At 68.9% G+C, this 57,671-nt stretch carries 44 protein-coding genes (1 of these 44 running past the window's edge); 33 read left to right on the forward strand and 11 right to left on the reverse strand.

Features of this window, described 5'->3' with window-relative positions:
• The first annotated feature begins 120 nt into the window (after positions 1-120).
• The 18 genes from ON37_RS08940 (at position 121) to ON37_RS09030 (ending at position 23,777) form a co-directional block, all read left to right on the forward strand.
• Positions 121-2,025, forward strand: coding sequence for a peptidoglycan D,D-transpeptidase FtsI family protein (locus tag ON37_RS08940; RefSeq protein WP_051031377.1), 1,905 nt, complete (start codon positions 121-123; stop codon positions 2,023-2,025).
• Between the two features lie 208 nt (positions 2,026-2,233).
• Positions 2,234-3,844, forward strand: a complete 1,611-nt coding sequence (locus ON37_RS08945; protein WP_040718430.1) for a UDP-N-acetylmuramoyl-L-alanyl-D-glutamate--2,6-diaminopimelate ligase — start codon at positions 2,234-2,236, stop codon at positions 3,842-3,844.
• A complete protein-coding gene (locus ON37_RS08950; protein WP_040718388.1) occupies positions 3,841-5,382 on the forward strand; it encodes a UDP-N-acetylmuramoyl-tripeptide--D-alanyl-D-alanine ligase in 1,542 nt (513 codons plus the stop codon). Before ON37_RS08945 ends, ON37_RS08950 begins: the two co-directional genes overlap by 4 nt.
• The gene (gene mraY / locus ON37_RS08955; RefSeq protein ID WP_040718389.1) at positions 5,379-6,455 is read left to right on the forward strand and encodes a phospho-N-acetylmuramoyl-pentapeptide-transferase; all 1,077 of its coding nucleotides are present in this window, start codon (positions 5,379-5,381) and stop codon (positions 6,453-6,455) included. The genes ON37_RS08950 and mraY overlap by 4 nt, the downstream gene beginning before the upstream one ends.
• A 48-nt stretch (positions 6,456-6,503) precedes the next feature.
• Positions 6,504-7,967 carry a UDP-N-acetylmuramoyl-L-alanine--D-glutamate ligase gene (gene murD, locus ON37_RS08960; protein ID WP_040718390.1) on the forward strand — a complete coding sequence of 488 codons (1,464 nt, stop codon included), beginning with the start codon at positions 6,504-6,506 and terminating at the stop codon, positions 7,965-7,967.
• Complete coding sequence (gene ftsW, locus ON37_RS08965; protein ID WP_083892837.1) at positions 7,964-9,478, forward strand: putative lipid II flippase FtsW; 1,515 nt, start codon at positions 7,964-7,966, stop codon at positions 9,476-9,478. The genes murD and ftsW overlap by 4 nt, the downstream gene beginning before the upstream one ends.
• Positions 9,475-10,647 carry an undecaprenyldiphospho-muramoylpentapeptide beta-N-acetylglucosaminyltransferase gene (gene murG / locus ON37_RS08970; protein ID WP_040718392.1) on the forward strand — a complete coding sequence of 391 codons (1,173 nt, stop codon included), beginning with the start codon at positions 9,475-9,477 and terminating at the stop codon, positions 10,645-10,647. The genes ftsW and murG overlap by 4 nt, the downstream gene beginning before the upstream one ends.
• A gap of 104 nt (positions 10,648-10,751) precedes the next feature.
• Entirely contained in the window at positions 10,752-12,197 is a 1,446-nt protein-coding gene (murC, locus tag ON37_RS08975; protein ID WP_051031382.1) for a UDP-N-acetylmuramate--L-alanine ligase, read from the forward strand.
• Between the two features lie 55 nt (positions 12,198-12,252).
• Positions 12,253-13,020, forward strand: a complete 768-nt coding sequence (locus ON37_RS08980; protein ID WP_085997254.1) for a cell division protein FtsQ/DivIB — start codon at positions 12,253-12,255, stop codon at positions 13,018-13,020.
• 424 nt (positions 13,021-13,444) lie between these two features.
• Entirely contained in the window at positions 13,445-14,665 is a 1,221-nt protein-coding gene (ftsZ, locus tag ON37_RS08990) for a cell division protein FtsZ (RefSeq protein WP_040718394.1), read from the forward strand.
• Positions 14,666-15,050: 385 nt separating this feature from the next.
• Positions 15,051-15,776, forward strand: a complete 726-nt coding sequence (pgeF, locus tag ON37_RS08995; protein WP_040718395.1) for a peptidoglycan editing factor PgeF — start codon at positions 15,051-15,053, stop codon at positions 15,774-15,776.
• Positions 15,773-16,540: a YggS family pyridoxal phosphate-dependent enzyme gene (locus tag ON37_RS09000; RefSeq protein WP_040718396.1), complete on the forward strand. Its 768-nt coding sequence runs from the start codon at positions 15,773-15,775 to the stop codon at positions 16,538-16,540. Before pgeF ends, ON37_RS09000 begins: the two co-directional genes overlap by 4 nt.
• 186 nt (positions 16,541-16,726) lie before the next feature.
• Positions 16,727-17,527: a cell division protein SepF gene (locus ON37_RS09005; RefSeq protein WP_040718397.1), complete on the forward strand. Its 801-nt coding sequence runs from the start codon at positions 16,727-16,729 to the stop codon at positions 17,525-17,527.
• Positions 17,528-17,650: 123 nt separating this feature from the next.
• The gene (locus ON37_RS09010; protein ID WP_030514706.1) at positions 17,651-17,953 is read left to right on the forward strand and encodes a YggT family protein; all 303 of its coding nucleotides are present in this window, start codon (positions 17,651-17,653) and stop codon (positions 17,951-17,953) included.
• A gap of 75 nt (positions 17,954-18,028) precedes the next feature.
• The gene (gene wag31 / locus ON37_RS09015) at positions 18,029-18,862 is read left to right on the forward strand and encodes a DivIVA-like cell division protein Wag31 (RefSeq protein WP_040718399.1); all 834 of its coding nucleotides are present in this window, start codon (positions 18,029-18,031) and stop codon (positions 18,860-18,862) included.
• Positions 18,863-18,996: 134 nt separating this feature from the next.
• Positions 18,997-19,197, forward strand: a complete 201-nt coding sequence (locus ON37_RS09020) for a hypothetical protein (protein WP_040718434.1) — start codon at positions 18,997-18,999, stop codon at positions 19,195-19,197.
• 305 nt (positions 19,198-19,502) lie between these two features.
• Positions 19,503-22,784, forward strand: a complete 3,282-nt coding sequence (gene ileS / locus ON37_RS09025) for an isoleucine--tRNA ligase (protein WP_040718400.1) — start codon at positions 19,503-19,505, stop codon at positions 22,782-22,784.
• Between the two features lie 483 nt (positions 22,785-23,267).
• Entirely contained in the window at positions 23,268-23,777 is a 510-nt protein-coding gene (locus tag ON37_RS09030) for an NlpC/P60 family protein (protein WP_040718401.1), read from the forward strand.
• 27 nt (positions 23,778-23,804) lie between these two features.
• Here the strand turns inward: ON37_RS09030 and ON37_RS09035 are convergent, their stop codons facing one another.
• Positions 23,805-24,920, reverse strand: a complete 1,116-nt coding sequence (locus ON37_RS09035) for an ABC-2 transporter permease (RefSeq protein WP_040718402.1) — start codon at positions 24,918-24,920, stop codon at positions 23,805-23,807.
• A gap of 87 nt (positions 24,921-25,007) precedes the next feature.
• Between ON37_RS09035 and ON37_RS09040 the strand changes: the two genes are divergently transcribed.
• Entirely contained in the window at positions 25,008-25,421 is a 414-nt protein-coding gene (locus ON37_RS09040) for a MarR family winged helix-turn-helix transcriptional regulator (RefSeq protein ID WP_040718403.1), read from the forward strand.
• A 49-nt stretch (positions 25,422-25,470) separates the two neighbouring features.
• Here ON37_RS09040 and ON37_RS09045 read toward each other — a convergent pair whose 3' ends face one another.
• The gene (locus tag ON37_RS09045) at positions 25,471-26,349 is read right to left on the reverse strand and encodes a UTP--glucose-1-phosphate uridylyltransferase (RefSeq protein ID WP_040718404.1); all 879 of its coding nucleotides are present in this window, start codon (positions 26,347-26,349) and stop codon (positions 25,471-25,473) included.
• 331 nt (positions 26,350-26,680) lie between these two features.
• Between ON37_RS09045 and ON37_RS09050 the strand changes: the two genes are divergently transcribed.
• The 3 genes from ON37_RS09050 (at position 26,681) to ON37_RS09060 (ending at position 32,088) form a co-directional block, all read left to right on the forward strand.
• Positions 26,681-28,009 carry a DNA polymerase IV gene (locus tag ON37_RS09050; protein WP_245553127.1) on the forward strand — a complete coding sequence of 443 codons (1,329 nt, stop codon included), beginning with the start codon at positions 26,681-26,683 and terminating at the stop codon, positions 28,007-28,009.
• A gap of 112 nt (positions 28,010-28,121) precedes the next feature.
• Positions 28,122-28,619, forward strand: coding sequence for a WKL family lipoprotein (locus tag ON37_RS09055; RefSeq protein WP_157171393.1), 498 nt, complete (start codon positions 28,122-28,124; stop codon positions 28,617-28,619).
• Positions 28,620-28,821: 202 nt separating this feature from the next.
• A complete protein-coding gene (locus ON37_RS09060) occupies positions 28,822-32,088 on the forward strand; it encodes an arabinosyltransferase domain-containing protein (protein WP_085997255.1) in 3,267 nt (1,088 codons plus the stop codon).
• A gap of 47 nt (positions 32,089-32,135) precedes the next feature.
• Here ON37_RS09060 and ON37_RS09065 read toward each other — a convergent pair whose 3' ends face one another.
• Positions 32,136-32,843: a sensor domain-containing protein gene (locus ON37_RS09065; RefSeq protein WP_040718407.1), complete on the reverse strand. Its 708-nt coding sequence runs from the start codon at positions 32,841-32,843 to the stop codon at positions 32,136-32,138.
• Positions 32,844-32,981: 138 nt separating this feature from the next.
• Positions 32,982-33,986 carry an FMN-binding protein gene (locus tag ON37_RS09070; RefSeq protein ID WP_245553122.1) on the reverse strand — a complete coding sequence of 335 codons (1,005 nt, stop codon included), beginning with the start codon at positions 33,984-33,986 and terminating at the stop codon, positions 32,982-32,984.
• A 112-nt stretch (positions 33,987-34,098) separates the two neighbouring features.
• Between ON37_RS09070 and lspA the strand changes: the two genes are divergently transcribed.
• The 7 genes from lspA (at position 34,099) to ON37_RS09105 (ending at position 41,454) form a co-directional block, all read left to right on the forward strand.
• A complete protein-coding gene (lspA, locus tag ON37_RS09075) occupies positions 34,099-34,803 on the forward strand; it encodes a signal peptidase II (RefSeq protein WP_083892839.1) in 705 nt (234 codons plus the stop codon).
• Entirely contained in the window at positions 34,800-35,726 is a 927-nt protein-coding gene (locus tag ON37_RS09080; RefSeq protein ID WP_040718408.1) for an RluA family pseudouridine synthase, read from the forward strand. Before lspA ends, ON37_RS09080 begins: the two co-directional genes overlap by 4 nt.
• On the forward strand, positions 35,723-36,406 hold the full coding sequence (locus ON37_RS09085; protein ID WP_245553123.1) for a hypothetical protein: 684 nt from the start codon (positions 35,723-35,725) through the stop codon (positions 36,404-36,406). The genes ON37_RS09080 and ON37_RS09085 overlap by 4 nt, the downstream gene beginning before the upstream one ends.
• Before the next feature lie 114 nt (positions 36,407-36,520).
• Positions 36,521-38,944 (forward strand): cation-translocating P-type ATPase, encoded by a 2,424-nt coding sequence (locus tag ON37_RS09090; RefSeq protein WP_040718409.1) that lies wholly within the window; start codon positions 36,521-36,523, stop codon positions 38,942-38,944.
• Between the two features lie 143 nt (positions 38,945-39,087).
• The gene (locus tag ON37_RS09095) at positions 39,088-39,933 is read left to right on the forward strand and encodes a PhzF family phenazine biosynthesis protein (RefSeq protein ID WP_040718410.1); all 846 of its coding nucleotides are present in this window, start codon (positions 39,088-39,090) and stop codon (positions 39,931-39,933) included.
• Positions 39,934-40,054: 121 nt separating this feature from the next.
• Positions 40,055-40,960: an EamA family transporter RarD gene (gene rarD / locus ON37_RS09100; protein WP_040718439.1), complete on the forward strand. Its 906-nt coding sequence runs from the start codon at positions 40,055-40,057 to the stop codon at positions 40,958-40,960.
• Between the two features lie 80 nt (positions 40,961-41,040).
• A complete protein-coding gene (locus ON37_RS09105; RefSeq protein WP_040718411.1) occupies positions 41,041-41,454 on the forward strand; it encodes a VOC family protein in 414 nt (137 codons plus the stop codon).
• Positions 41,455-41,517: 63 nt separating this feature from the next.
• On the opposite strand, the gene ON37_RS09110 is transcribed toward ON37_RS09105, so the two are convergent.
• The gene (locus ON37_RS09110) at positions 41,518-42,135 is read right to left on the reverse strand and encodes a class I SAM-dependent methyltransferase (RefSeq protein WP_040718412.1); all 618 of its coding nucleotides are present in this window, start codon (positions 42,133-42,135) and stop codon (positions 41,518-41,520) included.
• Between the two features lie 90 nt (positions 42,136-42,225).
• Positions 42,226-43,689, reverse strand: a complete 1,464-nt coding sequence (locus tag ON37_RS09115; protein WP_083892840.1) for an alpha/beta hydrolase family protein — start codon at positions 43,687-43,689, stop codon at positions 42,226-42,228.
• Positions 43,690-43,853: 164 nt separating this feature from the next.
• Between ON37_RS09115 and ON37_RS09120 the strand changes: the two genes are divergently transcribed.
• Positions 43,854-45,107, forward strand: coding sequence for a serine hydrolase domain-containing protein (locus ON37_RS09120; protein ID WP_040718413.1), 1,254 nt, complete (start codon positions 43,854-43,856; stop codon positions 45,105-45,107).
• Between the two features lie 50 nt (positions 45,108-45,157).
• Here the strand turns inward: ON37_RS09120 and ilvA are convergent, their stop codons facing one another.
• Positions 45,158-46,513: a threonine ammonia-lyase IlvA gene (gene ilvA, locus ON37_RS09125; protein WP_040718414.1), complete on the reverse strand. Its 1,356-nt coding sequence runs from the start codon at positions 46,511-46,513 to the stop codon at positions 45,158-45,160.
• A gap of 113 nt (positions 46,514-46,626) precedes the next feature.
• Positions 46,627-47,070 (reverse strand): nitroreductase family deazaflavin-dependent oxidoreductase, encoded by a 444-nt coding sequence (locus ON37_RS09130; protein ID WP_040718415.1) that lies wholly within the window; start codon positions 47,068-47,070, stop codon positions 46,627-46,629.
• Positions 47,071-47,185: 115 nt separating this feature from the next.
• Between ON37_RS09130 and ON37_RS09135 the strand changes: the two genes are divergently transcribed.
• Positions 47,186-47,416 carry a hypothetical protein gene (locus ON37_RS09135; RefSeq protein WP_040718416.1) on the forward strand — a complete coding sequence of 77 codons (231 nt, stop codon included), beginning with the start codon at positions 47,186-47,188 and terminating at the stop codon, positions 47,414-47,416.
• A gap of 44 nt (positions 47,417-47,460) precedes the next feature.
• Here ON37_RS09135 and dnaE read toward each other — a convergent pair whose 3' ends face one another.
• Positions 47,461-51,006 (reverse strand): DNA polymerase III subunit alpha, encoded by a 3,546-nt coding sequence (gene dnaE / locus ON37_RS09140; RefSeq protein WP_040718417.1) that lies wholly within the window; start codon positions 51,004-51,006, stop codon positions 47,461-47,463.
• Between the two features lie 826 nt (positions 51,007-51,832).
• Here dnaE and ON37_RS09145 point away from each other — a divergent pair.
• Both ON37_RS09145 and ON37_RS31650 read left to right on the forward strand, forming a co-directional pair.
• Positions 51,833-53,065, forward strand: a complete 1,233-nt coding sequence (locus ON37_RS09145) for a T6SS phospholipase effector Tle1-like catalytic domain-containing protein (protein WP_083892841.1) — start codon at positions 51,833-51,835, stop codon at positions 53,063-53,065.
• Between the two features lie 288 nt (positions 53,066-53,353).
• Complete coding sequence (locus ON37_RS31650) at positions 53,354-53,956, forward strand: transglycosylase SLT domain-containing protein (protein WP_245553124.1); 603 nt, start codon at positions 53,354-53,356, stop codon at positions 53,954-53,956.
• A 32-nt stretch (positions 53,957-53,988) separates the two neighbouring features.
• Here ON37_RS31650 and treY read toward each other — a convergent pair whose 3' ends face one another.
• Both treY and glgX read right to left on the reverse strand, forming a co-directional pair.
• Positions 53,989-56,415: a malto-oligosyltrehalose synthase gene (gene treY / locus ON37_RS09155; protein WP_051031380.1), complete on the reverse strand. Its 2,427-nt coding sequence runs from the start codon at positions 56,413-56,415 to the stop codon at positions 53,989-53,991.
• A protein-coding gene (gene glgX / locus ON37_RS09160; protein ID WP_040718419.1) for a glycogen debranching protein GlgX crosses the window boundary here: on the reverse strand, positions 56,412-57,671 show its 3' portion. Its footprint extends 876 nt past the window's final position; 1,260 of the gene's 2,136 nt are visible here — the last part of the coding sequence; its start codon lies beyond the right edge, outside the window — the gene reads right to left on this strand; the stop codon is at positions 56,412-56,414. The genes treY and glgX overlap by 4 nt, the downstream gene beginning before the upstream one ends.

The raw sequence follows: 57,671 nt of genomic DNA on the forward strand, positions 1-57,671 counted from the left end.
CGCGCCGCCGAACGGTACACAACCAGCCGCCCAGGCGGCTCCGGCCGCGCCTCTGGCTCCGGCCGCACCGCCCGTCGACTCGCAATCGGTGGCGCAGGCGTCACCCGAGGGGACGCATCGATGAATGCTCGCGGTGGAGGCAGAGCCGGTGCGAAGGCCCCGGGCCGCGGCCGGGTGCGCTCCGCACCCGCGCGCCGCGCCGGGCGGCCGGGTACCGCGGCGGACGCCTCCGCCCGGATGCGGTTCGGGGTCGGCCGGCTTCTCATGCTGGTGGCTCTGCTCGTCGTCGCGATGCAATTGCTCTGGCTGCAAACGTTTTCCGCGCCCAGACTGTCCGCCGAGGCGGCCAGCCAGCGCACCGTGCACCAAACCGACTACGCGTTGCGCGGGTCGATTCTCGACCGCGACGGGCGGGCACTGGCCTTCACGGTCGCGACGAAGAAGTTGAATTTCCGGCCCGTGGCGGTGCGCAAGGAGCTGGCCGAGGCCCGCGCCAAGAGCGACAAGGCACCGGAGGTGGACAAGCGGCTCGCGGCGATCGCGAAGGCGATCCACGAGAAGCTCGGTAAGGACGCGCCGCCGGAAGCCGACCTGCTGGCCAAACTGCGCAGTGACGATCAATTCACCTATCTCGCCTACAACGTCGACCCCCGCGTCGCCGACGAGATCACCGAGAAGTTCCCGGAGGTCGGCACCGAGCGGCAGGACACACCCGTCTACCCCGGTGGGTCGCTGGCCGCGAACGTGGTGGGCGCGACCGGCTGGGACGGCCACGGTCAGGTCGGCCTCGAGGCATCGATGGATTCCGTGCTCGCCGGTACCGACGGGTCGCACACCTACGATCGCGGCTCCGACGGGGCGGTGATCCCGGGCAGTGAGCGCGACAAGGTGCCGGCGGTCAACGGCTCCACGGTGGAGCTGACCCTGGATTCCGATCTGCAGTATTACGTGCAGCAGCAGGTCCAGGAGGCGAAGGACAAATCGGGAGCGCAGGACGCCTCGGCGGTGGTGCTGGACGCGCACACGGGGCAGGTGCTCGCGATGGCCAACAACAACACCTTCGATCCGTCGCGTGATCCGAAGTACTGGGCGGCGGCCAATATCGGCAACCCGTCGGTCACCGACGCCTACGAACCCGGGTCGGTCAACAAGATCATCACCGCGGCCGCGGCGATCGAATACGGGCTGACCAATCCCGACGAGGTCCATCAGGTTCCCGGGGAGATCCACATGGGCGGCGTGGTCGTGCATGATGCCTGGTCGCACGACGTCACGCCCTACACGACCACCGGCATCTTCGGTAAGTCGTCGAATGTGGGCACCCTGATGCTGGCGCAGCGAGTCGGCGAGGACCGCTTCTCGGATATGGTCTCGCGCTTCGGCCTGGGCCGGCGCACCGGCGTGGGGCTGCCCGGTGAAAGCGGCGGCATCGTGCCGCCGCGCGATCAGTGGTCGGGTTCGACCTTCGCGAATCTGCCGATCGGGCAGGGCCTTTCGATGACTCTGCTGCAGATGACCGGGATGTATCAGGCGATCGCGAACGACGGGGTGCGCATTCCGCCGCGCATCGTCAAGGATGTGATCGGCCCCGACGGCCACCGGACCACCGAACCACAGCCCGACGGAGTGCGGGTGGTCGGTCCCGAGACCGCACGCACGCTGCGCCAGATGTTCCAGGCGGTGGTGCAGCGCGATCCGATGGGCTATCAGCAGGGCACGGGCGCTCCGGCCGGGATCGAGGGCTATCAGATCGCGGGGAAGACCGGAACCGCGCAGCAGATCGATCAGAAATGTCAGTGCTACTCCAGCGACCGCTACTGGATCACCTTCGCCGGGATCGCGCCGGCCGACAATCCGCGCTACGTCGTCGGGATCATGCTGAACGCTCCGGTTCGCAGCTCCGACGGCAGTGGTGGTCAGTCCGCGGCGCCGCTGTTCCACAACATCGCATCCTGGGCGCTGCAGCGCGATCGCGTACCGCCGTCCACGGTGCCGCCGAAACGGCTTGTGCTGCAGGCGATGTGAGTGTGCGCAGGGCCGGAAATCCGATTCGACGTCGGCGTTCTCGCACGCGGCGGGCGCCGCGTAGCCGGGCGTGGGAGCGATGAGGCAGGGGAGCCGGTGCACGGGAGACGCCCACGCTGCGTACCCGCCGATCGCCCACAGGTAACCTGACTCCCCGACCCCGAATCTCGACCCCGATGCACAGATGTGCGAACCGGAAAGGAGCCTGGTGCCCGTGCAGCCCAGCCCGCAGGTGCTTCGCCCGGCGCAAGCGTCGCCGATGTCGGTGCAGGCCGTTGCCGAACTGACCGGTGCGCGGCCGACTGCCGGCGCCGCGGCCGGGATCGAGATCACCGGCATCGAGCAGCGGTCGAACGCCGTGCAGCCCGGAGATCTGTTCGCCGGTCTGGCCGGGGCCAAGGCCCACGGCGCCCGCTTCGCCGCCGACGCCGTCGCGCGCGGCGCGGTGGCCGTGTTCACCGATGCGGCGGGCGCGGAACTGCTCGGCGACCTGGGCGTGCCGGTGCTGATCCACGACGACCCGCGCGCGGTCCTCGGTGAGCTGTCGGCGGCGCTGTACGGGCATCCGTCGCGCAAGCTGCAGGTCATCGGGATCACCGGAACGTCCGGTAAGACCACCACCTCCTATCTGGTCGAGGCCGGGCTCGCGGCGGCCGGCAGGTCGACCGCGCTGATCGGAACGATCGAGACCCGCATCGGTGGCCGACGGGTGCCGAGCGCGCTCACCACCCCCGAAGCGCCGCAGTTGCACGCGATGTTCGCGCTGATGGTCGAGCAGGGTGTGCAGGCGGTGGTGATGGAGGTGTCGAGTCACGCGCTGGCCCTGGGCCGGGTCGACGGCGTGCACTTCGCGGTGGGCGCGTTCACGAATCTGTCGCAGGACCACCTGGACTTCCACGCCGATTTCGAGGACTACTTCGCCGCCAAGCGCCGCCTGTTCGTCCCCGACCCGGGCGCCCCGGACCGTCAGGTCGCCGCCGACACCTGCGTGATCTGCGTCGACGACGCCTGGGGTCGCCGGTTGGCTCGGGAGGCGAGCGGCCGCGCTCCCGTGGTCACGGTCGCCACCGCGGCCGGTGCGACCGGTGCGACGGAACCGGAGTGGACCGTCGACGACGTCGTCGCGCTCGCCGACGGTGGCCAGCAGTTCACCGCGATCGGACCGTCGGGCGCGATCAGCACTCGGCTGCGGCTGCCGGGGCGCTACAACATCGCCAACGGCCTGCTGGCGCTCGCGGTGTGCGCGAGCGCGGGCGTCGACCCCGCGGTCGCGGCCGCGGCGCTCGCCGCGGTGGATGTTCCCGGCCGGATGCAGCGGGTCGATGCGGGGCAGGACTTCCTCGCGCTGGTCGACTACGCGCACAAGCCGGCTGCGGTGGAATCGGTGATCGCGACGCTGCGGCGGTATCTGCGCGACACCGGCGGGCGCCTGGCGGTGGTCGTGGGCGCCGGCGGGGATCGCGATGCCGGCAAGCGGCCGCTGATGGGCGCGACCGCCGCTCGCGGCGCGGATCTGCTGATCATCACCGACGACAATCCCCGCACCGAGGACCCGGCCGAGATCCGGGCGGCGATCCGGGCGGGTGCGCTGGGAATCGCCGAATCCGAGCGCGGTGAGGTGCGCGAGATCGGCGATCGCGCGGCCGCCATCGCCGCCGCGGTCGACTGGGCGCGGGCGGGTGACGTCGTGCTGGTGGCGGGTAAGGGACACGAGACCGGGCAGGAGATTGCGGGTGTGAAGTATCCGTTCGACGACCGTGAGGTGCTGGGGCAGGCCCTGGCGAGAAGTGCCGACGGCAAGGACCTGACGGTTTCATGATCGAAATGACTCTGCGGGAGATCGCCGACATCGTCGGCGGCACGCTGCACGATGTGAGCGATCCCGCGGTGACGGTGACCGGCGCGGTCGAATTCGATTCGCGCCGAATCGAATCCGGTGATCTGTTCCTGGCGCTGCCGGGCGAGCACGTCGACGGGCACGACTACGCCGAACGGGCGGTGGCCGCGGGTGCGGTGGCCGTGCTGGCGGCCCGGCCGGTCCGCGTGCCGGCGATCGTGGTCGAACCGCTCGGCGCGGCGGCCGCGAACCGGTCGTACGTGCTGGCCCACGACACCGACGGATCGGGTGCGGCGGTGCTGGCGGCACTGGCGAAATTGGCCCGGGCGAGCGTGGACCGGCTGTCGGCCGGCGGCCTCACGGTGGTCGGCGTGACCGGTTCGGCCGGTAAGACCTCCACCAAGGATCTGCTGGCTCGCGTCCTGACCCCGCTGGGGGCGGTGGTCGCGCCGCCCGGATCGTTCAACAACGAACTCGGGCACCCGTGGACGGCGTTGCGCGCCGGCGCGGACTCCCGATTCCTGGTCCTGGAACTGTCCGCGCGCGGACCCGGACATATCGCGGCGCTCGCCGAGATCGCGCCGCCGCGCATCGGCGTCGTGCTCAACGTCGGTACCGCCCATCTGGGGGAGTTCGGTAGCCGCGACGCCATCGCGCAGGCCAAAGGCGAACTGGTGGAAGCGCTTCCGGCCGACGGTGTCGCGGTGCTGAACGCCGACGATCCGCGGGTGGCGGCGATGGCCACCCGCACCCGGGCCCGGGTGGTGACCTACGGTCGGGCCGCCGGCGCCGACGTGCGCGCCACCGATCTCGTGCTCGACTCCGATGCGCGGGCGCGATTCACGCTGCACGCCAAGGGTTCCCGGATCGACGTCCGGCTCGGGGTGCACGGTGAACACCAGGTCGCCAACGCTCTGGCCGCCGCCGCGGTCGCGCTGGAATGCGGGGCCACGCTGGAAACGGTCGCGCAGGCGCTGGCCGGGGCGCGGGTCGATTCGGCCCATCGGATGGATGTGCGGACCCGGCCCGACGGGGTGACCGTCATCGACGATTCCTACAACGCCAACCCCGATTCCATGCGCGCCGCGCTCAAGGCGCTGGTCTCGATGTCGCGCGCCGGTGGCACGCCGACCGCGCCGCGCGGTCGGCGCAGTTGGGCGGTCCTGGGCGAAATGGCCGAACTGGGCGAGGAGTCGGTGGTCGAACACGACGCGATCGGACGGCTCGCGGTCCGCCTCGACGTCGATCGCCTGATCGTGGTCGGCACCGGCCGTCCGGCCCGCGCACTGCACCAGGGCGCGGTCATGGAAGGCTCGTGGGGCGAGGAATCGATCCTCGTCCCCGATATCGACGCCGCGGTCGCCTTGCTGGACAACGAGATCGAACCCGGTGACGTGGTGCTGGTGAAGGCGTCGAATTCCGCGGGCCTGTGGGCGGTGGCGCAGCATGTGCTCGCCGCGGGGACGGAATCGGCGATACACGACCCGGCCGGCGCCGGGCGCACGGAGGCAGCGGGATGAGGCAGATTCTGTTCGCGGCGGGGATCGCGCTGGCGGTATCGATCCTGCTCACGCCGCTGCTGATCCGCATGTTCGCACGGCGGGGATTCGGCCAGGAGATCCGCATCGACGGGCCGGAGAGCCATCAGGCCAAGCGCGGTACGCCGACCATGGGTGGCGTGGCGATCCTGATCGGCATGTGGGCCGGCTATCTCGGCTCGCATCTGATCGGCATCGGCTATCACGCCGACGGGCCCTCGGTGTCGGGGTTGCTGGTGCTGGGCCTGGCCACCGCACTGGGCGTGGTCGGTTTCATCGACGACTTCATCAAGCTGCGCAAGCAGCGCAATCTGGGATTGACCGCGGCCGGCAAATACATCGGCCAGCTCGGTTCCGCGGTGATCTTCGGCGTCCTCGCCCTGCAGTTCCGCGGGGCGGGCGGACGCACTCCGGCCAGCCGTCATCTGTCCTATGTCCGCGAGATCAACACCGTCTCGATGAGCGTGATCATCTTCCTGGCCTTCGTCTGCCTGGTCGTGGTCGCCTGGTCGAATGCGGTGAATCTGACCGACGGCCTGGACGGCCTGGCCGCGGGATCGATGAGTCTGGTCCTGGGCGCCTACGTGATCATCACGTTCTGGCAGTACTACCACGCCTGCGAATTCAAGGCCGAGGCCGGCTGCTACAACGTACGCGACCCGCTGGATCTGGCGCTGGTGTGTGCCGCGGGCGCGGCGGCCTGCGTCGGATTCCTGTGGTGGAACGCGGCTCCGGCCAAGATCTTCATGGGCGATACCGGATCGCTGGCGCTCGGCGGTCTGATCGCCGGATTGTCCATCACCACCCGCACCGAACTGCTGATGGTCGTGATCGGCGCGCTGTTCGTCGCCGAGACCGTCTCGGTGGTGCTGCAGGTGGCGGTGTTCCGGACCACCCGTAACCGATTGTTCAAGATGGCGCCGTTCCATCACCATTTCGAGCTGAGTAAATGGGCGGAGACGACGGTCATCATCCGGTTCTGGCTGCTGGCCGGAATTGCGGCGGCGGTCGGTCTGGGCTTGTTCTACAGCGAATACCTCTCTCAGGTCGGGTAAGCAGCGATGGTCGAACATACTCCGCGGGCCCTGCGTTCTCCGGGTCCCATGCTCGAATTTCTGCGTGGCCGTGACGTTCTCGTCGCGGGATGGGGGGTGTCCGGGCGCTCGCTGATCGAGCCGCTGCGCGATATCGGCGCCCGCCCCGTGGTCACCGATGCCGGTGAGAAGGCGATGGCCGAAGCCGCCGAACTCGGACTGGACACCGCCACCGGCGCCGAACTGCTCGAACCCGGTGCGCTGGAACGCTTCGCGCTGGTCATCACCAGCCCGGGCTGGCGGCCGGATTCGCCGGTCCTGGTCTCGGCGGTGACCGAGGGCATTCCGGTCTGGGGCGATGTGGAATTCGCCTGGTGGGTCGATCAGGCGCGGCTGTACGGGCCGGTGCGCAAATGGCTGGTGATCACCGGGACCAATGGGAAGACCACCACCACGCAGATGACGCACGCGATCCTGCGCGCGGCCGGACTGGCCAGCGTGGCCTGCGGCAATATCGGGCTGCCGATCCTCGACGCGTTGCGGCGTACCCCGGGCCCGCAGATTCTCGCGGTCGAACTGTCGTCGTTCCAGCTGCACTGGGCGCCGTCGGTGCGGCCGGAGGCCGGTGTGGTGCTCAATGTGGCCGAGGATCACCTGGACTGGCACGGCGGCCTGGACGCCTACGCGGCGGCCAAGGCGCGCGCCCTGACCGGGCGCGTCGGTGTGGTCGGCCTCGACGACGCCGTGGCGGCCGCGTTGGCGCGAAAGTCCAAGGCGCGCCGCACGGTCGGCTTCCGGGTCGGTGTGCCGGCCGACGGCGAACTGGGCGTGGTGGACGGCAAGCTGCTCGATCGCGCCTTCACCAAGGCCGCCATCCTGGCCGAGGTCGGCGATATCAGCCCGCCCGGTCCGGCCGGCATCGCCGATGCGCTGGCCGCGGCCGCGCTGACCCGCGCCATCGACGTCGCTCCGCAATTCGTGAAGGAGGGCCTGGCCGAGCACAAGGTGGGCCCGCACCGCGCGGCCTTCGTGCGCGAATTGGGCGGCGTGGGATTCGTCGACGACTCGAAGGCGACCAATCCGCATGCGGCGCGGTCGTCGATCCTGGCGCATCCACAGGTGGTCTGGATCGCCGGTGGCCAGCTCAAGGGAGCGCATATCGACGATCTGATCGAGGAGGTCGCCGACCGGCTGGTCGCCGCGGTCGTCTTCGGTCAGGACGCGCCGATCATCGCGGCCGCGATGGCGCGACACGCGCCGGATGTCCCGGTGGTCGAGCTCGGTTCGGGTGACGATGCACAGATGAGCGGGGAACCCTCCACGGCATCGCTGGTCGCCGAAATCGACGGCGCGGACGCGGTGATGGCCCGTGCGGTGCGCATCGCCGCCGGTTACGCCGGTCGCGGTGACACCGTGCTGCTGGCCCCGGCGGCGGCCTCGCTCGACATGTTCGCCGACTACACCCACCGCGGACGCAGTTTCGTGGCGGCGGTACAGGCCCTGGACGAGAGAGATATCGGGAGCCAACAGTGACGAAACCGGCGCGCAAGCCCGTGGGCACCTGGTTCGGTGCCTGGCTGGCGCGCCCGCTGGCCGACTTCCATCTGGTCGTCACCATCGCCACGCTGCTGACCGTGCTCGGACTGGTGATGGTGCTGTCGGCCTCCAGTGTGGAGGCCTATGCCGACGGCGGCTCGGCGTATTCGCTGTTCGTGCAGCAGGCGTTCTTCGCCGCGCTCGGCGCGGCGTTGTTCTACGTGGCCCTGCGGATTCCGCTGCGAACCCTGCGACAGCTGTCGTTCCCGGTGTTCGCGATCTCGGTGCTGCTGCTGGTGCTGGTGTTGATCCCCGGTATCGGTTCGCAGGTGCAGGGTTCGCGGCGCTGGTTCGACCTGGGTTTCGTCTCGGTGCAGCCGTCGGAGATCGTCAAGGTGACCCTGATCCTGTGGGGCGCCCATCTGCTGGCCACCCGCCGGCCGGATCAGACCGGCTACAAGGACATCTTGGTGCCGCTGGTGCCGGCCGGTCTGCTGGTCTGTCTGCTGATCGTGCTGGAACCGAACCTGTCCACCACCATCGCGGTGGGTCTGGTGCTGGTCGCCCTGCTGTGGTTCGGCGGATTGCCGGTGCGGCTGTTCGTGACCATCGCGGTCTCGGGCGCGGTCGCGGCCGGCATTCTGGCGCTGTCGGCCGGATATCGCTCCGATCGGATGCGCGCGTTCTTCAACCCGGGCGACGATCCGCAGGGCATCGGCTATCAGGCCCGGCAGGCACTGTTCTCGCTCGCCGACGGCGGAATCTGGGGACGCGGGCTCGGCCAGAGCCGGGCGAAGTGGAGTTATCTGCCGAACGCGCACAACGACTTCATCTTCGCGATCATCGGCGAGGAACTCGGTTTTCTCGGATGTGCGCTGGTGCTGGGGCTGTTCGCGCTGTTCGTCTTCGTCGGGTTGCGCATCGCGAGCCGCTCGGTCGATCCGTTCCTGCGGCTGCTGACCGCGGCCGCGACCACCTGGATCACCGGCCAGGCGCTGATCAATATCGGCTACGTGGTGGGACTGTTGCCGGTGACCGGTCTGCAGCTGCCGCTGGTCTCGGCCGGTGGCTCCTCGCTGGCGATCACCCTGATGATGTTCGGTCTGATCGCGAGCGCGGCCCGGCACGAACCCGAGGCGATCGCGGCGTTGAAGGCCGGCCAGGACGGCCGGTTCAGCCGGCTGCTGCGGTTGCCGATCCCCGAAACCTATTCCGCCGCCCGCGCTCGCGCCGCCGGGCAGTCGCGCGCCGCGGTCTCCGGGCCGCGCCGGCGCGAACTGCCACCCGCGCGCAAGCGGTCGGACAAATCCGGTCAGTCGCGCGGCGCCAAGGTACGGGGTGGCTCCGCGGGGACCGCGCGACGGTCGATAGATTCGGATTCGGCACGACGACGCGGCGCCGAATCCGCCCGGCGGGAGGCGCGCGGTGCGTCCTCGTGGCGGACCACGCGGGCCTGGGAGCCCAGCTACCCGATGACACATGCGAGAGAACGAGGTAATTCGAGGTGACAACCGGCGAGAGCGGTACGACGGTTTCCGGGCAACGGACGCTCTCGGTGATCGTCGCCGGCGGGGGCACGGCCGGACATATCGAACCCGCGATGGCGGTCGCGGACGCACTGCGCCGACTGGATCCCTCGATCCGGATCACCGCCCTGGGCACCCAGCGCGGACTGGAGACGACGCTGATCCCCGAACGCGGCTATCCGCTGGAATTGATTCCGCCGGTTCCGTTGCCGCGCAAGCCGACCGCCGACCTACTGCGCCTGCCCGGCCGGGTGCGCGCGGCGGTCGCCCGCACTCGTGAGGTGATCGAGGCGGTCGAGGCCGACGTGATCATCGGTTTCGGCGGGTACGTCTCGGTGCCGGCCTATCTGGCGGCCGGCGGGGGACTGCTGCGGCGCGCGCGCCGGGTACCGCTGGTGGTGCACGAGGCCAATGTGAAGGCCGGGATCGCGAACAAGGTCGGCGCCCGCCGGGCGGCGCGGGTGCTGGCGGCGGTGCCGAATTCGGGTGTGCACGCGCGCGGGCGGGCCGATGCCGAGGTGGTCGGCATCCCCGTGCGGGAGTCGATCGCGACCCTCGATCGCGCCGGTTTGCGCGCGCAGGCCCGGGATTATTTCGGGCTGCCGCAGCAGGGACCGATGTTGCTGGTGTTCGGCGGCTCGCAGGGCGCCCGCCGGTTGAACGAGGCTGTATCCGGCGCGGCGGCCCAGCTGCTCGCGGCCGGAATTTCGGTGCTGCACGCGCACGGCCCGAAGAACACCCTCGACCTCGGTGGTGTCGATACCGAGGCCGGCCGCGACGGCGCGAAATACGTTGCGGTGCCGTATCTGTCGCGGATGGATCTGGCCTATGCGGCCGCCGATGCCACGGTGTGCCGGTCCGGTGCGATGACGGTGGCCGAGGTCTCGGCGGTCGGCCTGCCCGCGTTCTACGTGCCGCTGCCGCACGGGAACGGGGAACAGGAGTTCAACGCCCGGCCGGTGGTCGCGAAGGGTGGTGGCAGAATCGTCGCGGATGCGGAGATGACGCCGAAGTATGTGATGGACGAGGTGATCGCGCTGCTCACCGACCCGGTCGCGCTGACGAACATGTCGGTCGCGGCCGCCGGCGCCGGGCATCGCGACGCCGCGGACGAGGTGGCGCGGATCGTGGTGGAGGTGGCCGGCCGGTGACCGGAGGGAACGAGACGGTCGAGGTGCCCACGGTGGGTGCGGGACAGTCCGCGGCGGGCGGGCAGTCGCCGTCCGAGCTGCCCGAACTGCTGCGCCGGGTGCATATGGTCGGCATCGGTGGCGCCGGGATGTCGGGTATCGCGCGCATTCTGCTCGCGCGCGGCGGCGCGGTCTCCGGTTCCGATGCCAAGGAGAGCCGCGGAGTGCTGGCCCTGCGAGCCCGCGGCGCACAGGTCCGGATCGGCCACGATGCGAGTGCGCTGGACCTGCTCGAGGGCGGGCCGAGCGCGGTTGTGACCACCTACGCCGCCATTCCGAAGACGAACCCCGAACTGGTGGAAGCGCATCGCCGCGGCGTGCCGGTGCTGTTGCGGCCCGCGGTGCTGGCCGAATTGATGCGTGGCCATCACACCCTGCTGGTGTCGGGTACCCACGGGAAGACCTCGACCACCTCGATGCTGGTGGTCGCGCTGCAGCACTGCGGATTCGATCCGTCGTTCGCGGTCGGTGGTGAGCTGAACGAGGCGGGTACCAACGCCCATCACGGCACCGGCGGCTATTTCGTGGCCGAGGCCGACGAATCGGACGGCTCGCTGCTGCAATACGATCCGGACGTCGCGGTCGTGACCAATATCGAATCCGATCACCTGGACTTCTTCGGCTCCGACGAGGCCTACGTTCAGGTCTTCGACGATTTCGTGGCGCGCCTGGGGCGGGGTGGGCTGCTGGTGGTCTGTCTCGACGATCCGGGTTCGCTGGCGCTGGCGGAGCGGGTGGCCGCCCGGATCGCCGCGGGCGACCTCGATATCCGGGTCGCCGGGTACGGATCCGCCGATCTGCCCGAGACGCCGGTTCCGCTCGGCGCCCGCCTGCTGGCCTGGGAGCCGCGTGACGTCGGTGGAGTGGCGACGGTGCAACTGGCCGACGAACCCGCCCCGCGCACGCTGCGCCTGTCGGTGCCCGGGCGGCATATGGCCCTCAACGCGCTGGCCGCGCTGCTGGCCGCCCGCGACGCCGGTGCCGAGGTGGACGACATCCTGCAGGGGCTGGAGGGCTTCGGCGGGGTGCACCGGCGCTTCCAGTTCGTGGGCCGGGAGAACGGGGTGCGGGTCTTCGACGACTACGCCCACCATCCGACCGAGGTGCGCGCCGTGCTCGGCGCCGCGGCCGAGTTGGTGCGTCAGGAGGCGGCCGACGGCGCCCGGTCCCGGCAGGGCAGGGTGATCGTGGTCTTCCAGCCGCATCTCTACAGTCGTACGGCCACCTTCGCCGCGGAGTTCGGTGCGGCGCTGTCGCTGGCCGACGAGGTGGTGGTACTCGATGTCTACGGTGCGCGGGAGAAACCGCTGCCCGGCGTGAACGGTGCGCTGGTGGCCCAGGCGGTCACCAAACCCGTGCACTACCAACCGGATATGTCGCGGGTGGGCCGGCAGGCCGCGAGCCTGGCCCGAGCCGGCGATGTGGTGATCACGATGGGCGCCGGTGATGTGACGATGCTGGGCGGCCAGATTCTGGACGGACTGCGGGTGCGCCCGCCGTCGGCGCGGTGATCGGGGCGCCCCCGATCGGTGTGCGCCGCGGCGCCGGCCGGAGAGGGAGGTGGAGATGACACGCCGGGGTGCGACCGAACCGGCGGATCCGGCCGTCGATCCCGAGTTCGACGACGAACCGCGATTCGGGCGCGGCGATCGGCTGCGCGCGCTCACCGATGTCCGTGGCCGGCGAATCCTGTTGTGGGCCACGCCCGTTGTGATCGTCGTGCTCGTGCTGCTCGCGGTGGCCTATTTCACCCCGCTGCTGTCGGTGCGGACCGTGCAGGTCACGGGGCTTTCGACGGTGCCCGAACCGGATGTGCGCGCGGTCCTGCAGATTCCCGACGGCCGGTCGATGTTGCGCATCGACACCGATGCGATCGCCCGCCGGGTAGCGGCGCTGCCCAAGGTCCGGTCGGCGCGGGTGCAGCGGGTGTTCCCGTCCACCGTGCGGGTCACCGTCGACGAGCGCAGCGCCGTGGTGTTCTTCGACAGTCCGCAGGGCCCGCACCTGCTGGACGCCGACAGCGTGGAATTCGCGATCGAACCGCCGCCGCCGGGCGTGCCCGAACTCCGAACCGATCATCCGGGCAGCGCGGATCCGGTGACGCGGGCCGCGGTCGCGGTGCTCGATGCCGCTCCGCCCGGGCTTCGTGCCCAGGTGGGACAGGTTGTGGCGCGGTCGGTTTCGGATATCGAGCTGAAATTGCGGGACGAGCGTACTGTGGTCTGGGGCGGTCCGGACGACTCCGAACGCAAAGCGGCGGTAGTCCTTCCGGTGCTGACCCGCCCCGGGACGGTATTCGACGTTTCCAGTCCCGATCTGGTAACGGTAAGATAGTGACACTCGTTGTGCCGTTGCGGTTTTCGACCGGCGGCCGGGAGTCGATGGCCGCGTGCGACGGCCGTGGCACCTGGGCTGGTCCGGGTGTTGCAGTCGCGTGCGGGGCCGGTGAATCCGCGGTCGTGCGGATATCGAGACCCGATCTCGATGTCAACGGCGGCCGTTCGCGATACCATGCCCGACGGGCTCGGACGAGACGGATCACACAAGATTCTGACCCTCGTGTCGGCGCGCCTGCGCACGGATCGCGGCGGGTGCGAATAGCGTTCCGCACCAGTCGGATACTTGACATAACGCCAACCCTATGGTTCAGGTTTAGGGTTTGTCCGAGTGTGAACCCGGGCGGACCGGGGATCTCGAACCGGCGCTGCGCCGAGCATCCGAAAACGACAGGCTTTGGATCGAAGGAAGGCGAGAGCCCATGACGCCCCCGCACAACTACCTTGCAGTGATCAAGGTCGTCGGTATCGGCGGCGGCGGCGTGAACGCCGTCAACCGAATGATCGAACAGGGACTCAAGGGAGTCGAGTTCATCGCCGTCAACACCGACGCGCAGGCACTGCTGATGAGTGATGCGGACGTCAAGCTCGACGTCGGGCGCGAACTCACTCGCGGTCTGGGCGCCGGGGCGGATCCGGAAGTGGGCCGCAAGGCCGCCGAGGACCACAAGGACGAGATCGAAGAGGTGCTCAAGGGCGCCGACATGGTCTTCGTGACCGCCGGTGAGGGCGGCGGCACCGGCACCGGTGGCGCGCCCGTGGTGGCCTCGATCGCCCGCAAGCTGGGCGCTCTGACCATCGGTGTGGTGACCCGGCCGTTCTCCTTCGAGGGCAAGCGGCGCAGCAATCAGGCCGAGGCCGGGATCCAGGCGCTGCGCGAATCCTGCGACACCCTCATCGTCATCCCGAACGACCGGCTGTTGCAGCTCGGCGACGCGGCGGTGAGCCTGATGGACGCCTTCCGCTCCGCCGACGAGGTGCTGCTCAACGGTGTTCAGGGCATCACCGACCTGATCACCACCCCGGGTCTGATCAACGTCGACTTCGCCGACGTCAAGAGCGTCATGTCCGGCGCCGGTTCGGCGTTGATGGGTATCGGCTCGGCGCGCGGCGAGGGACGATCGGTGAAAGCCGCGGAAGCGGCCATCAATTCACCACTGCTCGAGGCGTCGATGGACGGTGCGCACGGCGTGCTGCTGTCGATCGCGGGCGGATCGGATCTCGGTCTGTTCGAGATCAACGAGGCCGCCTCGCTGGTCCAGGAGGCCGCGCATATCGAGGCCAACATCATCTTCGGTACGGTCATCGACGATTCGCTCGGCGACGAGGTCCGGGTGACGGTGATCGCCGCCGGCTTCGACGGGGGTACGCCCGCCCGGCGCATCGAACCGGCGGGCCGGACGAATATCGGCGCCGGCCGAGCCGGTGACATCGGCCAGTCCACCACCCGCCGGGAATTCGGCAGTACCCGCCAGTCGGAGGCCGAGCGCCCGGCCGACCCGGCGCCCGCCCGCGGTCCGGCCCCCTCCTACGAGCCGCGCCCGGCCACCGAGCCGACCATCGCGCACAACAGCCGTTCGCACATCCAGATGCCGGACGAGGACACCGACGACGTCGACGTCCCCGACTTCATGCGCCGGTGACGAGACCGATCCCGCTGCCCCCGCCGAAGTTTCGGTGGGGGCAGCGGCGTCTGTGGGTCGCCGGCCGATCGAAACCCCGGTGGGGCACCGGAATTCCGGTGGGCCGGTGCGGGGCGGCCGCTCGATGACGTCGCCGGCTCGTCGCGACCGGTGCCCCCGAGTGGTCAGGTGTGATACCGAACACCGCGAGCCGCGGCGGCCTGCCCGGCGTGGTCACCACGGCGCCGACTTCCACGGCGCCGTCGGATGAATGAACGCGCACGCCGTGGGTACTCCGCCGGGCATGCTCGCGCTGTACCCCGGTTCGCCGCCGCACCACTTACCATCCGGGTCGCCATTCGGCACGTTCGCCGCCGAGTCCGTGGAGCCTATTAATCTCGGAGATATGACACAGGCTTCGGTTCGGACGCGACGGGTGACGACCACGCGGGCCGGTGGGTTCTCGGTGGCGCCCTACGACTCGTTCAACCTGGGCGATCACGTCGGTGACGATCCGGAAGCGGTGCGGCGCAACAGGTTACGGCTCGCGGAGGGGATCGGACTGCCGGCCGATCGCCTGGTCTGGATGGAACAGGTGCACAGCCGCAACGTGGAGATCGTCGACGGCCCGCGAGCCGAACCGGTCCCGGTGACCGACGCGCTCGTCACCACGGTGCCGAATCTGGCGCTGGTGGTCCTCACCGCCGATTGCGTCCCCCTGCTGCTGTCCGACGACGAGGCCGGGGTGATCGCGGCCGTGCATGCCGGCCGCGTCGGCGCGCGCATCGGCATCGTGCCGAAGGTGCTCGAGGCGATGATGTCGGTGGGCGCGCAGCCGCACCGCATCGGCGCCTTCCTCGGCCCGGCCGCCGGTGGCGAGGACTACGAGGTGCCCGCCGCCATGCGCGACGATGTCGAAGCCCATCTGCCCGGCAGCGCCACCACGACCCGGCGCGGTACCCCCGGCCTGGACCTGCGCGCCGGTATCCGCCGCCAGCTCGAAGCGGCCGGGGTCGGGGCGATCGCGATCGATCCGCGCTCGACCATCACCGACGAGACCCTGTTCAGCCACCGCCGCGGTGCGCCCACCGGCCGCATCGCCGGGGTGATCTGGATGGAGGAGGACCGGTGACCCACGCCGAATCCGAGTCGAGCACAACCGAATCCGCGTTCGATACGGCGGCGCGCGAGGCCGAACTCGCCACCGCGCTCGCCCGTCTGGAAGCGCGCATCGACGCCGCCTGCCGGGACGCCGGGCGCGATCGGGACACCGTCCGGCTGCTGCCGGTGACCAAATACTTCCCGGCCTCGGACGTGGAGATCCTGTACCGGCTCGGCCGGCGCGAATTCGGCGAATCGCGGGAGCAGGAGGCCTCCGCGAAGGTGGCCTCATTAGGACATCTGGCGCAGATGCGCTGGCATATGATCGGCCGATTGCAGCGCAATAAAGCGAAATCGGTTGTGCGCTGGGCCGATACAGTGCATTCGGTGGATTCGGAGCGTTTGGTGAGAGCCCTTGACACCGCCACGGCGACCGCGCGGGCGGACGGAGCGCGCGAGGATCCGCTGCGTGTGCTACTGCAGGTGAGTCTGGACCGCGATCCGGCGCGCGGCGGCGTCGCCCCGGAGGATCTCCCGGCGCTGGCCGAGCAGGTGGCGAGATCGGAAAATCTGCAGCTCGCGGGCCTGATGGCGATTCCGCCACTGGGTGCGGACCCGGAGCCGGCCTTCGCCGAACTGGCCGGTCTGCATCGCACGCTGCTGGCCGCGCATCCGGGCGCGACCGAATTGTCGGCGGGCATGTCGGGCGACCTCGAGGCCGCCATTCGACACGGCTCTACCTGCGTGCGTGTCGGTACTGCTCTGATGGGCGAACGACCGATAACCTCGCAGTAGCAAACAAACCTCATCAGTCACATTCGAAACATATGCTTGGGGCTGACGAGGACTGAGCAGGACTTCAACACCCAGGCCAGTCGGGGCCGCAGGAAGGTCGACCAGGATGAGCGAGCGTAGCGAGCGAGACATCAGCGCAGCCACCAGCGCGCTCGTGCTGGAGCCTAGCGATAGCGAGGTGGAAGCATGAGCACGTTGCATCGATTCAAGGCGTACTTCGGCATGGTCCCGCTCGAGGAATACGAGGACGACTACGTCGACGACCGCAGTCCTCGAGGAATCGACGACCGTGGCCCGCTCGCCGATGACCGGGGTGCCCGCCGCGCGCGCTTCGACGACGATCCCTACGACGCCGGCCGTTCGCGGTTCGGCGACGATCGCTTCGCCGACGCCCCCGGCTATCCGGAACCGGCCTACAAGGCGCCGTACCAGCCCGGATACACGGTGCCGCGGCGCTCGGAATTCGGCGACGAGTCCTACTCCGACGATCGTTACGAGCCACTGCGCCGTCCCACCCGCATCGAGTCGGCCCCGTCGGGCCGTTCCCGTGGGCTCGGCGGCGGTACGCCGATGGTGCGCGGCACCACGCACGGTGCGCTGGCGGTCGATCCCGAGGCCGAACGGCGGATGGAAGAGCGGCGGATGGAGGAGCGGGCCCGGTTCGAGCCGGCGCCGCGCCGCACCCCCGTCTTCGAGGACGGAGGTCCGTTGTCCAAGATCACGACACTGCGTCCGCGCACCTATGCCGAGGCCGCGATCATCGGTGAGCGTTTCCGCGACGGTACGCCGGTGATCATGGACCTGGTCGAGATGAGCAACGCCGACGCACGCCGTCTGGTGGATTTCGCCGCCGGCCTGGCCTTCGCGCTGCGTGGTTCGTTCGACAAGGTGGCCACCAAGGTGTTCCTGCTCTCACCGTCCGATGTCGATGTATCGGCCGAAGAGCGCCGACGCATCGCCGAAAACGGCTTCTACAACCAGAAATAAGCCCGAACCGGGTGCCGCGGCGCGGCGGCGGCCCCGGTCGGGTGAGCCGCGACGGGGGGAAATGACGCCGTATGGTCGGCGCGGGGAGTTTGCAGGACACCGAATCTGAGGCAAAGTGGACAGGTGGCCTTGTTCCAGGTGCTGTATGTACTCCTGTTCCTCTTCTGGCTGTTGCTGATCAGCCGAGTGATCGTCGAGTTCATCCGCAGCTTTGCGCGCGATTGGCATCCGCGGGGGTTCGTCGCCGTCGTTCTGGAGGTGATCTTCACGATCACCGATCCGCCCGTGAAACTGTTGAGGCGCTTGATACCTCCCGTGAACCTGGGGGGAATTCGGCTCGATCTGTCGATTATGGTCCTGCTTTTCATCGTCTTCATTCTGATGTCGATCGTCAGCAGGCTCGGGCAGCCGATAGCTCCGGTGTGACAGAATGGGCCGAGAAGAAGAGCTTGCTAGAAGATCTACGCTAGATCTCCGTACGAAGCGTGAAGGGATCCTTCCATGCCGCTGACTCCAGCCGATGTGCACAACGTCGCGTTCAGCAAACCGCCGATCGGGAAGCGCGGCTACAACGAGGACGAAGTCGACGCCTTCCTCGACCTGGTCGAGCAGGAGCTCTCACGCCTCATCGAGGAGAATGCGGACCTGCGCCAGCGGGTTGCTGAGCTGGATGCCGAATTGGCGGATGCCAAGAAGTCGCGCCCGGCTCCGCAGGCGGTGAAACCCACTCCGCCGCAACCGGAACCGCCGAAGCCCGCGCCCGTCGCGCCGCCGGTTCCGGTGCCCGCCGCCGCGCCGGTGGCGGCCAAGGACAATTCCGCGGCGGATGCGAATCTGCAGGCCGCCAAGGTGCTCAGCCTGGCGCAGGAAATGGCCGACCGGCTCACCACCGATGCCAAGGCGGAAGCCGAGCAGCTCTTGGCGAACGCTCGGGCAAATTCGGAGCGAATGGTCAGCGAGGCGCAGACCCGCTCCGACGCGATGGTGGGCGAGGCCCGGCAGAAGGCCGAGGCGCTGCTGTCGGATGCGCAGACCCGGTCCGACAGCCAGCTGCGGCAGGCCAAGGAGAAGGCCGACGCCCTGCAGGCCGACGCCGAGCGCAAGCACACCGAGATCATGGCGACCATCACCCAGCAGCGCAGCGTCCTGGAGAGCCGGATCGAGCAGCTGAAGACGTTCGAGCGCGAGTACCGGGTGCGGTTGAAGTCCTACCTGGAATCGCAGCTCGAGGAGTTGGAGAACCGCGGTTCGGCGGTGCCGGTCGACGGCGGTGAGGCGTTCGAGGCCATCTCGAGCAACCACTCGCCGGCCTCGTTCGCCAAGGGCGGCAAATAGGAATTCCCGGTTGCCCGCCGTCCCCGCCCGCGCGACGGGGTCCGGTGTCGCATACCGCTGTGTGGTCGTAGTTCTGTCGAGCCGCCCGGCCCTCGCGGGCGATGCGGCCCGCCCTGCCCGCCTAGGGGGTGACCATGCTCGTTCTGACGCTCGTCCTGGCCGCGGTCGGTTTCGCTCTCCTGGTGACGGCGTTGACCACCGGATCGGTGATCTGGGCGTGGGGATGCATCGTCGTATGCGTCATCGGTGCGGTGATATTGCTGGTCAGCGCGCTGGCGATCCGCAACCCGGACGACGGACCGCAATCGCGGCCCGGCCGGCATGCCAAGCGCTGAACCTTTCCGGGTCGCAGTACCCAGCAGGGCACGGAAATACCGTTGCCCGTCGCGGCTACAATCGAACGTATCAACGGCACTGATCCGGCCATCACCGGGGAGCCTTCGGAAGAACGGCGCGGGAGCGCTCAGTAGAACCGAACGGGTGAGCCCGTCACAGCTCGTAACGAGAGGTCCGTCCGCCGGAGCCACATCCGGGACGGACAAGCGGGGTGGTACCGCGGCAGCGGCGCACGGGCGCCGAGGTCGTCCCCGTGCCCACCGATTGCGCTGAGCGCACTGGCACGAGGGAGACCACAGCCGCCATGGCGGACGAGACATCCACCCGCAACGCCTATCCCCGCGTCGATTTCACCGATGCGGATGCCGGCTCGCGGCAGGGCGCGAACGTGTCGTTCCCGGAACTCGAGCGCCGGGTGCTGGACTACTGGGCCGCCGACGACACCTTCCGGGCCAGCATCGACAACCGTGGTCCGGACTGCGACGAGTTCGTCTTCTACGACGGCCCCCCGTTCGCCAACGGTTTGCCACATTACGGTCACCTGCTCACCGGATATGTGAAGGATTTGATTCCGCGGTTCCAGACGATGCGCGGTAAGCGGGTGGAACGGCGTTTCGGTTGGGACACACACGGATTGCCCGCCGAAATCGAAGCGGAGAAGCAACTCGGTATCACGGACAAATCACAGATCGATGCGATGGGTCTCGCGGAATTCAATGCCGCGTGTAAATCCTCTGTGCTTCGTTACACCAATGAGTGGCGCGACTATGTGACTCGCCAAGCCCGGTGGGTCGACTTCGACAACGACTACAAGACCCTCGATATCGACTTCATGGAGTCGGTGATGTGGGCCTTCAAGTCGCTGTACGACAAAGGCCTTGTCTACCAAGGCTTCCGGGTGCTGCCCTACAGCTGGTACGAGCAGACACCGCTGTCCAATCAGGAGGCGCGCCTCGACGACGCCTATCGGATGCGCCAGGACCCGGCCGTCACCGTCGACATGCTGCTGCAGGTTCCGGCCGACCATCCGCTGCACGAACTCGACGGCGCCAATGCCCTGATCTGGACGACGACGCCGTGGACGCTGCCGTCGAACCTGGCGATCGCCGTCCATCCCGACATCACCTACGCGCACGTCCGCGGCAAGGACGGGAAGCGGTATGTGCTTGCCGCCGAGCGCGTCTCGCACTACGCGCGCGAGCTCGGCACCGCCGAGGCCGGGCTCGAGGTCTTGTCCGAGCACTCCGGGGCGGCGCTGGCGGGGCTGGACTACCGGCCGCCGTTCGACTTCTTCCTCGGCCATCCGAACGCGCATCGGGTGCTGAACGCCGACTACGTGACCACCGACTCCGGAACCGGCGTGGTGCATCTGGCGCCGGCGTTCGGTGAGGAGGACATGGAGGTCTCCGCCGCCAACGGCATCGAGGTGGTGCAGCCGCTGGATGCCGGCGGCAAGTTCACCTCGATGGTGCCGCCCTACGAGGGCCTGATGGTCTTCGACGCCAATCCGGTCATCATCAAGGACCTCAAGGCGGCCGGAAAGCTGTTGCGGCACGAGACCATCGAGCACTCCTATCCGCACAGCTGGCGCTCCGGTCAGCCGCTGATCTACATGGCGGTGCCGTCCTGGTTCGTGGCGGTGACCAAGTTCCGCGATCGGATGGTGGAGCTGAACAAGGAGATCACCTGGGTCCCCGAGCACATCCGCGACGGCCAGTTCGGTAAGTGGCTGGAGAACGCGCGCGACTGGAACATCAGCCGCAACCGGTACTGGGGTGCGCCGATCCCGGTGTGGATCTCCGACGACCCGGCCTATCCGCGGGTGGACGTGTACGGCTCGCTGGACGAGCTGGAGCGCGACTTCGGCGTGCGGCCGACGGACCTGCACCGGCCGGGAATCGACGAGTTGGTGCGGCCGAATCCCGATGACCCGACCGGGAAGTCGATGATGCGGCGGACCCCCGAGGTGCTCGACTGCTGGTTCGAGTCGGGGTCGATGCCGTACGCGCAGGTGCACTACCCGTTCGAGAACAAGGAGTGGTTCGACGGCGGAGCCGTCACCTCGAACCTCGACGGCGGAGCCGTCACATCGAAGCTCGACGGCGGAGCCGTCACATCGAACACTGCGGGCACGTCCGCTGCTCGAGCGCACAGTCCCGGCGACTTCATCGTCGAGTACAACGGGCAGACGCGAGGGTGGTTCTACAACCTGCACGTGCTCTCGACCGCGCTGTTCGACCGACCGGCGTTCAAATCCGTTGTGGCACACGGCATCGTGCTCGGCGACGACGGGTTGAAGATGTCCAAGTCCAAGGGCAACTATCCGGACGTCAACGAGGTGTTCGACCGGGACGGCTCCGATGCCATGCGGTGGTTCCTCATGGCCTCGCCGGTGCTGCGCGGCGGCAACCTGATCGTCACCGAGCGCGGCATCCGCGAAGGGGTGAGCCACGCGCTGCGGCCGCTGTGGAACGCGTGGACGTTCCTGCAGCTGTACGCCTCGAAACCCGGTGTGTGGCGGACCGATTCGCCGCACGTCCTGGACCGCTACATCCTGGCCAAGCTGGCCGCGGCCCGCGATGTGATGACCGAGGCGCTCGAGGTCTACGACATCGCCACCGCCTGCGACGAACTGCGCTCGTTCGCCGACGCGCTCACCAATTGGTATGTGCGCCGGTCGCGTTCGCGGTTCTGGGAGGAGGACCGCGATGCCATCGACACTCTGCACACCGTGCTGGAGGTCACCTGCCGGCTGGCCGCCCCGCTGCTGCCGCTGATCACCGAGGTGATCTGGCGCGGGCTGACCGGGGAGCGGTCGGTACATCTGACCGACTGGCCCGCCGAGTCGGACCTGCCGCACGACGGCGAGCTGGTGGCGGGGATGGACGAGGTGCGGTCGGTGTGCTCGACCGTGCTGAGCCTGCGCAAGGCGCAGAATCTGCGCGTGCGGCTGCCGTTGGCGGAGGTCACCATCGCGGCGCCGGACGCCGAACGGCTGCGCCCGTTCGCGGATCTGGTGGCCGACGAGGTCAACGTCAAGAAGGTGGACCTGACCACCGACGTGGCCGCGCACGGCCGGTTCGAACTGGTCGTCAACGCGCGCGCCGCCGGGCCGCGGCTGGGCAAGGACGTGCAGGGCGTGATCAAGGCGGTGAAGGCCGGCCAGTGGCGCGAGGACGACGGGGTGGTCAAGGCGCTGGTGCCGGGCCACGACGACGGGATCGCCCTGCTGCCCGAGGAGTACACCCAGCGACTGGTGGCCGCCGAGCCCGAATCCACCGCCGCCCTGCCCGGTAACGCCGGTCTGGTGGTGCTGAATTCGGAGGTGACCGAGGAACTCGAGGCCGAGGGCTGGGCCCGCGACCTGATCCGCGATCTGCAGGAGACTCGCAAATCGATGGGCCTGGACGTCTCCGATCGCATCACGGTGGTGCTGGAGGTGCCCGAGGAGCGTGCGGAGTGGGCGCGGACGCATCGCGATCTGATCGCCGGTGAGATCCTCGCGACCGAGCTGAACTTCGGCGCCGCGGGCCCCGAGGCGGCCGATGTGGTCGGCGGTGTGCGCGCCGCGATCGCCAAGGCGTGATCGGCATCGGGCCCGGTCCGAGCAGCGGACCGGGCCCGCTGAGGCCGAGATGTATACCCAGGTAGACCGCGTTCACACCCGGTGCGGCGGCTGCCCGGCGGTCGCCCGGCCGGCTGCCGACCGGCGATCCGCCGACTGACCTCGGGATGTGGTCGGTGGGGCCGAACGGGTCACGGTTGCACATTGGTACTTGTGGTGTCGCTGTGACTTGCGCTACAAACAGCTATGCCACAGCAACTGTCACCGTCTAGTTGAGCTTGTGTGTTGTTCCCGATCGACCCCGTTGAACAAGTGCACCACCTGGTAGTCGACCGGCTGAGGTGTCCGTGGGGAAGCGGCCATCCCAGTTCTCTGCTGTGTGCTGTGTGATCGCCGGTCGGCGCGCCCTGGTGGTGGCATGGCCTACCGAAGGGCGAGCACATGGCAGCGTCATCCGAGCGCGGGTCTACGCGCAGATTCTCTCGATATCTCACGGCCGTCGCCGTGACGGTCGTTTCCCTCTCGATCTGGGCAGGACCGGTTCTCGCGGCGCCGGCCGATACCGGCAGTTCCTCCGGTTCGGCCGATTCCGGGAGTAGTTCCGGTTCCGGTAGCGGGTCCGGATCGGGCAGTGCCAGTGGTTCGGCGGCCCTCCCGCTGCCCAGCCCGCGGGCGATGATCGCCCTGAGCATCGCCGGTACCCAGGCCGGTAAGCCCTACGAGTGGGGCGGCACCGGGCCGAACGCCTTCGACTGTTCCGGCCTGGTGCAGTGGGCGTTTCGTCAGGTCGGCATCATGCTGCCGCGGACCACCTGGGAACAGGCGAAGGCCGGCAGTGCCGTGCCGTTCGGCGCGATGATGCCGGGCGATGTGGTCATCGTCAACGACGACGGCTCCCACGAGGGGATCTATGCCGGTGGCGGCATGCTGTTCAACGCGCACTCACCGGGTGTGCCGATCGGCCTGACGCCGCTGAGCGACTTCGACATCTACGCCATTCGCCGGTTCTTCTAGAACCGGCGAATCGCGTCGGCCGCGACATCACACCCCGACGGCCTGTTCGAGTTCCTCCTCGGCATCCTCATCGAGGTCGGTCCGGGCGGCCTGCTCGCGTTCGGCCGGGCCGGCCGCGATCACTGCGCGGGATGTGGGCGTTGTGGGCGTCGTACCGACTGCGTGCGCACCCGATGCGGCCGCCGCACCGCGGCGTTCGTGCCGGGCGCCCGCCAGGACCAGCAGCGCCCCGGCCGCGAACCACAGCGCCAGACTCGTGATCCTGCCCGCCAGACCTCCGTTGCCGTCGAAGTAGAGCAGGCTGCGCGCACCCTCGACGAATCCGGCGCCGTTCCAGAAGGAGTGCAGGGCGCCGAAGAAACCGTTCTGCAGCTCGGGCCGGTAGATGCCGCCGGAGGTGGTGAAGTTGAGCATCACGAACAGCACCATGACCGCGAGGGTGGTCCAGCGCTTCAGGAACGGATGCAGTCCGATGCCGACGAACAGGATGCCCGCGGCGTAGAGCCAGCCCATCGCCCAGATCGCGGCGTAGTCGTGGTCGACGATGTGGAAGATCGGTCCGGCCAGCACGATGCCGATCACGCTGACCACGAACGAGGTGGCGACCGCGGTCAGTGCGCGCACCGCCATCGACGCACCGGCCCCGGCCACGCTGATGGCGGCCACACTGCCGTAGGCGCCGATGCTGAGCGCGACCAGGACGAAGAACAGGCCCTGACCGGTCGGGTCGCCACCGGCCGTGGGCGCGATGTCGGTGGTGTGCAGCGGCACGTTCTGCTGGGCCGTCACCGTGCCGAACACCGTTTCCACCGCCATGGCGGTGGTATCCGAATTCGCCCGGGCCACAAGCAGTTCCGGGTGGTCCGGATCGGGAACGAAGGCACCGGCCAGATCGCGGTGGTGGAGTCGGTCGACGGCCTCGGCGCGGTTGTCGAGGGTCACCACGTCCAGCGCGTCGCCGGCCCGGTCCTTCAGGGTCTGGGCCAGCACCTTCACCTGCGGACTGTCGCCGACGATCGCCACCTGCAGGTGGTCGGGCTCGGGCTGATGGAAGGCGCCGAGATAGGCCAGGCCCATGCCCAGGCACATCAGCAGTGGGGTCAGCAGATGTCCGGCGAGGTGCCGGAGCTGGGATGAGGACATCGCTCTGCTCCAAAGGTTGGTAAATGCAACTATTATTTGTTGTACTATACAACCATGAAGGGCGCGAAACCATACCCGTCCCGTACTGTGGCGATCCGAACAATCCAGCGTGAGCTCACGGCCTTCGCGCGGCGGGCACGGGGGCGCGCGGCCGAACTGCATCCCGATCTGCCGCTGGTGGCCTACAGCATTCTCGATCTCGTCATCGACCGCGACGGCTGCCTGGCCACCGAGCTCGCCGAGTATTTCGTGCTCGACAAATCGACGATGAGCCGGCAGGTGGCGGCGCTGGAGAAGCAGGGCTACCTGGTCAAGGAGGTCGATCCGGCCAACCGGCGCAACCACATCCTGCGCGCGACGGCGGCGGGCCGACGGGTCGCGGCGGCCGCGGAGCGGGCCCGGACCGCGGCGATCGTCGAACGGTTCGACGAGTGGGACGACCACGATATCGCCCGGTTCGCCGCCTACCTCGCGCGCTACAACGCCGCGGACGGCGGCTAGGCCCGGCGCACCCGCGATCGCCCGTCCGGTCCCGTCCGGTAGGCGCCCGTCACTCCTTGCACAGATCGCGCAGCAGCGGTCCGTACTGGGGGTGGTTGAGGGCCGAGGCGAATTGCGCGATCAGATAGTCCGCCGGATTACCGGTGTCGTACCAGCGGCCGCGAATCACCTGCCCGTACACCGGATTCTCGGCGGCGAACACGTTGATCGCATCGGTCAGATACACCTCGCCGGTGCGGTGGGTGTACCACTGATCGACCTGTTTGCGCAGTTCGTCGACGATGCCCGGCGTGACCACGTAGCCACCGATCGCGGCGTAGGCCGACGGGGCGTCCTCGGGCTTCGGCTTCTCGCGCAGGCCGCTGATGCGCATCAGTCCGGGTTCGAAGGAGTCCTCGACCACCGGAACGCCGTAACGCTGCGAGTCGGCCGGATCCATCGGCATCAGCGCCAGCACCGCCGACCCGGTCTTGTTGTAGGCGTCGATGAGCTGCTGGGCCCGCGGTACCTCGGCGACGAAGACGTCGTCGGGCCACAGCACCAGCATCGGCTCGTCGCCCAGCGTGCGCGCCGCGTTGAGGACCGGGGTGCCGTTGCCGTACGGGCCGTGCTGGTCGAGATAGGTGATGTGACCCAGCCGGCCCAGTTCGCCGACTTCCTCGACGGCGTCGGCATAGGCGGATTTGCCGTCGGCGCGCAACTGCGCCACCAACGCCGGATTCGGGCGGAAGTGGTCCTGAATCAGCGACTTCCCGCCACTGACCACGATCGTGATATCGGTGATCCCGGAGGCCACCAGCTCCCGCACGGTGTGCTCGATCACCGGCTTGTCGCCGACCGGCAGCATCTCCTTCGGGATGGCCTTGGTCAGCGGCAGCAGGCGGGAGCCGATTCCGGCGGCGGGGATCACGGCCTTACGGATGCTCATGAACCGATCATCACACACTCTCGCCGTCGGATATGTCGGTCCCCGCGCGTAGATTTCCGGGTATGCACTCTGTCCCCGCTTCGGCTACGGCACGGCTCGTGCCTGGTCAGAAGGTATTCGCCGGGGTCGGCGCGGGTGTGGCGGTGGCGGCGTGCCCCCGGCCGGAGGCACAGGAATCCGACAGCAATCTCGCAGGCGCCGGGCAGGGCGGGGCCCGCGGCGCTGTCGCACTCCGGTCCGTGCGCGCGGTCCAGGGGTGGCGGTGACGGCGACCGCACCCGCGTCCGCGGGGGAGCGGGTCGCGGCGCGACGCTGGGTGCTGCACATCGATATGGACGCGTTCTTCGCCTCCGTGGAACAGCTCACCCGGCCGACCCTGCGCGGCAGGCCGGTACTGGTCGGTGGAATGGGCGGGCGCGGGGTGGTGGCCGGAGCCAGTTACGAGGCGCGGGTGTTCGGTGCGCGCTCGGCGATGCCGATGCATCAGGCCAGCAGGCTGGTCGGCGTCACCGCGGTGGTGATACCGCCGCGCGGGGTGGTCTACTCCGAGGTCAGCGGTCAGGTCTTCGATACCTTGCGGGCCCGCATTCCGGTGCTGGAGACGCTGTCGTTCGACGAGGCCTTCGGCGAGCCCGCCGAACTCGCCGGTGCGACCGTGGCGCAGGTGCGCGAGTTCTGTGAGGGGCTGCGCCACGCCGTCCTCGATCGCACCGGATTGGTGGCCTCGGTCGGCGCGGGCACCGGTAAGCAACTGGCGAAGATCGCGTCGGGGCTGGCGAAACCCGATGGGGTGCGGGTGATTTCGCCTGCCGATCAACAGACGCTGCTGGCCGGGCTGCCGGTGCGCAAGCTGTGGGGAATCGGACCGGTGGCCGAACATCGGCTGCGCTCGGTCGGGATCGAAACCGTCGGCGCCTTCGCGGCCCTGCCGGAGGCCGAGGCGGTCTCGCTGCTCGGTGGCAGCGTCGGGGCGGCGCTGCACCGGCTGGCCCGGGGGATCGACGACCGCCCGGTCACCGAACGGGCCGAGGCCAAACAGATCAGCGCGGAAACCACCTACGAAACCGATATCGTCACCATGGCCCAGTTGCGCCCGGCGATCGAGGCGATGGCCGCCGCGGCCCACCGGCGGCTGCTGCGCGACGGGCGGGCGGCACGCACGGTGGTGCTCAAACTCAAGAAGGGCGATATGGGCATCGTGACCCGTTCGCTCACCCTGCCCTACGCCACCGCCGACCTGGCGACACTGACCGCCGCCGCCCAGCGCTCGGCCATCGACCCGGTCGAACTCGGCTCGATCCGATTGGTGGGCGTCGGATTCGGCGGATTGTCCGCGGTGCGGCAGGAATCGCTGTTCCCCGAACTGGATCGCGACCCGGGGGCGGTATCGGAGGCGCTGTTCGAGGAGCCCATCGCGGCTCCCGCGGCCGATGCCGAACCGGTGGTGCCGCCGCCGACGCGCTCCTACACGACCGAATTCTGGTATCCCGGACGCGATGTCACTCATCCGGCGCACGGGCACGGCTGGGTGCAGGGCAGTGGGCACGGCCGGGTGACCGTGCGTTTCGAGACCCGCTCGACAGGACCGGGCCCGGCGTATACGTTCGCTGCCGACGATGACGATCTCGCCCCGGCCGATCCGCTCCTTAGTCTTCGTTGAAACTTGGCGGGTAGCGTGAGGCCACTCGTGCACTGCCGCCGGTCGGGTGGGAGCTGTCACGTGAACGGAACCAGACCAACTCGAACGCAAAGGACGAGCATTGAAGCTTCAGATGACTGGACGCATCGCGGTCGCCACCCTGGCTGTCGTGGCTGCGCTCGGCATGTCTGCCTGCGGTAGCGGTGACAAGCACTCGAGCCACAAGTCCACCACGAGCAAGGCGGCGGCCACCTCGGCCGCCAAAGTGCCGCCGGTGCCCACGGTCGCCGATCTGAACTCGGAGCTGGCGCAGGCGCTGGATCCGAACGTGCCGGCCGCGCAGAAGGCGCAGTGGCTCGAGGACGGCCAGGACGCGCTGGCCAAGGATCCCGAGATGATGCAGAAGCTGACCGATGCGTATCAGCAGAACAACGCCAAGATCAACGTCACCGACGTGGCGTACCTGGGCGGCGACACGCTGACCGCGAAGGTGGACTTCTCCGTCAACGGTGGCGCGCCGACCAAGGCCGACGTTCCGTTCGTCGCCCAGGAAAACCAGTGGAAGCTGCAGAAGAGCTGGGCCTGCGCCGGACTGAAGAACCTGGGGCAGCAGTCGCCCGCGTGCGAGTAGTTCGCGCCGTACCGGCCGGGGCCGGCATCCCGCACCGGGGTGCCGGCCCCCGCCGTCTCCGCGCCGGTGCGTGTGGGCGGGGCGAGGACGAGGCGGTATCCCGCGGCCGATGCGAAGCAAAACTAAACAAAGGCTGAGAAAGGCGGACGACTTCGTTCGCCGATGACGGCCCGCGCTAGCATCTGCCTCCGTGACCGAGACGATGGTGAGGGCGGACGACACGCCCGCGGCAGGACAGGGACACCGGATCGACCGGTCACGACTCGCCCGCTGGGCGCAGCCGATCGCCCTGATCGCCGGTCTGCTGGGCGCGCTGTGCGCCATCGCGGTGCCGCTGCTGCCGGTCCGGGTGGACCACACCACGTTGTCGTGGCCGCAGCAGGACTCGATCCGCAATATCGATGCGCCGCTGGTGTCGTACGCGCCGCTGAGCTTCGACGCCACGATTCCCTGCGCGGCCCTGACCCACCTGTCCGAGCAGGGCTCGACGCTGACCGCGACCATGCCGGACGGTGCGCCCGATCTGGAACGCTACGGCTTCGTCGCCCGGGTCCGGCCCGGAACCGACGGCAGGCCCGGCCAATTCGAGGCGGTACTGCGCAATCAGGCGCTGGTGAGCGTGCCGGTGGATCGGCTCGGCACCGGCTGCACCTTCGCCGTGCACTCCGAAATCTCGCACACCACCGCGACTCTCACCGGTGCCGAGGTGAAACCGGTAACGCTGCAGGGCGATTGGCGTCCGCAGCTGGTCGGCGTCTACAGCGATCTGACCGCGGCCGCCGGTACCACCGTCACCGCCGAGGTGGACAGCCGGTTCTCGGTGGTGCCGACCGTGATCAAGCGGACCGCGACCGTGCTGGCGGTCGTGTTCACCTTGATCGCGCTGGCCGCGCTGTTCCGGCTGGACCGGCTCGACGGCCGCCGCATCCGCCGTTGGCTGCCGCAGCGGTGGTGGACCTTCGGCATGGTCGACGCCGCGGTCCTGGGCAGCCTGGTGGTGTGGCATTTCATCGGATCGACCACCTCCGACGACGGCTACCAGTTCGGGATGGCGCGCGCGTCCCTGGTGTCGGGGTACATGGCCAACTACTTCCGGTTCTTCGGGGTGCCCGAAAATCCGGTCGGCACACCGCCGTACGACATCATCGCGCACATGACGGAGATCAGCACCGCGAGTCCGTGGATGCGGCTGCCGACCCTGCTGGCCGGGGTGGTGACCTGGCTGGCGTTGAGCCGGGAGGTGATTCCCCGCCTCGGCGTCGCCGTCCGCCACGATCGAATCGCGGTGTGGACCGGTGCGCTGATCTTCCTCGCGGTCTGGCTGCCCTACAACAACGGGCTGCGGCCGGAGCCGGTGATCGCCGTATGCGTCCTGCTGACCTGGTGCTTCGTGGAGCGGGCGATCGCGACCCGGCGCCTGCTGCCCTATGCGATCGCGATCCTGGTGGCGGCCTTCAGCTTCACCGCCGCGCCGTCGGGTGTGATCTGCGTGGCGCCGCTGCTGGCCGGGATGCGCTCGGTGTTCCGGTTCGGCAGTGCCCGGGCCGGGGAGCTGGCCGCCGATCCGGCAACCGGCGCGCGCTCCCGCTGGGCACTCGTGCGCGGATACGGCGCCCTGCTGGCGCCGCTGGCCGCGGCCGGAGCCCTGGTGCTGGCGTTCGCCTTTGCGGTGCAGCCGCTGTCGGCCATGTTCGAGATGCGCCGCGTGCACACCGCCGTCGGGCCGTCCGACCCCTGGTACAACGACTACCTGAACTATCAGTGGCTGTTCATGCCCACCGCGGACGGTTCCATCGGCCGGCGTTTCGGCATGGTGGCGATGTGGCTGGGCCTGCTGGTCTGTGTGTTCGTGCTGCTGCGCAAGGGCGGGCGGATTCCGTTCACCGCCGGTGGGCCGGCGCGCCGGCTGCTCGGCATCACCTTCGCCTCGATGCTGCTGATGGCCACCACGCCCACCAAGTTCACCCACCACAACGGGGTCTACGCGGGTCTGGCCGGCGCGGTGGCGGTGCTCACCGCCGTCGCGGTCGGTCCGCGGGTGATGCGGTCACCGCGGAACCGGGCGCTGTTCGGTGCAGTGGTTGCGCTGGTCATGGCGCAGATCTTCACCAGCGTCAACGAGTGGTGGTACGTATCCAGCTACGGGATCCCGTGGTGGGACAAGCCGCCGTCGATCCACGGCTTCGGATTCAGCAAGGTGTTCCTGGCGGTGGCGGTGGTGCTGCTCGCCGTGGCCGGCTGGTGGCACGTGCGGGCACCGGAACCCGGTACGCCACACCGGATTTCGCGATTCGGCTGGCAATGGGCGAAGATTCCGCCGCTGACCGTCGCCGCCGCGCTGCTGGTGGTGTTCGAACTGGCCTCCTTCGCCAAGGGCGCGGTCGCCCAGTATCCGGCCTTCTCGCTGGCTCGCTCGAATGTCGATGCGGTACTGGGCAAGCCGTGCGGGCTGGCCAACGACGTCCTCGTCGAAACCGATCCCAATGCCTCGATGCTGGCGCCGCTGACCGGTGACGCGCAGTCCACCTTCACCGCGGGCGCCACCGGCTTCGTCCCCAACGGCGTTGGCGATCTCACGCCGGAAGGGGAACCGACCAACAGCAGCAGTATCTCCAGCGCGTTCGACAGCGGGAAGAATCAGGGCGAGGCCGGAACCCAGATGGCCGGTGCGCCACTGCCGTTCGGCCTGGATTCGGCGACCACGCCCGAGCTGGGCACCGCCGGTCAGCAGGATCCGGCCCAACTGACCACCGGCTGGTATCGGCTGCCCGCTGCCGCCGACCGCACCGGCATCATCGCCGTGACCGCGGCCGGCCGGATCCGGTCGATCGACAAGGACGGCATCGCCACCCCCGGGCAGCGCGTCGAAATCGAATACGGCACAGCGGATTCCGCGACCGGAGCGCATCCGCTCGGCTCGGTGGTCCCCATCGATATCGGCCCGACCCCGTCCTGGCGGAATCTGCGGGTACCCTTCGACCGGATTCCCGCGCAGGCCGACGTCATCCGCCTGGTCGCCGAGGACACCAGCCGCGACCCGAACCAGTGGGTGGCGCTCACCCCGCCCCGGGTGCCGCGCACCAGCACCCTGCAGGACATGGTGGGCTCACGCAGCCCGGTGCTGCTGGACTGGGCGGTGGGCCTGCAGTTCCCGTGCCAGCGGCCCTACGACCATCGTGACGGCATCGCGCAGATTCCGAACTGGCGGATTCTGCCCGACCGTACCGCCGCACACGACACCACGCTGTGGGAGAGCCACGACGGCGGCGGTCCGCTGGGCTGGAGCCAGCAGTTGTCGAATTCCCAGACCCTGGCCACGTATCTGAAGGACGACTGGTATCGAGACTGGGGTGAGCTGCAGCGGCTCACACCCCGCGATACCACCGCCACCGCGGCGGTGCCGACGGTCACCCGGCAGACGCACGGCGGCCTGTGGAATCCGGGCCACATCAACACCGCCTGGGGGTGAGGCGCGCGGGCGCCGAGCTCGTCGGCGCCCGCGCGGTCCCGCGGCCGCTACGGACCCGCGACGCCCTGTAACCGGCGCATCTGTTTCGCGGTGAGGTCCTGCAGCGCCGCCGGATCGACCTGTGCCGGTGAGGTTTCGGCGATCTGGACGATGCTGCTGCCGACGACGGCCACGGTGGCCGCCGAATACAGCGACATGCCATCGCTGGTGGTGCGGACCTGGAAGGAGGTCGACGCCGAACCGGCCTTCGGTTGATCCAGGCCGCCCACGCGATAGTCGACCGACGTGCCGTCGGCGTCGGTGCCGGAGTAGCTGCGGCAGTCGTGCAGCAGCTGCTGCACCGCCGAAAAGGCCTGCGCGGCACCGCCGTCGGCGTAGCTGGCGATATCGATGTCGATGCTGGCGAAATTCGGCGACGAGTAGTGCACCGCACCTCGGGCGGACGGGCGGGAGTGCAGATCGCCCAGGGGCGCCAGCACTTTCGCGCAGCGGGCCGGGTCGGTGCGGGAACGATCCTGCGGCATCGCTCCGTTGCCCGGCGCCGCGTCGTCGAGTGGGGTGAAACCCGCCGGTACATCGGCCGGTCCGAGCAGCAGCGACCGCAGCACATCCGAATCGGTGACGGCGGGCGAGGTGATCGGCGGCGCCGTGACGGTGGCCGGTAGTGCGGGCAGTCCGTCGTCGTGGCCACCGCACGCGCTCACGCCGGCCACCACGCCCGCGAGCACCGCCGCCGCCTTCCTCACGCGCCCCATCGCACCTGGGTCCGGATGTCGTCTACGGGTCGCATCGTTCCTCCTCGTCGGATCGGGCGGACATCATCACGCCGCCGTCGGGGTCACCGAATCCCACGTCCCCGCGTGGCCTGCCGAATCACGGTGCGGCACAAGCGTTCACGAGTCCCATTGCATGCGGGTGCTGAGATTCTGGCGCAGAATCACCGACGACCGGGGTTCGAGATAGGACAGGCGCCCGCCGATGCTCACCGAGCCCGCGACGGGCAGCGGCAAGCCGAGATCGACGGTGACCGTCCCCGTGCCGTGCATCGCGTAGTCGATGATGTCCAGCGAACCCGCGTTGTTGGGCAGGCTCCACGCCGACGACTTGGGGGTCTGCGTGATGTCGAGCGCGATGGTGGCCAGATTGCCGACCCGGCTGGTGAGCGTCGCGGTGGTCACCTGGTCGACCTCGCTCGGCTGTAGTTCACCCGCGACCTGCTGGTGCACCGTCCACACCGCGCCCTCACCCACCGGCTCGGTCGGGAAGGCCAGCGCGTGGTGGACCGCTTGGGTGAACGCGCGCTCCAGGGCCGCGCGCGCGCCCTCCGGGGTGGCCGGCGTGGTGGTGAGCCGCAACCACGTGATCGTTCCGTCGTCGCTCATCCGGAACCCCGCGTGCGAGCCGTCCGCGTTCGACAACTGCTGGGCGAGTGCGGGGTCGGTGGAGGTCACCGCCCCGAGCGTGAGGTCGATCCCGTTGTGATCGGTCTGCGCGGTGAGCGGGATCGTCACCGCCGGGGGTGAGAAGTCGCCCGCGTCCTGGTCGTTGATCTGTTGTTCGATGTGATGATCGGTGCGCAGCGTGACCTGCTGCGAGGTGCCGGGCCGGATGGCCGGGCGCAGCGGCGAACGCGGTTCCTCGCCGGGGGTGACCAGAGTCGCGACCGCCGCGGCGATCGGCATCGTGACCTCCTTGCCCAGCCCGGACGGTTCCACTTCCGCATCACTGGTGGCCTCGGTGCTGTCGCTGCACCCGACGCCGAGCGCGGACAGGGTGACCGCCAGCACCATCAACAGCACCCCCGACCGCGCGGCGCGCGCCGTCGGGCCCCGGCCGGGCGCGCCGGCGGGGCGCAGACCGGTCACCGAAGCACAGGAGTGGGAAGACAACAGCGTCACGCCGAACAGGGTACGACCGGTTCCTGAAAAACAGCTTTGACAGCTCGCTCGCCGCTGTCCCGGTGACAACACCGCGACGGGCCGGTGAAGCCATAAGGAATGATGTCTAGCTGTGAATACGGACCGGCCGCGTGAGCAGCACCTCGACGACCCCGATGAACCACCGCGCGCGGGCGCGGCGGGCGGGGACGCCGACCGCGACGACGACGAAGCCGGCACGCACGATCGCGACCCGGCCGGCCCGGGCACCGATGCGGGCGCCGGCGGCGAGAACGCCGCGGCGGCCGCTGCGCCGTTCCCGCGGCGCCTGCCGTGGCTGCTGGTGATCGCCGCGATCGTGCTCGCCGTCGATCTGGGCACCAAGGCGCTGGTGGTGGCGAAGATGACGCCGGGGGAACCGATTTCGATCATCGGCGACGTGGTACGCCTGACCCTGATCCGCAATTCCGGCGCCGCGTTCTCGATGGCGACCGGGATGACCTGGCTGCTGACCCTGATCGCGGTCGCGGTGGTCATCGGCGTCATCCGGATCGGACGCACGCTGCGGTCGCTGAGCTGGGCGATCGGGCTCGGCCTGGTGCTCGGCGGCGCGCTGGGCAACCTCGTGGACCGGTTGTTCCGCTCGCCCGGGCCGCTGCAGGGCCATGTGATCGACTTCATCGCGGTGACCAGGTGGTGGCCGGTGTTCAACGTCGCCGATTCCGCGATCGTGTGCGGCGCGATCCTGCTGGTGGCGCTCACCGTCTTCGGCTTCGAGCCCGACGGCACCCGCGCCCGCGACCACGAGAACGCCGGTGATGCGGAGGGCGGCGAATGAGGGAGACGCGAGCCATGCCGATCCCGGACGGCCTGGACGGCATGCGGGTCGATGCCGGGCTCTCGCGGTTGCTGGGCCTGTCACGGACGGCGGTCGCGGCACTCGCCGAGGAAGGGGCGGTGCAGATCGACGGGGTGGCGGCCGGGAAATCCGATCGGCTGGTCGCCGGCGCGTGGCTGGAGGTGGAGTTCCCCGAACCCAAACGTGAGTTGACCGTGGAGGCCACCCCGGTGGAGGGCATGAAGATCCTCTACGCCGACGACGACATCGTCGCCGTCGACAAACCGGTCGGCGTCGCCGCGCACACCGGGGTGGGCTGGTCCGGACCCACGGTGGTGGGCGGGCTGGCGGCGATGGGTTACCGCATCTCGACCTCCGGCGCCCACGAACGGCAGGGCATCGTGCACCGTCTCGACGTCGGCACCTCCGGGGTGATGGTGGTGGCGCAGTCCGAACACGCGTACACGATGCTCAAGCGGGCCTTCAAGCAGCGAACCGTGGACAAGCGGTATCACGCCCTCGTGCAGGGACATCCGGACCCGTCCAGCGGCACCATCGACGCGCCGATCGGCCGTGCCCGTGGCAACGACTGGAAATTCGCGGTCACCGCCGACGGTCGCCCCAGTGTCACCCACTACGACACCGTCGAGGCCTTCCAGGCCGCGAGCCTGCTCGACATCCACCTGGAAACCGGACGCACCCATCAGATCCGGGTGCACTTCTCCGCGATCCGCCACCCCTGCTGTGGTGATCTGACCTACGGCGCGGACCCCCGCCTGGCCGAGCGGCTCGGCCTGCAGCGGCAGTGGTTGCACGCCCGCAGTCTCGGCTTCGCCCATCCGGCCGACGGACGCTGGATCGAGATCACCAGCGAATATCCCGACGATCTGGAACATGCGCTGGATGTCCTGCGCACGGCATGAACGCAGAAGCGGCGATGCGGGCGACTGAGCGGCGCCGCGCCGTACTCGGTGCCGGGGTGGCGGTGATCCTGGTGGTGGCGCTGGTCGCGATCGGCGCGGCCCGGCCGCCGCGGGCGTCGGTGCTCGGCACCGATCGGCTCGGTCCGGATTCCGGTGAGCGCGTGCCGGATTACCTTGCGCGCGCCCAGGATTCGCTGATCGGAGCCGATACCGCGCCGCGTTGGGCGCTGGTGGCGCTGCGCGCGGGACGCGATACCGAGGCCGTGCTCGGTCTCACCGGTGGCCTGCGGATCTCGCAGGTGCTCTTTCACGTCCCGCTCGACCGGGTGTACACCCCGGTGATCACCGTGCCGGTCCCGGCCGGGGCAGCCGCCGTGCGGGCCGCGCAACCGGCCGCGGCCGGCGCGATGGATCATGCGCAGGCCGACGACGACCGCTCGCGTCGCATCGCCGCGGTGTCGGCCGCGCGGCTGCACGCCGGCTGCGCATGCGTGGTGAATCTGGTGGTGCGCGGCACCCTGGCGCAATTGCGCGGGCTGGCCGCACAACCGGACGTCCGCGGTGTGCAGGCGCTGCCGCCGGATGCCGCCGCCGGGGCGTTCGCGGTGCTGCCGCTGCTGCCGGAGCAGACCGACGTGGTGGGTCCCGGTCCCGACGACGGCGCGGTCCCGGATCACTGAGCATCCGGGCGGCGAGTCGGTCGACGCGGCAAGCCGGATGCCCGAATGTTGCCGGGAGCCGGCCGCGGGAGCGGGTGCCGTCCGATTCGCCGGAAACGCTCTAGGCTGTGCAGCATGTCGATCACCGAGCAGCAGACGCGCGCATCGGGCCTGACCGCGGCCGAGGTGGCACAGCGCGTTCGTGACGGGCAGACCAACGATGTGCCGGACCGCGCGAGCCGATCGGTTGCCGACATCGTTCGCGCCAACGTCTTCACCCGGATCAACGCCATCCTCGGTGTGCTGTTCGTCCTGGTGCTGGCGACCGGCTCGATCATCGACGGGATGTTCGGCCTGCTGATCGTCGCCAACAGTGTGGTCGGCATCGTGCAGGAGCTGCGCGCCAAGCGCACCCTGGACAAACTGGCGATCGTCGGCCAGGCCAAACCGGTGGTGCGCCGCGACGGCACCGCCACCGAGATCGGGCCGAAGGAGGTGGTGCTCGACGACCTGATCGAACTCGGCCCGGGCGATCAGATCGTGGTCGACGGCGAGGTCGTCGAGTGCGAACTGCTCGAAGTCGATGAATCACTGCTCACCGGCGAGGCCGACCCCATCGACAAATCGGTCGGTGCCAAGGTCATGTCGGGCAGCTACGTGGTGGCCGGTTCCGGCGCCTATCGGGCCACCAAGGTCGGCAAGGACGCCTACGCCGCACAGCTCGCCGCCGAAGCGTCCAAGTTCACGCTGGTCGACTCGGAGCTGCGCCGGGGTATCGACACGATCCTGAAGGTGATCACCTACCTGCTGATTCCGGCCGGCCTGGTGACCATCTACAACCAATTGTTCTCCAGTCATCAGTCGTGGCGCACCGCGCTCAACGGCATGGTGGCCGCCCTGGTGCCGATGGTGCCCGAGGGGCTGGTGCTGATGACCTCGATCGCCTTCGCCGTCGGCGTGGTGCGCCTGGGGCAGCGCAAATGCCTGGTGCAGGAGCTGCCCGCGATCGAGGGGCTGGCGCGTGTCGACGTGGTGTGCGCCGACAAGACCGGCACGCTGACCGAGAACGGGATGCGCCTGGCCGAGCTCCGGGTGGTCGGAGACACCCCCGAGCCACGGCTCCGTGCGGTGCTGGCCGCGCTCGCGCACGACGATCCTCGCCCCAACGCCAGCGTGCAGGCCATCGCCGAGGCGATGACGGAGGATCCGGGCTGGGAATCCACCGCGGTGGCCCCGTTCACCTCCGCCAAGAAGTGGAGCGGGATCTCCTACGGAGAGCACGGCAACTGGCTGCTCGGCGCGCCGGATGTGCTGCTCGACCCGGCTTCCGCGATCGCGGCCACCGCACAGGACATCGGCGCACAGGGGTTGCGGGTGCTGCTGCTGGCCTCGTCTGATCGTCCGGTCGACGATCCGGCCGCACCGCGGACGGTCACGCCGCAGGCCCTGGTGGTGCTGGAGCAGAAGGTCCGCCCGGATGCCCGCGAAACCTTGGATTACTTTGCGGGACAGGATGTCTCGATCAAGGTGATCTCCGGCGACAACGCCGTCTCGGTGGGCGCGGTGGCCTCCTCCCTCGGATTGCCGGGCGGCGATCACGCCGTCGATGCCCGGCGCCTGCCGGACGAGCGCGACGAGCTGGCGCAGGTGCTCGACGAGCACACCACCTTCGGCCGGGTGCGCCCGGACCAGAAACGCGCGATGGTCGGCGCGCTGCAGTCGCGGGGGCACACCGTCGCGATGACCGGCGACGGCGTCAACGACGTTCTCGCGCTCAAGGATGCCGACATCGGCGTGGCGATGGGGTCGGGTAGTCCGGCCACCCGTGCGGTCGCGCAGATCGTCTTGCTGGACAACCGGTTCGCCACGCTGCCCTATGTGGTCGGTGAGGGCCGGCGGGTGATCGGCAACATCGAGCGGGTCTCGAATCTGTTCCTCACCAAGACCGTGTACTCGGTGCTGCTGGCGTTCCTGGTCGGGGTGGCCGGAATCGGTTCGCAGATCTTCCATTACGACCCGCTGCCGTATCCCTTCCTGCCCCGCCACGTCACCATCGCGGCCTGGTTCACCATCGGCATTCCGGCCTTCATCCTGTCGCTGGCGCCCAACAACGAAAGGGCGCGAACGGGTTTCGTCCCCCGAGTGTTGCGGCTGGCGATCCCGTCCGGCGTGGTGATCGGCGTGATGACCTTCATCGCGTACCTGATCGCCTACCAGGGCGCCGCCGAGACCGAGACGCAGAAGGTCCAAGCGGGCACCACGGCGCTGATCACGCTGTTGGTGATCGCGGTATGGGTCCTGGCGATCGTGGCCCGGCCGTGGGCGTGGTGGAAGATCGTGCTGATCGGTGGCTCGATCGCGGGGTATCTGATCCTGTTCACGGTGCCGTTCACCCGCCACTTCTTCAAACTCGACCCCTCCAACGCCGAATTGACCGGCGCGGCCTTCGTCTGCGGGGCGATCGGCATCGTGCTGGTCGAGGTGGCCTGGTGGGTGACGGCGATGGTGACCGGCGAACAGCGGCACCTGTTCCCGGATTCGCCCGGCCGGACCCGCTGACGCGGAAGAGATTTCGGCCTTCGCCACGGTTTCGGCCCGGCTCGGCGGGCCGGACCGGGCGGCCCTAACTGGTCGCATGGTATGGCGCGCCGTGAACATCGTTGTGCCGCGGATCGATTCACCCCGCGGGTACCGTCGATTTCATGGAGGTCCTGCTGCATCAGATCGACGCGTTCGCCGATGCGCCGTTCACGGGCAATCCGGCGGCGGTGATGCCGTTGCTGGGGTGGCTGCCCGACGAGCTGCTGCAGCAGTTGGCCGAGGAGAACCAGCTGTCCGAAACCGCCTTCTACACCTCGGCGCTACCGCCGGCGGCCGGGCTGCCGCCGGGCGACGGTCCCGCCTTCTGGTTGCGCTGGTTCACCCCGGTCACGGAGGTGGACATGTGCGGACACGCCACTCTCGCCGCGGCGGCGCAGATCTTCGACGATATGCATCCCCTGGCGGACCGGGTGCACTTCTACACCCGCGGCGGCTGGCTCGCGGTCGGTCGGCACGGCACCGAACTCGTTCTGGACCTCCCGGCCGTCGAATCCCGGGACACCGTGCCCGACCCCGATCTGATCGCGGCGCTCGGCGTGCGGCCGTTGCGCGTGCTGACCGGCCAGGACGAGGTGGTCGTGGTCGCCAGCGAAGCCGAGGTGCGCCGGGCATGCCCGGATTTCGCGGCCTTCCCGCCGCTGGCGCGCGGGGTGATTCTCACCGCCCCCGGCGAGAGCGCCGATTTCGTCTCCCGGTTCTTCGCCCCTGCGGTCGGCGTCGACGAGGACCCGGTGACCGGTTCCGCCCACGCCCAGCTCACGCCGCTGTGGTCACGGGATCTGGGGCGCCGCGAGCTCACCGCCCGGCAGCTCTCCGCACGCGGCGGCCGGCTGCGCTGCCTGCTCGCCGGTGACCGGGTGCTGCTCACCGGCCGCTGCCAGCGGTATCTCGACGGCGTCGTCCGGCTCCCACAGGCCGACCTGCTGATCGCGCCGCCGATGGTGTGATCGTCCGAAACGCGCTCGACAGGTACTGCCGGACGGAAGTAGCGTGCGCGACGTGTGGGTGCGTGGAACACAACGGTAGGCCGGAGATGTGGACGGGTCGGGCGCGGACGAAGCCGGCGGCATCCGGCGCCACCGGTTCTCCGGTGGCGGCGGGGGAGTGGCGGTCGGTGCCGGCGCTTATCTGATCTGGGGGTTGTTTCCCGCGTTCTTCGGACTCCTGGATTTCGCCGGTCCGGTGGAGATCCTGGTCCAGCGCATTCTATGGACGCTGGTGCTGGTGGTCGCATTGCTGTGGGCGGCCGGGCGGCTGCGCGAACTGTGGGCCGTCGACGCCCGCACCTGGCGGCTGGCGGCCGTCGCCGCGGCGGCGATCTCGATCAACTGGGGCACCTACGTCTACGGTGTGACCTCCGGGCATGTGGTGGAGTGCGCGCTCGGCTACTTCGTCAACCCGCTGGTCACCGTGTTGTTCGGGGTGGTGCTGTTCCGGGAGCGGCTGGTGTGGCCGCAGTGGGTGGCGCTCGGGCTGGGCGGGGCCGCGGTGCTGGTGCTCACCGTCGACTACGGGCGGCCGCCGGTCATCGCGCTGGTCCTGGCCTGTTCGTTCGCCACCTACGGTCTGGTGAAGAAGGTGATCCGCCTCGATCCGATGCGCAGCGTCGCCGCCGAGGGGGTGGTGTCGGCGCCCTTCGCCTTGGCGGTGGCGATTGCGCTGAGTCTGCGTGGCGGCGCCGAATTCGGCCACGGCGCCGGGCATACCGCGCTGCTGATCGCCACCGGGCCGGTAACCCTGGTCCCGCTGCTGCTGTTCGCCTTCGCGGCGTCCCGCGTCCCGCTGTCGACCATGGGGATCCTGCAATACCTCACTCCCGCATTGCAATTGGCGTGGGGTGTGCTGGTCGGCCATGAGCCGATGCCGGCCTCGCGGTGGATCGGCTTCACCCTCATCTGGATCGCGCTGGCGATCTTCACCGGCGATGCGCTGTGGCGGGCCCGGCGGTTGGCACGGTCGAGTGCGGTGGGTTAGTGTCGGATTCGTGGCGATGCTCCCGTAGGCCGACTGGTACCGGTCCGGGGTCGGGATCGTCATGACCAAGGAGAAATCCACTGTCCGTTCAGTTCAATCACACCATCGTCGGCTGCCGTGACAATCGGGAATCAGCGCAGTTCTGGGCCGATATTCTGGGATTGAGTGTGGGTACCCCGTGGGGGCCGTTCATCCCGGTCACCGTCGACAACGGCGTCACCTTCGATTTCGCTCGAATCCCCCCGCACATCACCGATATTCAGCCGCAGCACTATGCGCTGCTGGTTTCCGAATCCGAATTCGACGCGGCCTTCGCGAAGATCCGGGAGCGGGGCCTGTCGTTCTGGGCCGACCCGCAACAACAGCGGGAAGGCGAGATCAACCACAACGACGGCGGTCGCGGAATCTATTTCCTCGATCCGAGCGGTCACTACCTGGAATTGCTGACCGTGCCCTACGGGGGCTGGCCGGCCGACTCCGCCGCATCGCGGTGACGACGCGACCGGCGGCCGAATCCCATTCGACCGCCGGTCTTTTCGGTCGACACCGGCGCGCGGTCAGGGCGAGATCGCGACGCCCAGCGACAGCGCGGCGAACGCCTTCGGTGCCGGCGAGTCGTAGAACCGGTCCACCTCGGTGATCTCGAACCCGGCGTCCTCCAGCAATCGCCGGATATCGCGGTTGAGGTGGCAGCCGCCGGCGATCACCTGCTGCAGCGGATCGAGCCGATCCTGCCAGCGGCGCACCTTCGCATCGGGCGCGAGCCCGTGTTCGAGAAAGTGAAAGGCCGCACCGGGCACCAGCACTCGGCGGATCTCGCGCAACGCGAGCGCGATATCGGGAATCGTGCACAGCGTCCAGGTTGACAGCGCGCTGTCGAAACTGTTGTCCGGGAAGGGGAGGGCCTGCCCGTCGAGACCGGCGCGTTCCACGGGCACCGGTGATTGCGCCACCCGTCCGGCCGCCAATCGCCACCCCAGATCGACGGGTTCGACCGCGCTCACCCGGCTCACTCCGGACGGGTAGAACGGGACGTTACGGCCGGATCCGAATCCGACCTCCAGCACCCGCCCCTGCAGCCCATCGCACACCCGCCGGCGCAGCCGATCGTTCGCCCGCATCCCGCAGACCCGGTCGATCAACCGCGGCAGCACCTGCTCGCCGTAGAGTCCCACCCCTCCACTGTGTCAACTCCGCTGCCGCACCGCTACCCCCGAACGCGCCGGGCCGGAGCGGCAGAGTTCATCGGGCTGGCGCGGCGGAGTTCATCGGGCCGGAGCGGCAGCGGCGCCGAGCCAGGTGGTGAGGTAGGTCAGCACTTCGGGGGCGATGGTGATGTCGATCGTGCTGTATTCCTTCGGATCGCCGGTGTCGGCCGGTTGCATCAGGTGGTTGAGCCCATCGAAGACGTGCACGTCGGCGTACGGGTCGGCGGCCAGGTTCGCCCGTGCGGCCGGTGCGCTCTGCGCGGCCGGGACCTGCAGGTCCTTGGTTCCGTAGAGGGCCAGGACCGGGATGCGCAGCGCCCGCTGTGCCGGTGCGGGATCGTAATCGATGAGGGCGTCGAAATACGGGGTGGTCAACTGGTCGAGCGCCGACTGCGGTTGGCGCTGATCCGGCGGCAGCGCGTCGTTGTGCGCGGCCGCGAAGCGTCGCACCTGCTCGCGGTCACCGCTGCGGATCAGGGTGGTCAGGGTGGTGATGTAGCCGACGCGGTCGCGGATCTCCTCGGCATCGGCGTGGTTGTGGCGCAGCATCGCTTCGTTCTGCCCCAGCAGCACCTCCGAACCGGACACCGCGGGCCCGGCCGCCATGATCACGAACGCGACCCGGCTGTCGGGCCGGGTCGCGGCGAGCGGCGCCAGATATCCGCCCTCGCTGTGGCCGAGCAGGCCGATCCGAGTGCCGTCGATATCGCCGCGGCTGCGCAGGTAGGCCAACCCGGCCGCGATGTCGTCGGTGAGATCGGTGTAATCGCAGGTGTCGAGCTGTCCGCCGGTGCCGCCGACCCCGCGGTCGTCGGTGCGCAGGACCGCGTATCCCGCGCGGGTGAGCGTATCGGCGAGCAGCAGGAAGGGTTTGTGCCCCGCGATCTCCTCGTTGCGATCCTGCGGCCCGCTACCGCTGATCAGCACCACCGCGGGATGCGGGCCCCGGCCGTTCGGCAGGGTGAGCGTTCCGGCGATCGGTACCTGCCCACTGCGGTAGTGGACGTCCTCGGACCGGTAAGGCCACGGCGGGTGCGGTTCCTGCGATCGTGCCGGGGTCGGCACCGGTCCGCGGTGCAGAGTCAGCGGCAGGTCGTGCCCGGCCTGGGTGAAAGTTCCGGCGATGGTGTCGTCGTCGCGGTGATAGCGGCCGTGGAAATTCGGGTCGCCCGGGAGGCCGGGGATCGCGAAGGCGATCGCGTCCGGCTCGGTGACGACCCGGTCGAGCGGGTGATCGTAGATACCCTGCGGCGGAATCGTCACCGCCGCACCGTTTCCGTCGAATCCGATCCCGATCGGCAGTGCCTGGTCCGGCGCCGGCAGCACCCCGTTCCAGTCGCCGGTCACCACCGGCGGCTTCGGTGCGGATTGCACCGGCTCGGAACGGGAACAGGCCGCGGCCAGAATCAGCAGCACGACCAGTCCGGCGGCCGTGCCGGCGCGGCGCGGCGGTCTCGGCCGGTCCCGTCCCGGCCCGGTGATGTCCGGCGAATCCGAGCTGATCGACCGCGGTGACCACATGTCTCAACGATGACACACCGGGTTTCGCCGGTGGGGATTTCAGCAGGTCACCTCGGCGGCGCTCCGCCTCCGTGGCGCATCGGCCGGGTCTCGGCAGGTCTCGGAGGCATACCGCTCGCGCAACACCGTTGCCCCGCACAACGGTACGCCCGTACCGTAGATGGGTGAGCAACGACGCTTTACCCGCAGATTCGGCGGTGTTACCCGCCGGTGTGAACGGCTACGCCGCCGTCGGATTCGAACCGCTGGTGCGCAACTTCGCGCGCATCGTCGGCGGCCGGATCGGTGCGGGGGGTGCGCTCACCATCCATCGGCACGGCGAACCGGTCGTCGAAATCTGGACCGGGTACTCGGCCGGCACCACCCCGTGGACCCGGGACACCGGAAGCGTTGCCTTCTCCGCCACCAAGGGAATCGCCGCCACGGTGATCCACCGGCTGGCCGATCGCGGCCTGATCGACTACGCCGCCCCGGTGGCCGAGTACTGGCCGGAGTTCGGTGCGGCGGGTAAATCGCGGATCACGGTGGCGCAGTTGATGACTCACCGGGCCGGGCTGTCGTCGCTGCCGGTCGTCGCCGCCGGGCTCGACGAGGTGCTCGATCACGAACTCATGGAACACCGGCTGGCCGCGGCGGCGCCGGACCGCTTGCTCGGCATTCCGACCTACCACGCCCTCACCTACGGCTGGTTGCTCGCCGGACTCGCCCGGGCGGTCACCGGTTCGAGTATGCGGGAGCTGTTCCGGACCGAAGTATCCGAACCGCTCGGAATCGACGGTCTGCACCTGGGCCGCCCGGCACCGGAGTCGGCCACCACCGTCGCGGCGCTGGCCGGTTCCAAACTGGCCCTGGCCGGCACGGCGGTGGGGGCGCTGGTCCTCGCGCAGGCCGGCCGGGTCCCCGGGGCGGCGGGTGCGGCGACCCGGGCGCTGTTCCTGCCCGGGCTGCACGCGCTGTTCGACGGTGACCAGCCCTCGATCCTCGACACCGAAATGCCCGCCGGCAACGGCGTTTTCACGGCGAGCGCCCTGGCCTCGGTGTACGGCGTGCTGGCCGACGGCGGCATGATCGCCGGGCGGCGCTACCTGTCCGCGGCGACGATGCGCCAGATCCGGCGCATCCAGACGCGCCGGCTCGACCACGCCCTGTTCTATTTCCCGATGATGTGGCATCTGGGCTACCACACCTTCCCGATTCCCGGCGCGTCGTCCGGGTTCGGTCATATCGGCCTGGCGGGGTCGTTCGGCTGGGCCGATCCGCGGCTCGGACTGTCGGTCGGGTTCGTGCACAACCGGTTCACCCCGCAGTCGTTCGTCTGGGATCAGCTGGCGGCGGCGTGGGTGCTGCCGCTGGCGGTGCGGGGCGCGCGGGCGATGAGCAACGGCCGCCGGTCGGCGCCGCGTCCGCGGGCGGCCTGAACTCGACGAGGGCCGCGCTTCGCGGGCGAAGCGCGGCCCTCGTGTCCGGCTCAGGTCAGATAGCGGTAGGTCGGGGAGTCCGGGTCCAGCTGCTGACATTGGATGGGGGAGTCCTGCATCCGGTCCAGGAGCGGTTTCAGGCCCGCCAATGAGCCCAGTTCGATCCCGACCAGCGCGGCCCCGGTCTCCCGATTGTTCCGCTTGACGTATTCGAACAGGGTGATGTCGTCGTCCGGGCCCAGCACCTCGTCGAGGAACCGGCGCAGCGCACCGGGCTCCTGCGGGAAATTCACCAGGAAATAGTGCTTGAGTCCGCGATGGACCAGCGACCGCTCGATGATCTCGCCGTAGCGTGAGATGTCGTTGTTACCGCCGGACAACAGGCACACCACCGTCGTCCCGGGCTCGACCCCGATCTCGGCCAGCGCGGCGACCGCCAGCGCACCGGCCGGTTCGGCGATGACGCCTTCGTTCTGATACAGCTCCAGCATCGCGGTGCAGATCGCGCCCTCGTCGACCTGCATCATCCGGAAAGAGCCTGCGCCCCTGGGGGATTCGGTGCCGATGAGGAGCGGCAGCGACGCGTGCGACACCACTCGGCCACCGAACCGCGAGACCGCCGCATAGGGCAGATCGCCGATCCGGCGCACGGCTGCGCCGTCGACGAACGGATCGATATCGGGCAGGGTGACCGGTCCGCCCGCGATCAGGGCCGCCGTCATCGAGGCGGCACCCTTGGGTTCGACGCCCAGGATGGCCGTCTTCGGCGCGCGTTCGCGCAGGTAGGTGCCGATGCCGGCGAGGCAGCCGCCACCGCCGACCGGGATGATCACCAGGTCCGGGGTGGTGGAAAGCTGTTCGAGAATCTCCACCGCGACGGTGCCCTGCCCCGCGGCGGTGCGCGGATCGTCGAACGGGGGAACCATCGTCGCGCCGGTGCGGGCGACGTCGGCGGCGGCCGCGGCGGCCGCGGCGTCGAAATTGTCGCCGACCGCGATCAACTCGACGAAGTCGCCGCCGTGGGCGCGGATGCGATCGCGCTTCTGTTTGGGCGTGGTGGTCGGGACGTAGATGCGGCCCTGGATACCCATCGACCGGCAGGCGAAGGCCACTCCCTGGGCGTGATTGCCGGCGCTGGCCGTCACCACTCCGGCCGCCCGTTCCGTCTCGTCGAGCTGCACGATCAGGTTGTAGGCGCCGCGCAATTTGTAGGAGCGGACCGCGGTCAGATCTTCACGCTTGAGGTAGACGTTCGCGCCGGTGGCCGCCGACAACCGCTCGATTCGCTGGAGCGGCGTCGGCTCGACGATCTCCGAAATTCGCTTGGCGGCCGCATCGATCTCGTCCGCGCTCAGTTCGGGCAGCGGAACGGATACTTTCTCTACGACATCCAGCGGATCAGACACCCGAATATGCTATCGGGCGACCTCGAGCGGATGCGCGGCAGATATGCGGACCCCGGAATGCGGGCGACGCCCGGCCGGAGCCGGGCGTCGCGCCGAATGCCGGGTGCGCTGGGTCAGGACTTCGGCCTCAGGACGAAGACCGGGATCTCGCGGGTCGTCTTCTTCTGGTAGTCGGCGTAGTCGGGATACGCCGCCACCGCGCGCTCCCACCAGACGGCCTTCTCCTCGCCGGTGACCTCGCGGGCGACGTAATCCTTGACCACATCACCGTCCCGCAGTTCCACGGTCGGGTTGGCCTTGAGGTTGTAGTACCAGACGGGGTGTTTGGGCGCGCCGCCGAGCGAGGCCACGGCCGCGTACTCGCCGTTGTGCTCGACACGCATCAGCGGGGTCTTTCGCAGCTTGCCGGTCTTGGCGCCGATGCTGGTGACCAGAACGATCGGGTATCCGCGATCGAGCAGCGTATTGGCTTCGGAACCGTTGGAGGCCTCGTACTTCTCGGCCTGCTCGCGGGCCCAGTCGGACGAGCTGGGCGCATATTCTCCGGTAAGTGGCATGACGGGCACAACGCCGGCGCAGGCCGATGTGTTCCCGGCCTCGCATGGCGACGATCACGCAGGTCGCAGCCATAGTTCGGTGGACCGAAATTGCGCGTACGTGTAGCCTTATCGCATGACAGCGGTCAGCCCTATTCTGCGCTCGTCCCGCCGTGCCCCGCATACGGTGGAGCTGGCGGGTGTGCCGTGGCCGGTGTACAAACTCGAGGCCCTGGCACTCGGACTGGTACTCGCCCTGATTCTGGCGCTGATCGTCGGTTCGGCGCAGGTCGCGGTCCTCGCGGGCGCGGCCGTCGCGGCCGGACGCTGGGTCGTGGGGGCCATCGCCCGCCACACCACCGGCTGAGCCGAGGGGAACCGGGCCGGATGCCCCGGCCGGTTCTGCCGCCCTCAGCCGGCGAGGCAGCCCGGTCCGAGCAATGCCTTCAGATCACCCATCAGCGCCGAGGACGGCGACACCCGCAAATTGTCGGCCACCTTGAGCATGGTGGTCTTCTCCCGCGATCCGACGTGGCGGATGTGCACATCGGCGGTACCGGGGTGGCTGGACAGCACCCGCTTGAGCGCGCTCACCTTGTCCGGGGTGCACAGCCGGGTGGGAATGGTCACCGACAGCGGCTTCTCCATTCCGATCGACGACAGATCCGGAACCACCAGATCGTTGGCGATCAATGAGATCCGGTCGTCGCGCACGGAGACCCGGGCCTTGACCAACACCACGGCGTCCTCGACCACATCCATGCCGTACACCGAATAGGCCTGCGGGAAGAACAGCACCTCGATCCCACCGGTGAGGTCCTCCAATTGCGCCGAGGCCCAGGGCATTCCGTTCTTGTTGATGCGCCGGGTGACACTGGCGAGGATGCCGCCGATGGTGACCTGGGTGCCGTCCTTCACATCCCCTTCCAGAATCGCCGGGATCGGGGTGTCGGCCTGCGCCGCGAGCACGTGTTCCACGCCGTTGAGCGGGTGTCCGGATACGTAGAGGCCCAACATTTCCCGCTCCAGCGCGAGCTTGTGTTTGGTCTCCCATTCCTCGTCCGGCACCTTGACGTCGAATACCGAGGAGATGGATTCGTCGCCGTCGTCGAGCCCGCCGAACAGGTCGAACTGACCGATCGCCTCCGCCTTCTTGGTCGCCATCACAGCGTCGATGGCATCGGAGTGCACCAGCAGCAGACCCTTGCGCGGATGTCCGAGCGAATCGAACGCCCCCGCCTTGATTAGCGATTCGGTGACCTTCTTGGTGCAGGCCACGGCGTCGATCTTGTTCAGGTAGTCGGAGAAGTCGGTGAACTTCGACTTCTCCTTGCGCGCGTTGATGATCGAGGCCACCACGTTGGCGCCGACATTGCGCACCGCGCCCAGGCCGAAGCGGATGTCGTTGCCCACCGAGGCGAAATTGTGCTCGGACTCGTTGACATCGGGCGGCAACACCTGGATGCCGAGGCGCCGGCAGTCGGCCAGGTAGACCGCGGCCTTGTCCTTGTCGTCTCCGACCGAGGTGAGCAGGGCCGCCATGTATTCGGCCTTGTAGTTGGCCTTGAGGTAGGCGGTCCAGAACGAGACCAGGCCGTAGCCGGCGGCATGGGATTTGTTGAACGCGTAGCCGGCGAAGGGCAGGATCGTGTCCCACAGCGCCTTGATGGCGGGTTTGGAGAAGCCGTTGTCCTGCATGCCTTTTTCGAAGCCCTCGAATTCGGCCTCCAGGACCTCGGCCTTCTTCTTACCCATGGCCCGGCGCAGAATGTCGGCTCGGCCGAGGGAGTACCCGGCCACCTTCTGCGCGATCTGCATGATCTGTTCCTGATAGACGATCAGGCCGTAGGTATCGGCCAGAATGTCCTTCAGCGGCTCCTCGAGCTCGGGATGGATCGGCTTGACCTCTTGCCGCCCGTTCTTGCGGTCGGCGTAGTCGTTGTGCGCGTTCATGCCCATCGGGCCGGGCCGATACAGCGCCAGCACGGCGACGATGTCCTCGAATCCGGTGGGCTGCATGCGGCGCAGCAGGTCGCGCATCGCGCCGCCGTCGAGCTGGAACACGCCGAGAGTGTCGCCGCGGGACAGCAATTCGTAGGTCGCGGGATCGTCCAGCGGCAGGGTGTCCAGATCCAGGTCGATCCCGCGGTTGGCCTTGATGTTGTCCAGCGCGTCACCGATCACGGTGAGGTTGCGCAGACCCAGGAAGTCCATCTTCAGCAGGCCGATGGCCTCACAGGACGGATAGTCCCAGCCGGTGATGATGGCACCGTCCTGGGGTCGCTTCCAGACCGGGATCGCGTCCATCAGCGGTTCGGAGGACATGATGACCGCGCAGGCGTGCACACCGGCGTTACGGATCAGGCCCTCGAGGCCGCGGGCGGTCTCGTAGATCTTGGCGACGTCCGGGTTGGTGTTGATCAGCTCCCGGACCTCGGCGGCCTCCTTGTACCGTTCGTGTTCGGGATCGGTGATCCCGGACAGCGGAATGTCCTTGGCCATGATCGGCGGCGGCAGCGCCTTGGAGATCTGATCGGCAATCGCGAAACCGGGCTGGCCGAACTGGACCCGGGCCGAATCCTTCAGCGCCGCTTTGGTTTTAATGGTGCCGAAGGTGATCACCTGGGCGACCCGGTCGCTGCCCCACTTCTCGGTGGCGTAGCGCACCATCTCACCGCGGCGGCGATCGTCGAAGTCGATATCGATATCGGGCATGGAGACGCGTTCGGGGTTGAGGAACCGCTCGAACAGCAGACCGTGCGGGATCGGGTCGATATTGGTGATGCCCATGGCGTAGGCGACCAGCGAACCGGCCGCCGAACCACGACCGGGGCCGACGTTGATGCCGACCTCGCGGGCGTGGTTGATCAGGTCACCGACGACCAGGAAGTAGGCCGGGAAGCCCATTTCGATGATGACGCCGAGCTCGTATTCGGCGCGCTTGATGTACTCCTCGGGCGGGCCGGACGGGAATCGGCGATCCAGCCCGCGCATGACCTCCTTGCGCAGCCAGCTCGCCTGGGTCTCACCCTCGGGCACCGGGAAGATCGGCATCCGATCGTGGTGGGTCCAGACCTCCTCGTAGGACTGCACCCGCTCACCGATCAGCACGGTGTTGTCACAGGCGTCGGGCACCTCGGCGTCCCAGATCGCGCGCATCTCGGCGGACGACTTCAGGTAGTAACCGCTGCCGTCGAACTTGAACCGGCCCGGGTCCGACAGTGTCTTACCGGTCTGCACACACAGCAGCGCCTCGTGGTTGGCGGCGTCGGATTCGTGCACGTAGTGGCAGTCGTTGGTGGCCAGCGGCGGAATGCCCAGCTTCTTGCCGACCTCGAGCAGGCCCTCGCGGACGCGGCGTTCGATGGACAGTCCGTGGTCCATCACCTCGAGGAAGAAATTGTCCTTGCCGAAGATCTCCTGCCACTTGGCCGCGGCCTCGAGTGCCTCGCGCTCGTGGCCCAGTCGCAGCCGGGTCTGCACCTCACCGGACGGGCAGCCGGTGGTCGCGATGATGCCCTCGGCGTGCTGCGCGATGATCTCGGCGTCCATGCGCGCCCACTTGCCGAGCTGCCCCTCGATCGAGGCCAGGCTGGACAGTTTGAACAGGTTCCGCAGACCCGTCGCGTTCTCCGCGACCATCGTCATGTGGGTGTAGGCGCCGGAACCGGAGACGTCGTCGCTCTTCTGGCTGGGGTCGCCCCACAGAATGCGTTTGGTGTTGAACCGCGATTCGGGCGCGATATAGGCCTCGATGCCGATGATCGGCTTGATGCCCTGTTTCTTGGCCGAGTTGTAGAACTCCGAGGCGCCGTACATATTGCCGTGGTCGGTCATGCCGACCGCGGTCATACCCAACCGCTGCGCCTCGGCGAACAGGGGCGAGATCTTCGCGGCACCATCGAGCATCGAGTACTCGGTGTGGTTGTGAAGGTGTACGAATCCCGAGTCAGCCACGGGCCGATCCTAGTCGAAATTCTCCCGCCGTCCGGCCGTCTCCGGGGCTCCGAATGACATCGATGCAATTTCTTCGCGGAGCGTCCCGGCGGGTCCAGGCAACTCGCCGCAATCGGGCCCTCCCGGGTGTTCGATCTCACGTTCGCTGGAGCGGCGTCCAGCGGTCGCACGGGGTCGCGCGGTCATAGCCGGAAACTCGCCGCGGTGACTCCGGTAACGTTCCAGCGGCCCGGTGGCGATATCCCGGCTGCGAGAGACGGACCACGGTTCCTGCGGTGCGGATCGGTGACTTTCGCGGCTGTCGGTGGCGGCCGTGCCGATCGCCCGGCTCGCCGATGACGGTCGACCGAGACGAGGGCGGTCGGCCGTCATCATTTCTCTTCCGCCGATCGCCGCAACATCGGCGCCGGCGGAAACGGGTAGTTTCGCCCGGACCGCGAACGGACCCGGGTACGCGGGCGCCAGTGGCTACTCGGCCCTGTCCGACCCCGGCACGGCAATGTCCTGCCACCGTGAGCATGGTTGCGGCGCACCCACGCGAAGCCGGTGCAGTGCATATCGGCCACCACCCGTGGCGCGGTCGGCCCCGAACTGCTTGCGGCGCACGGATTTCGGCCCGAGCATCCGGCGGTCCGGACGCGCCGCCCGCGATGTTCCGGCAGCCGTTCGCGGTCGATCGTTCGGGCGGGCCGCGTCCGGGCCCTCCGCACGCCTCGTCGCACGGTGTCACCTGCCGCCGGGCATTAACGTATTCGCCGGATCCGCGCGATGATTCGAGTAGCGCACTACTCGTGCGCGCGCTGCTGGGGGGCGGGAGAATTCGGATATGAAGCGGTTGGTCGTCTGTTGTGACGGGACGTGGGGTACGGAGAGCAATCCGACCGTCTCCAATGTCGTGAAGATCGCCGAATCGGTGCGGTCGAGTACCACCACCGAGGCGGGGGACCATGTGGGCCAACGGGTCTTCTATGTCGACGGTCCCGGATCGCGCGGATATCTGGCCGACCGACTGCTCGGCGGCGCCTTCGGACTCGGCCTCGACGCCAACCTGTCCACCATGTACTGGCAGCTGGCGCTGAACTGGGAGCCCGGCGACGAGATCTACGTCTTCGGATTCAGCCGCGGCGCCTACACCGCCCGCAGCCTGGTGGGCATGATCAATCGGCTGGGGCTGCTCACCGCCGACGCCATGGTCGACCGCGTCTATCCGCAGGCGCTGAAGATCTACCGCCAGCGCAAGGACGATCCGGACGGACCCGATCGCCCGGAGTGGGTCGAATTCCGTGAGCGGCACTGCGTCTATCCGGTGCCGATCACCTTCCTGGGCGTCTTCGACACCGTCGGCGCGCTCGGCATCCCGGGGATCACCTCGTGGCGCTATCGCTTCCACGATGTCCGGCTGTCGCCGAATGTGCGGTACGCGCGCCAGGCGCTGGCCATCGACGAACGCCGGCGCATGTACGCGCCGTGCCTGTGGGAGGTCACCGACGAACCCGCGGGCGGCCCACGCGGCGCCGACCGGGTACAGCAGGTGTGGTTCGAGGGTGTGCACACCGATATCGGCGGCGGATACGCCGACAGCAGGCTGTCCGACATCACGCTGCGCTGGATGGTCGACCAGGCCCGCGCGGCCGGGCTGGGCTTCGACGAGGAGCGGATCGAGCAATTGCTGAACCGCCGTGCCACGACGCGATCCGCGCCGGCGACGGCCGTGGAACCGGAATCACCGGTGCGGGCGCATGATTCGCTCACCGTCTTCTATCGCGTCCTGAATGTCGCGGGGTTCCTGCTGCATCCGCGCAATCCGCGTTTCTACGCCGATTCCTGGCGCCGGCTGTCCGCACCCGGCGATCGCCGGGTCTATCTGGCCGATTGCGCTGCCCCCTGCGCGACCTACCGGCCGCCCAACGTCGAACGGTGGGCCGCCGAACTCGCCGGCCCGCTGCCGACCCTGCCGGTGCGGGGCGGCGACGCCGGCGAGGCCGGGGCCGGCCGTTCATCCGAGATCGGCGGCGAGCAGCCGGCCGGGGGCAACCCGGTGGCCGGGAGCGCGGCCTGATCCCGAGGGGGTTGCCGGCCGGCTCGGCCGGCGCAACTCCGGGCCTCGGTCCGGTGGGAGTCCCGGCTCTGTCGCGGCGACCGTAATCGGACCGAGACTTCGGCCTGCCTGTGATGTGCCGCACATAACCGCTGGTCGACGCGATTTTTCTCAGGTGAATAACACCTGGTGTTCATTCACCGTTATGTTTACGTTCACTTGTCGCAATCAGTCTGTGACTCGCCAGAAAGCAGACCTCCGGTCTGTTTCAACCGCGGCGAGCGGGCTTTTGTTCTGTGGATCGTCGCGATGGTCACCCCACCGTTCGACCGATCCGGAGCTCGTATCGCCATGCACATCAGAAAACTGCTGCCGCTTGCCGCCTTCGCCGCCGTCGTGAGCGTGCCGGTGGCCGCCCACGCCGAGGCCCCGATCGCCGGGGTGCCGCCGGAGCTGCAGACCAGCGCCGAACAGCTGCAGGTGCAGGCCGGTCAGTGGCAGCAGGGGCTGCCGCAGCCGCAGCAGGACCAGGTGCAGCAGTTCGTGCAGGGGCTGCCGCAGCCGCTGCCGCAACTGCTGCCGCCGGCCTTCCCGGACAACCTCGACGGCTGGATCCGCCACGCCCTCTACGTCATGGGCCAGCACGGCATCCCGGGCAGCTACGACGGCATCTACCGCAACGCCATGCGGGAATCCGGTGGCAATCCGCGCGCGATCAACCTCTACGACTCCAATGCCGCCGCGGGTATCCCGTCGAAGGGCCTGATGCAGGTCATCGACCCGACCTTCGCCGCCTTCCACGTCGACGGCACCTCCTGGGACATCTACGATCCGGTCGCGAACATCGCCGCCGCCTGCAACTACGCGGCGCACCGCTACGGGTCGATCGACAGCGTGTTCTCCGCGTACTGATCCCGTCGCACCGATCCCGCCGGCGCTCCGGCTCAGCGCACCAGCAACGCCACCGGCAGCCGGGCGAACAACTTCTCCAGCCGGACCCGGCCGGTGAAGGTGTGCCCGGTGAGCCGGTCGGTCCAGGTGCCCGAGGGCAGATCCAGCACGGTGTCGGCCCAGCCGCCCTCGGTGAGGGCCAGGCTGTGCCGGGTGGCCGCCACGATCACCTGGGGCGGTTCGCCGACGCGGCCGCGCCCGTAGCTCACCAGATGTTCGCTGCGCTCGCCGACGGCGAACAGGGGCGTATAGGAGCCGCCGACGAAGCAGTCCGGCCGCTCGCGCCGCAACCACAGCGCGTAGGCCACGATCCACATCTTCGCGGCGCCGGAGGTCTCCAATTCCGGTGTGCCGGTGAGGGATTGCAGCATAGCCAGGCGGTGCCCGAAGTCCACCGGGCGGCGGTTGTCCGGATCGACCAGCGAGTCCTCCCACAGCTCGCAGCCCTGGTACACATCGGGAATGCCGGGCCCGCACAGCTGTAGCAGCTTCTGCCCCAACGAATCCGACCAGGCGTGCGGAGCCAGCCGGGTCGCCAGTTCGCCGAGTTCGGCGCCCACCGGGCCGTCGATCACCGCATCCAGCCAGCGATGTACCTCGGCTTCGAAGTCGAGGTCCGGTTCTTCCCACGACGAGCGCAGCCCCGCCTCCCGGACCGCCTTCTCGGCGAAGCGGTGCAGCCGTTCCCGGAAATGCGGCACCGTGGCGGGCCGGCGGCCGTCCACCGGCCACACACCGAACATGTTCTGCAGCAGGAACGCGGCGGTCGGTCCGTCCGGCGGCGGCACCAGCTCCAGCCAGGCGCCGACCGCACGCGACCAGCTCTCGGCGACCTGCGACAGCACCGTGATCCGGGCGCGCACATCCTCGCCGCGTTTGGTGTCGTGGGTCGACAGCGTCGTCATGGTGGCCGGGCGGCGACGGGCGCGCTCGGCATTGGCGAGATGGAACTCCAGCACCGAGCGGCCGAACCGGCCGGGATCGCCACCCATTTCCTGCAGCGACACCAGCCGCGCCGCCTGATAGAACATGGTGTCGTCGACCGCTTTCGCCGCCACCGCACCGCCGACCTGATGCAGGCGAGTCGCCGCTTCACCACCGGCCGCCAGGGCGCGCACGAGGACCGACAGCGGCGCGGTCAGTTCCCGGTTGCGCTGCTGCACCTCGGCCACCACCGTGGTGAGCACCCCCGCCAGCGGCGGGTAGTCGGTGCGATAGACCGGCATGTGCGACAGCACCTCGATGGTGGCATTGGTCAACGCGATATCGCTGATGGCCGCGGCGTCGAAGCCGTTGACCGCGGCGTCGCGCTTCACCGCGGCGACCAGCCGGCGCACCTCGGGCACCAGTAGTCGTTCGGCGACCGCGCGTTTGATCCGGTGTTCGGTATCGGCGATCCACGCCGCGTCGCTGCCGTGTCCGAGCATCCGGCGCGACAGCTCGGTCAGGGCCTCCTCACCGGCCGGATCGACGAAGATGCCGCCGACCTCGGCGAGTGCCTCGTAGCCGGTGGTGCCGTCGACCGGCAGGGTGGCGTCCAGCGTCTCGTCGCGGCCCAGCACCTTCTCGACCAGCAACAGCCGCTGCGGCCCGATCAGCCGGCGCAGCTTGGCCAGATAGGCCGCGGGATAGCTCAGCCCGTCGGGATGGTCGACGCGCACGCCGTCGATCAGATCGTGCTCACACCAGGCGGCCAGTTCGCGATGGGTCAGGTCGAACACCGCCGGATCCTCCTGACGGATCGCGGCCAGTTCGGACACCGCCAGGAACCGGCGGTAGGTGCAGATCCCGGCCTTCCAGCTGACCAGGCGATAGTGCTGGCGGTCGTGGATGCGCAGGGCGTTCTCGCCGTCGGTGCCCGGGGCGATCGGGAACCGCAGATCCCGCAGGGCGAGCACGGGTTCGGGGCCGGACCGGTCGACGGTCAACGCCGCGGGATCGTTCTCACTGGTCAGCACCGGCAGGGCGAGCCGGCCGCCGGCCCCGTTGGCCGGACTCCAGTCGATGTCGAAGATGTGCGCGAACTTCGAATTCTTGCCGTTGCGCAGCACATCCCACCACCACGGATTGCGTCGCGGATCGCCGACGCCGACGTGGTTGGGCACCAAGTCGACGATCAGTCCCATGCCGCGGGCGCGGACCTCGTCGGCGAGTGCCTTCAGCCCGCCGGGCCCGCCCAGCGCCGCCGACACCGTGGTCGGGTCGGTGACGTCGTAGCCGTGCGTCGAACCCGGCATCGCCGTCATGATCGGGGACAGGTACAGATGCGAAATGCCCAGTTGCTGAAGATATTCGGCGATGGCGCGGGCATCGGCGAAGGTCAGCGCGTCGGGACGCAGCTGCAGGCGATAGGTGCTGCGCACGGGGGTTCGGCGCCCGATCGGGCCGGTGCGGTGTTCGGGGGAAGGGGTGTCTGTCATCTCGATATCGGGGTGGCTTCGGTACGGCGGAGGACGAGCAGGCAGCGAGCGGGTACGGCGACCGTGGCCGCTGCGGGGTAGGTGGCGTCTGCGCGCCCGGTGGGTGTCGAGCAATCCAGCGCCACCGACCAGTGCGCGCCGAATTCCGGTCCGGGTACGGCGAAATCGAGGGGTGCGTCATGGGCATTGAAGCACAGCAGGAACGAGTCGTCGCGCACCCGTTCCCCGCGCGGGCCCGGTTCGGCGATCGCCTCGCCGTTGAGGAATACCGCCAGCGACCGGGCGAAGCCGGTGTTCCAGTCCGCGGTGGTCATCTCGGTGCCGCCCGGGGTGAACCATGCGATGTCGCCGGGCCGGTGGTCGTCGGCGCCGGGCCGGCCGTCGAAGAAGCGGCGGCGCCGGAAGACCGGGTGGGCTCGGCGCAGCGCGAACGCGGCCCGCGTGAAGGCCAGCAGATCCGCGTACTTCTGCGCCGCGCCCCAGTCCATCCAGGTCAGCGGGGAGTCCTGGCAGTAGGCGTTGTTGTTGCCGTGCTGGGTGCGGCCGATCTCGTCGCCGTGCAACAGCATCGGCGTGCCCTGGGACAGCGCCAGGGTGGCGATCATGTTGCGGCTCTGCCGATCTCGCAGGGCGCAGACCTCCGGATCGTCGGTGGGCCCCTCGATTCCGCAGTTCCAGGACCGGTTGTAGTCCTCGCCGTCGCGGTTGTCCTCACCGTTGGCGTGATTGTGCTTGTCGTTGTAGGACACCAGATCCCGCAGGGTGAATCCGTCGTGGGCGGTGACGAAGTTGATACTGGCGCTCGGGCGGCGGCCGGTGGCCTCGTACAGGTCCGAACTGCCGGTGAAGCGCGAGGCGAACTCGCCCAGGGTGGCCGGTCGCCCGCGCCAGTAGTCGCGCACGGTATCGCGATACTTGCCGTTCCACTCGGTCCACAGCCCCGGAAAATTGCCGACCTGATAACCGCCCTCGCCGACATCCCACGGCTCCGCGATCAATTTCACCTGGCTCACGACCGGATCCTGCTGCACCAGATCGAAGAAGGTGGAAAGCCGGTCCACATCGTGCAATTCCCGGGCCAGGGTGGCGGCCAGGTCGAAACGGAATCCGTCGACGTGCGTGTCCAGCACCCAGTAGCGCAGCGAATCCATGATCAGCTGCAGCGTATGCGGGTGGCGTACATTCAGGCTGTTACCGGTGCCGGTGTAGTCCATGTAGTGCGCCGGATCCGCCGGGGCCAGGCGGTAATAGGCGGC

Origin of the sequence: Nocardia veterana NBRC 100344 (assembly GCF_000308855.1) — a bacterium.
Classification (GTDB): Bacteria; Actinomycetota; Actinomycetes; order Mycobacteriales; family Mycobacteriaceae; genus Nocardia; species Nocardia veterana.

What these genes read in the sequence shown, in the direction of transcription:
- ON37_RS09145 (WP_083892841.1), top strand. Translation starts at nt 51,833, where the DNA reads ATGAAGCGGTTGGTCGTCTGTTGTGACGGGACGTGGGGTACGGAGAGC.
- murD (WP_040718390.1), top strand. Translation starts at nt 6,504, where the DNA reads ATGCTCGAATTTCTGCGTGGCCGTGACGTTCTCGTCGCGGGATGGGGG.
- ON37_RS08940 (WP_051031377.1), top strand. Translation starts at nt 121, where the DNA reads ATGAATGCTCGCGGTGGAGGCAGAGCCGGTGCGAAGGCCCCGGGCCGC.
- ON37_RS09085 (WP_245553123.1), top strand. Translation starts at nt 35,723, where the DNA reads ATGAACGCAGAAGCGGCGATGCGGGCGACTGAGCGGCGCCGCGCCGTA.
- ON37_RS09045 (WP_040718404.1), bottom strand. Translation starts at nt 26,349, where the DNA reads ATGAGCATCCGTAAGGCCGTGATCCCCGCCGCCGGAATCGGCTCCCGC.
- ON37_RS09090 (WP_040718409.1), top strand. Translation starts at nt 36,521, where the DNA reads ATGTCGATCACCGAGCAGCAGACGCGCGCATCGGGCCTGACCGCGGCC.
- ileS (WP_040718400.1), top strand. Translation starts at nt 19,503, where the DNA reads ATGGCGGACGAGACATCCACCCGCAACGCCTATCCCCGCGTCGATTTC.
- ON37_RS09005 (WP_040718397.1), top strand. Translation starts at nt 16,727, where the DNA reads ATGAGCACGTTGCATCGATTCAAGGCGTACTTCGGCATGGTCCCGCTC.
- ON37_RS09080 (WP_040718408.1), top strand. Translation starts at nt 34,800, where the DNA reads ATGAGGGAGACGCGAGCCATGCCGATCCCGGACGGCCTGGACGGCATG.
- ON37_RS09130 (WP_040718415.1), bottom strand. Translation starts at nt 47,070, where the DNA reads ATGCCACTTACCGGAGAATATGCGCCCAGCTCGTCCGACTGGGCCCGC.
- ON37_RS09095 (WP_040718410.1), top strand. Translation starts at nt 39,088, where the DNA reads ATGGAGGTCCTGCTGCATCAGATCGACGCGTTCGCCGATGCGCCGTTC.
- ON37_RS09135 (WP_040718416.1), top strand. Translation starts at nt 47,186, where the DNA reads ATGACAGCGGTCAGCCCTATTCTGCGCTCGTCCCGCCGTGCCCCGCAT.
- ON37_RS31650 (WP_245553124.1), top strand. Translation starts at nt 53,354, where the DNA reads ATGGTCACCCCACCGTTCGACCGATCCGGAGCTCGTATCGCCATGCAC.
- ON37_RS09035 (WP_040718402.1), bottom strand. Translation starts at nt 24,920, where the DNA reads ATGTCCTCATCCCAGCTCCGGCACCTCGCCGGACATCTGCTGACCCCA.
- ON37_RS09060 (WP_085997255.1), top strand. Translation starts at nt 28,822, where the DNA reads ATGGTGAGGGCGGACGACACGCCCGCGGCAGGACAGGGACACCGGATC.
- ON37_RS09065 (WP_040718407.1), bottom strand. Translation starts at nt 32,843, where the DNA reads ATGGGGCGCGTGAGGAAGGCGGCGGCGGTGCTCGCGGGCGTGGTGGCC.
- treY (WP_051031380.1), bottom strand. Translation starts at nt 56,415, where the DNA reads ATGACAGACACCCCTTCCCCCGAACACCGCACCGGCCCGATCGGGCGC.
- ON37_RS09020 (WP_040718434.1), top strand. Translation starts at nt 18,997, where the DNA reads ATGCTCGTTCTGACGCTCGTCCTGGCCGCGGTCGGTTTCGCTCTCCTG.
- wag31 (WP_040718399.1), top strand. Translation starts at nt 18,029, where the DNA reads ATGCCGCTGACTCCAGCCGATGTGCACAACGTCGCGTTCAGCAAACCG.
- ftsZ (WP_040718394.1), top strand. Translation starts at nt 13,445, where the DNA reads ATGACGCCCCCGCACAACTACCTTGCAGTGATCAAGGTCGTCGGTATC.
- pgeF (WP_040718395.1), top strand. Translation starts at nt 15,051, where the DNA reads ATGACACAGGCTTCGGTTCGGACGCGACGGGTGACGACCACGCGGGCC.
- ON37_RS08950 (WP_040718388.1), top strand. Translation starts at nt 3,841, where the DNA reads ATGATCGAAATGACTCTGCGGGAGATCGCCGACATCGTCGGCGGCACG.
- ON37_RS09050 (WP_245553127.1), top strand. Translation starts at nt 26,681, where the DNA reads ATGGACGCGTTCTTCGCCTCCGTGGAACAGCTCACCCGGCCGACCCTG.
- ON37_RS08980 (WP_085997254.1), top strand. Translation starts at nt 12,253, where the DNA reads ATGACACGCCGGGGTGCGACCGAACCGGCGGATCCGGCCGTCGATCCC.
- murC (WP_051031382.1), top strand. Translation starts at nt 10,752, where the DNA reads ATGGTCGGCATCGGTGGCGCCGGGATGTCGGGTATCGCGCGCATTCTG.
- ON37_RS09115 (WP_083892840.1), bottom strand. Translation starts at nt 43,689, where the DNA reads ATGTGGTCACCGCGGTCGATCAGCTCGGATTCGCCGGACATCACCGGG.
- mraY (WP_040718389.1), top strand. Translation starts at nt 5,379, where the DNA reads ATGAGGCAGATTCTGTTCGCGGCGGGGATCGCGCTGGCGGTATCGATC.
- ON37_RS09055 (WP_157171393.1), top strand. Translation starts at nt 28,122, where the DNA reads ATGACTGGACGCATCGCGGTCGCCACCCTGGCTGTCGTGGCTGCGCTC.